General features: G+C 42.7%; 60 protein-coding genes, 1 other RNA gene and 1 riboswitch (2 of these 62 cut by a window edge). Of the genes, 46 read left to right on the top strand and 15 right to left on the bottom strand.

Features of this window, described 5'->3' with window-relative positions:
• The 3 genes from tpiA to eno form a co-directional block, all read left to right on the top strand.
• Window positions 1-143: the final stretch of a triose-phosphate isomerase gene (gene tpiA / locus AC3WTL_RS16485; protein ID WP_252219780.1), read on the top strand. 619 nt of this gene lie to the left of the window's left edge; the window shows 143 of its 762 coding nt (coding positions 620-762); its start codon lies off the left edge, out of view; it ends in the stop codon at window positions 141-143.
• Window positions 136-1,671: a 2,3-bisphosphoglycerate-independent phosphoglycerate mutase gene (gene gpmI / locus AC3WTL_RS16480; RefSeq protein WP_048008418.1), complete on the top strand. Its 1,536-nt coding sequence runs from the start codon at window positions 136-138 to the stop codon at window positions 1,669-1,671. The genes tpiA and gpmI overlap by 8 nt, the downstream gene beginning before the upstream one ends.
• 64 nt (window positions 1,672-1,735) lie before the next feature.
• Entirely contained in the window at window positions 1,736-3,031 is a 1,296-nt protein-coding gene (gene eno, locus AC3WTL_RS16475) for a phosphopyruvate hydratase (protein ID WP_048008419.1), read from the top strand.
• 143 nt (window positions 3,032-3,174) lie between these two features.
• On the opposite strand, the gene AC3WTL_RS16470 is transcribed toward eno, so the two are convergent.
• Window positions 3,175-4,167, bottom strand: a complete 993-nt coding sequence (locus tag AC3WTL_RS16470; protein WP_222499022.1) for a nuclease-related domain-containing protein — start codon at window positions 4,165-4,167, stop codon at window positions 3,175-3,177.
• Window positions 4,168-4,314: 147 nt separating this feature from the next.
• On the opposite strand from AC3WTL_RS16470, the gene secG reads away from it, so the two are divergent.
• The 11 genes from secG to AC3WTL_RS16415 all read left to right on the top strand — a co-directional run bounded on the left by secG (window position 4,315) and on the right by AC3WTL_RS16415 (window position 12,619).
• Window positions 4,315-4,548 carry a preprotein translocase subunit SecG gene (gene secG / locus AC3WTL_RS16465; protein ID WP_035329304.1) on the top strand — a complete coding sequence of 78 codons (234 nt, stop codon included), beginning with the start codon at window positions 4,315-4,317 and terminating at the stop codon, window positions 4,546-4,548.
• Window positions 4,549-4,727: 179 nt separating this feature from the next.
• Window positions 4,728-5,474 (top strand): alpha/beta hydrolase, encoded by a 747-nt coding sequence (locus AC3WTL_RS16460; protein WP_222499024.1) that lies wholly within the window; start codon window positions 4,728-4,730, stop codon window positions 5,472-5,474.
• A 36-nt stretch (window positions 5,475-5,510) separates the two neighbouring features.
• Entirely contained in the window at window positions 5,511-7,835 is a 2,325-nt protein-coding gene (gene rnr, locus AC3WTL_RS16455) for a ribonuclease R (protein ID WP_252219773.1), read from the top strand.
• A 149-nt stretch (window positions 7,836-7,984) separates the two neighbouring features.
• Complete coding sequence (gene smpB, locus AC3WTL_RS16450; RefSeq protein WP_009331807.1) at window positions 7,985-8,452, top strand: SsrA-binding protein SmpB; 468 nt, start codon at window positions 7,985-7,987, stop codon at window positions 8,450-8,452.
• A 144-nt stretch (window positions 8,453-8,596) separates the two neighbouring features.
• Window positions 8,597-8,956: a transfer-messenger RNA gene (ssrA, locus tag AC3WTL_RS16445) on the top strand.
• A gap of 237 nt (window positions 8,957-9,193) precedes the next feature.
• Window positions 9,194-9,820: a TetR/AcrR family transcriptional regulator gene (locus tag AC3WTL_RS16440; protein WP_492369753.1), complete on the top strand. Its 627-nt coding sequence runs from the start codon at window positions 9,194-9,196 to the stop codon at window positions 9,818-9,820.
• A 46-nt stretch (window positions 9,821-9,866) separates the two neighbouring features.
• Complete coding sequence (locus AC3WTL_RS16435; RefSeq protein WP_248349523.1) at window positions 9,867-10,019, top strand: anti-repressor SinI family protein; 153 nt, start codon at window positions 9,867-9,869, stop codon at window positions 10,017-10,019.
• 38 nt (window positions 10,020-10,057) lie between these two features.
• Window positions 10,058-10,495: a hypothetical protein gene (locus AC3WTL_RS16430; RefSeq protein ID WP_248349522.1), complete on the top strand. Its 438-nt coding sequence runs from the start codon at window positions 10,058-10,060 to the stop codon at window positions 10,493-10,495.
• A 59-nt stretch (window positions 10,496-10,554) separates the two neighbouring features.
• Window positions 10,555-10,615: riboswitch (Fluoride riboswitch) on the top strand.
• Between the two features lie 60 nt (window positions 10,616-10,675).
• On the top strand, window positions 10,676-11,053 hold the full coding sequence (locus AC3WTL_RS16425) for a CrcB family protein (RefSeq protein ID WP_248349521.1): 378 nt from the start codon (window positions 10,676-10,678) through the stop codon (window positions 11,051-11,053).
• Window positions 11,050-11,415 carry a fluoride efflux transporter CrcB gene (gene crcB, locus AC3WTL_RS16420; RefSeq protein ID WP_197218505.1) on the top strand — a complete coding sequence of 122 codons (366 nt, stop codon included), beginning with the start codon at window positions 11,050-11,052 and terminating at the stop codon, window positions 11,413-11,415. The genes AC3WTL_RS16425 and crcB overlap by 4 nt, the downstream gene beginning before the upstream one ends.
• A gap of 103 nt (window positions 11,416-11,518) precedes the next feature.
• Entirely contained in the window at window positions 11,519-12,619 is a 1,101-nt protein-coding gene (locus AC3WTL_RS16415; protein ID WP_492369752.1) for a mechanosensitive ion channel family protein, read from the top strand.
• Between the two features lie 31 nt (window positions 12,620-12,650).
• Here AC3WTL_RS16415 and AC3WTL_RS16410 read toward each other — a convergent pair whose 3' ends face one another.
• Window positions 12,651-13,187: a flavodoxin family protein gene (locus AC3WTL_RS16410; RefSeq protein WP_248349520.1), complete on the bottom strand. Its 537-nt coding sequence runs from the start codon at window positions 13,185-13,187 to the stop codon at window positions 12,651-12,653.
• A gap of 172 nt (window positions 13,188-13,359) precedes the next feature.
• Here AC3WTL_RS16410 and AC3WTL_RS16405 point away from each other — a divergent pair, with 172 nt between their 5' ends.
• The 5 genes from AC3WTL_RS16405 to AC3WTL_RS16385 all read left to right on the top strand — a co-directional run bounded on the left by AC3WTL_RS16405 (window position 13,360) and on the right by AC3WTL_RS16385 (window position 20,451).
• Window positions 13,360-14,736, top strand: coding sequence for an alkaline phosphatase (locus AC3WTL_RS16405; RefSeq protein ID WP_492369751.1), 1,377 nt, complete (start codon window positions 13,360-13,362; stop codon window positions 14,734-14,736).
• A 60-nt stretch (window positions 14,737-14,796) separates the two neighbouring features.
• Complete coding sequence (locus AC3WTL_RS16400) at window positions 14,797-15,429, top strand: DUF4352 domain-containing protein (protein ID WP_252219754.1); 633 nt, start codon at window positions 14,797-14,799, stop codon at window positions 15,427-15,429.
• A gap of 314 nt (window positions 15,430-15,743) precedes the next feature.
• Entirely contained in the window at window positions 15,744-16,661 is a 918-nt protein-coding gene (locus AC3WTL_RS16395) for a nuclease-related domain-containing protein (RefSeq protein ID WP_492369750.1), read from the top strand.
• A gap of 100 nt (window positions 16,662-16,761) precedes the next feature.
• A complete protein-coding gene (locus AC3WTL_RS16390) occupies window positions 16,762-17,226 on the top strand; it encodes a MarR family winged helix-turn-helix transcriptional regulator (protein WP_252219748.1) in 465 nt (154 codons plus the stop codon).
• Between the two features lie 96 nt (window positions 17,227-17,322).
• Window positions 17,323-20,451 (top strand): MMPL family transporter, encoded by a 3,129-nt coding sequence (locus AC3WTL_RS16385; protein ID WP_252219745.1) that lies wholly within the window; start codon window positions 17,323-17,325, stop codon window positions 20,449-20,451.
• A gap of 100 nt (window positions 20,452-20,551) precedes the next feature.
• On the opposite strand, the gene AC3WTL_RS16380 is transcribed toward AC3WTL_RS16385, so the two are convergent.
• Window positions 20,552-21,268: a 3-ketoacyl-ACP reductase gene (locus AC3WTL_RS16380; RefSeq protein ID WP_048008430.1), complete on the bottom strand. Its 717-nt coding sequence runs from the start codon at window positions 21,266-21,268 to the stop codon at window positions 20,552-20,554.
• 141 nt (window positions 21,269-21,409) lie between these two features.
• Between AC3WTL_RS16380 and AC3WTL_RS16375 the strand changes: the two genes are divergently transcribed.
• Window positions 21,410-22,411, top strand: coding sequence for an LLM class flavin-dependent oxidoreductase (locus tag AC3WTL_RS16375; protein WP_252219742.1), 1,002 nt, complete (start codon window positions 21,410-21,412; stop codon window positions 22,409-22,411).
• A gap of 210 nt (window positions 22,412-22,621) precedes the next feature.
• Here AC3WTL_RS16375 and AC3WTL_RS16370 read toward each other — a convergent pair whose 3' ends face one another.
• Both AC3WTL_RS16370 and liaG read right to left on the bottom strand, forming a co-directional pair.
• Window positions 22,622-23,314: a C39 family peptidase gene (locus tag AC3WTL_RS16370; RefSeq protein WP_252219739.1), complete on the bottom strand. Its 693-nt coding sequence runs from the start codon at window positions 23,312-23,314 to the stop codon at window positions 22,622-22,624.
• Window positions 23,315-23,429: 115 nt separating this feature from the next.
• The gene (gene liaG, locus AC3WTL_RS16365; protein ID WP_252219736.1) at window positions 23,430-24,284 is read right to left on the bottom strand and encodes a LiaG family protein; all 855 of its coding nucleotides are present in this window, start codon (window positions 24,282-24,284) and stop codon (window positions 23,430-23,432) included.
• Between the two features lie 270 nt (window positions 24,285-24,554).
• Here liaG and AC3WTL_RS16360 point away from each other — a divergent pair, with 270 nt between their 5' ends.
• The 4 genes from AC3WTL_RS16360 (at window position 24,555) to AC3WTL_RS16345 (ending at window position 28,212) form a co-directional block, all read left to right on the top strand.
• Window positions 24,555-25,088 carry a GNAT family N-acetyltransferase gene (locus tag AC3WTL_RS16360; protein WP_492369749.1) on the top strand — a complete coding sequence of 178 codons (534 nt, stop codon included), beginning with the start codon at window positions 24,555-24,557 and terminating at the stop codon, window positions 25,086-25,088.
• 339 nt (window positions 25,089-25,427) lie between these two features.
• Entirely contained in the window at window positions 25,428-26,918 is a 1,491-nt protein-coding gene (locus AC3WTL_RS16355) for a potassium/proton antiporter (RefSeq protein ID WP_048008434.1), read from the top strand.
• Between the two features lie 394 nt (window positions 26,919-27,312).
• Window positions 27,313-27,891, top strand: coding sequence for a peptide deformylase (gene def / locus AC3WTL_RS16350; protein ID WP_248349511.1), 579 nt, complete (start codon window positions 27,313-27,315; stop codon window positions 27,889-27,891).
• A gap of 108 nt (window positions 27,892-27,999) precedes the next feature.
• Entirely contained in the window at window positions 28,000-28,212 is a 213-nt protein-coding gene (locus AC3WTL_RS16345; protein ID WP_222499058.1) for a hypothetical protein, read from the top strand.
• Between the two features lie 32 nt (window positions 28,213-28,244).
• On the opposite strand, the gene AC3WTL_RS16340 is transcribed toward AC3WTL_RS16345, so the two are convergent.
• Window positions 28,245-28,376, bottom strand: coding sequence for a hypothetical protein (locus AC3WTL_RS16340; protein ID WP_258751946.1), 132 nt, complete (start codon window positions 28,374-28,376; stop codon window positions 28,245-28,247).
• Window positions 28,377-28,504: 128 nt separating this feature from the next.
• Between AC3WTL_RS16340 and AC3WTL_RS16335 the strand changes: the two genes are divergently transcribed.
• The 5 genes from AC3WTL_RS16335 (at window position 28,505) to AC3WTL_RS16315 (ending at window position 32,583) form a co-directional block, all read left to right on the top strand.
• Complete coding sequence (locus AC3WTL_RS16335) at window positions 28,505-29,332, top strand: DUF2935 domain-containing protein (RefSeq protein ID WP_248349510.1); 828 nt, start codon at window positions 28,505-28,507, stop codon at window positions 29,330-29,332.
• Window positions 29,333-29,441: 109 nt separating this feature from the next.
• Window positions 29,442-30,263: an amino acid ABC transporter substrate-binding protein gene (locus AC3WTL_RS16330; RefSeq protein ID WP_252219730.1), complete on the top strand. Its 822-nt coding sequence runs from the start codon at window positions 29,442-29,444 to the stop codon at window positions 30,261-30,263.
• Window positions 30,250-30,951 (top strand): amino acid ABC transporter permease, encoded by a 702-nt coding sequence (locus tag AC3WTL_RS16325; protein WP_252219727.1) that lies wholly within the window; start codon window positions 30,250-30,252, stop codon window positions 30,949-30,951. The genes AC3WTL_RS16330 and AC3WTL_RS16325 overlap by 14 nt, the downstream gene beginning before the upstream one ends.
• A gap of 18 nt (window positions 30,952-30,969) precedes the next feature.
• Entirely contained in the window at window positions 30,970-31,704 is a 735-nt protein-coding gene (locus AC3WTL_RS16320; protein ID WP_048008440.1) for an amino acid ABC transporter ATP-binding protein, read from the top strand.
• Between the two features lie 243 nt (window positions 31,705-31,947).
• The gene (locus AC3WTL_RS16315; RefSeq protein ID WP_492369748.1) at window positions 31,948-32,583 is read left to right on the top strand and encodes an adenine nucleotide alpha hydrolase family protein; all 636 of its coding nucleotides are present in this window, start codon (window positions 31,948-31,950) and stop codon (window positions 32,581-32,583) included.
• A gap of 35 nt (window positions 32,584-32,618) precedes the next feature.
• Here AC3WTL_RS16315 and AC3WTL_RS16310 read toward each other — a convergent pair whose 3' ends face one another.
• Window positions 32,619-33,368, bottom strand: a complete 750-nt coding sequence (locus AC3WTL_RS16310) for a (S)-benzoin forming benzil reductase (RefSeq protein WP_394580648.1) — start codon at window positions 33,366-33,368, stop codon at window positions 32,619-32,621.
• A 230-nt stretch (window positions 33,369-33,598) separates the two neighbouring features.
• On the bottom strand, window positions 33,599-34,732 hold the full coding sequence (spoIIP, locus tag AC3WTL_RS16305; protein WP_048008443.1) for a stage II sporulation protein P: 1,134 nt from the start codon (window positions 34,730-34,732) through the stop codon (window positions 33,599-33,601).
• Between the two features lie 121 nt (window positions 34,733-34,853).
• Between spoIIP and AC3WTL_RS16300 the strand changes: the two genes are divergently transcribed.
• The 4 genes from AC3WTL_RS16300 to rodA all read left to right on the top strand — a co-directional run bounded on the left by AC3WTL_RS16300 (window position 34,854) and on the right by rodA (window position 38,799).
• Window positions 34,854-35,309, top strand: coding sequence for a hypothetical protein (locus tag AC3WTL_RS16300; RefSeq protein ID WP_492369747.1), 456 nt, complete (start codon window positions 34,854-34,856; stop codon window positions 35,307-35,309).
• Between the two features lie 154 nt (window positions 35,310-35,463).
• On the top strand, window positions 35,464-36,228 hold the full coding sequence (locus AC3WTL_RS16295; RefSeq protein WP_252219714.1) for a FixH family protein: 765 nt from the start codon (window positions 35,464-35,466) through the stop codon (window positions 36,226-36,228).
• A gap of 367 nt (window positions 36,229-36,595) precedes the next feature.
• The gene (locus tag AC3WTL_RS16290; RefSeq protein ID WP_252219711.1) at window positions 36,596-37,378 is read left to right on the top strand and encodes a DUF4931 domain-containing protein; all 783 of its coding nucleotides are present in this window, start codon (window positions 36,596-36,598) and stop codon (window positions 37,376-37,378) included.
• Window positions 37,379-37,626: 248 nt separating this feature from the next.
• A complete protein-coding gene (rodA, locus tag AC3WTL_RS16285; RefSeq protein ID WP_222499075.1) occupies window positions 37,627-38,799 on the top strand; it encodes a rod shape-determining protein RodA in 1,173 nt (390 codons plus the stop codon).
• A 31-nt stretch (window positions 38,800-38,830) separates the two neighbouring features.
• On the opposite strand, the gene AC3WTL_RS16280 is transcribed toward rodA, so the two are convergent.
• The 4 genes from AC3WTL_RS16280 to AC3WTL_RS16265 form a co-directional block, all read right to left on the bottom strand.
• A complete protein-coding gene (locus AC3WTL_RS16280; RefSeq protein WP_252219709.1) occupies window positions 38,831-39,889 on the bottom strand; it encodes a Ger(x)C family spore germination protein in 1,059 nt (352 codons plus the stop codon).
• Window positions 39,886-40,986 (bottom strand): GerAB/ArcD/ProY family transporter, encoded by a 1,101-nt coding sequence (locus AC3WTL_RS16275; RefSeq protein WP_252219706.1) that lies wholly within the window; start codon window positions 40,984-40,986, stop codon window positions 39,886-39,888. Before AC3WTL_RS16275 ends, AC3WTL_RS16280 begins: the two co-directional genes overlap by 4 nt.
• A gap of 54 nt (window positions 40,987-41,040) precedes the next feature.
• Window positions 41,041-42,534, bottom strand: coding sequence for a spore germination protein (locus AC3WTL_RS16270; RefSeq protein WP_197218563.1), 1,494 nt, complete (start codon window positions 42,532-42,534; stop codon window positions 41,041-41,043).
• A gap of 241 nt (window positions 42,535-42,775) precedes the next feature.
• Window positions 42,776-43,744 carry an ABC transporter substrate-binding protein gene (locus AC3WTL_RS16265; RefSeq protein ID WP_252219704.1) on the bottom strand — a complete coding sequence of 323 codons (969 nt, stop codon included), beginning with the start codon at window positions 43,742-43,744 and terminating at the stop codon, window positions 42,776-42,778.
• 226 nt (window positions 43,745-43,970) lie between these two features.
• On the opposite strand from AC3WTL_RS16265, the gene AC3WTL_RS16260 reads away from it, so the two are divergent.
• The 5 genes from AC3WTL_RS16260 to AC3WTL_RS16240 all read left to right on the top strand — a co-directional run bounded on the left by AC3WTL_RS16260 (window position 43,971) and on the right by AC3WTL_RS16240 (window position 47,935).
• The gene (locus tag AC3WTL_RS16260; RefSeq protein ID WP_252219701.1) at window positions 43,971-44,972 is read left to right on the top strand and encodes a FecCD family ABC transporter permease; all 1,002 of its coding nucleotides are present in this window, start codon (window positions 43,971-43,973) and stop codon (window positions 44,970-44,972) included.
• On the top strand, window positions 44,972-46,027 hold the full coding sequence (locus tag AC3WTL_RS16255) for a FecCD family ABC transporter permease (protein WP_252219698.1): 1,056 nt from the start codon (window positions 44,972-44,974) through the stop codon (window positions 46,025-46,027). The genes AC3WTL_RS16260 and AC3WTL_RS16255 overlap by 1 nt, the downstream gene beginning before the upstream one ends.
• A gap of 81 nt (window positions 46,028-46,108) precedes the next feature.
• Window positions 46,109-46,933, top strand: coding sequence for an ABC transporter ATP-binding protein (locus AC3WTL_RS16250; protein ID WP_163142543.1), 825 nt, complete (start codon window positions 46,109-46,111; stop codon window positions 46,931-46,933).
• The gene (locus AC3WTL_RS16245; RefSeq protein WP_252219694.1) at window positions 46,930-47,694 is read left to right on the top strand and encodes an IucA/IucC family C-terminal-domain containing protein; all 765 of its coding nucleotides are present in this window, start codon (window positions 46,930-46,932) and stop codon (window positions 47,692-47,694) included. The genes AC3WTL_RS16250 and AC3WTL_RS16245 overlap by 4 nt, the downstream gene beginning before the upstream one ends.
• Window positions 47,687-47,935, top strand: a complete 249-nt coding sequence (locus AC3WTL_RS16240; RefSeq protein WP_252219691.1) for a YusU family protein — start codon at window positions 47,687-47,689, stop codon at window positions 47,933-47,935. Before AC3WTL_RS16245 ends, AC3WTL_RS16240 begins: the two co-directional genes overlap by 8 nt.
• Before the next feature lie 343 nt (window positions 47,936-48,278).
• Here the strand turns inward: AC3WTL_RS16240 and AC3WTL_RS16235 are convergent, their stop codons facing one another.
• From AC3WTL_RS16235 to AC3WTL_RS16225, 3 genes are all read right to left on the bottom strand, one after another.
• A complete protein-coding gene (locus AC3WTL_RS16235) occupies window positions 48,279-48,626 on the bottom strand; it encodes a spore coat protein (RefSeq protein ID WP_222499089.1) in 348 nt (115 codons plus the stop codon).
• A gap of 15 nt (window positions 48,627-48,641) precedes the next feature.
• Window positions 48,642-48,911 carry a hypothetical protein gene (locus AC3WTL_RS16230; protein ID WP_222499091.1) on the bottom strand — a complete coding sequence of 90 codons (270 nt, stop codon included), beginning with the start codon at window positions 48,909-48,911 and terminating at the stop codon, window positions 48,642-48,644.
• 129 nt (window positions 48,912-49,040) lie between these two features.
• Window positions 49,041-49,172: a YuzL family protein gene (locus AC3WTL_RS16225; protein ID WP_076258846.1), complete on the bottom strand. Its 132-nt coding sequence runs from the start codon at window positions 49,170-49,172 to the stop codon at window positions 49,041-49,043.
• A gap of 261 nt (window positions 49,173-49,433) precedes the next feature.
• On the opposite strand from AC3WTL_RS16225, the gene AC3WTL_RS16220 reads away from it, so the two are divergent.
• The 8 genes from AC3WTL_RS16220 to AC3WTL_RS16185 all read left to right on the top strand — a co-directional run.
• Entirely contained in the window at window positions 49,434-51,815 is a 2,382-nt protein-coding gene (locus AC3WTL_RS16220) for a 3-hydroxyacyl-CoA dehydrogenase/enoyl-CoA hydratase family protein (RefSeq protein WP_252222500.1), read from the top strand.
• Window positions 51,816-51,854: 39 nt separating this feature from the next.
• Window positions 51,855-53,030: an acetyl-CoA C-acetyltransferase gene (locus AC3WTL_RS16215; RefSeq protein ID WP_252222497.1), complete on the top strand. Its 1,176-nt coding sequence runs from the start codon at window positions 51,855-51,857 to the stop codon at window positions 53,028-53,030.
• Window positions 53,031-53,095: 65 nt separating this feature from the next.
• A complete protein-coding gene (locus AC3WTL_RS16210; RefSeq protein WP_197218581.1) occupies window positions 53,096-54,880 on the top strand; it encodes an acyl-CoA dehydrogenase FadE in 1,785 nt (594 codons plus the stop codon).
• 432 nt (window positions 54,881-55,312) lie between these two features.
• Complete coding sequence (locus AC3WTL_RS16205) at window positions 55,313-55,672, top strand: arsenate reductase family protein (RefSeq protein ID WP_222499093.1); 360 nt, start codon at window positions 55,313-55,315, stop codon at window positions 55,670-55,672.
• A 75-nt stretch (window positions 55,673-55,747) separates the two neighbouring features.
• Window positions 55,748-56,131 carry a glycine cleavage system protein GcvH gene (gcvH, locus tag AC3WTL_RS16200; protein ID WP_009331744.1) on the top strand — a complete coding sequence of 128 codons (384 nt, stop codon included), beginning with the start codon at window positions 55,748-55,750 and terminating at the stop codon, window positions 56,129-56,131.
• Between the two features lie 159 nt (window positions 56,132-56,290).
• Complete coding sequence (locus tag AC3WTL_RS16195) at window positions 56,291-56,530, top strand: YusG family protein (RefSeq protein WP_048008459.1); 240 nt, start codon at window positions 56,291-56,293, stop codon at window positions 56,528-56,530.
• A gap of 293 nt (window positions 56,531-56,823) precedes the next feature.
• A complete protein-coding gene (locus AC3WTL_RS16190; protein ID WP_035329346.1) occupies window positions 56,824-57,177 on the top strand; it encodes a toprim domain-containing protein in 354 nt (117 codons plus the stop codon).
• 15 nt (window positions 57,178-57,192) lie between these two features.
• A protein-coding gene (locus tag AC3WTL_RS16185) for a thioredoxin family protein (protein ID WP_048008460.1) crosses the window boundary here: on the top strand, window positions 57,193-57,197 show its start. 307 nt of this gene lie beyond the right edge of the window; only the first 5 of its 312 coding nucleotides appear in the window; its start codon is at window positions 57,193-57,195; its stop codon lies beyond the right edge, outside the window.

Below are 57,197 nucleotides of genomic sequence, written 5' to 3'. Positions count from 1 at the left end.
GCATTCAGTACGGCGGCAGCGTAAAGCCTGCAAACATTAAAGAATATATGAGCCAGCCTGATATTGATGGAGCTCTTGTAGGCGGCGCAAGCTTACAGCCTACAGACTTTCTTCAATTATTGGAGGCAGGCAAGAATGAGTAAATCTCCAGTTGCATTAATCATCTTAGATGGTTTCGCATTGCGGGGCGAGCGGATGGGAAATGCCGTTGCTCAGGCAAAGAAGCCAAACTTCGAACGTTACTGGAATACCTACCCTAACGCAACACTGACCGCGAGCGGCGAAGCAGTAGGTCTTCCGGAAGGGCAAATGGGAAACTCGGAAGTAGGACATTTAAACATCGGCGCTGGCCGGATTGTATATCAGAGTTTAACAAGAGTGAACGTGGCCATTCGTGAAGGACAGTTTGAGAAGAACGAAACGTTCCGTTCTGCGATTGACCATGTGAAAAAGAAAGGCACGGATCTTCATTTGATGGGACTTCTGTCAGATGGAGGCGTTCACAGCCATATTCAGCACTTATTTGCGCTGCTTCGCATGGCTGCTGAGGAAGGTGTGAAGAATGTCTATGTTCATGGATTCCTGGATGGACGTGATGTTGGCCCGCAAACAGCAGCAGGCTATATTAAAGAAGCGCAGGAAAAAATGAAAGAATACGGAGTTGGCGAATTTGCGACCATTTCCGGACGATACTATTCCATGGACCGGGACAAACGCTGGGAGCGTGTTGAAAAGTCTTACCGTTCCATGGTGTATGGTGATGGCCCTGCATACAACGATCCTTTGGATTTAGTTGAAGATAACTATAAAAATGGTATCTTTGATGAGTTCGTCATTCCATCGGTCATTACTGCAGAAGATGGGAAGCCGGTTGCAACGATTAAGAAGGATGATGCAGTTATTTTCTATAACTTCCGTCCGGACCGGGCAATTCAGATTTCGAACACGTTTACAAATAAAGACTTCCGTTCCTTTGATAGAGGGCCTGGACATCCTGAGAACTTGTTCTTCGTTTGTTTGACCCACTTCAGTGAAACGGTTGACGGATATGTTGCGTTCAAACCGACGAACCTTGATAATACCCTTGGTGAGGTTTTAGCGCAAAACGGAAAAACACAGCTCCGCATTGCTGAAACAGAGAAATACCCTCATGTAACTTTCTTTATGAGCGGCGGGCGTGAAGAGAAATTCCCTGGTGAAGAACGGATCCTGATCGACTCACCGAAAGTAGCCACCTATGACCTTAAGCCTGAAATGAGTGCTTATGAAGTGACGGACGCGTTGCTGAAGGAAGTGGAAGCTGACAATTTCGATGCGATCATCCTGAACTTTGCCAACCCGGACATGGTGGGGCACTCAGGCATGCTTGAGCCAACGATTAAGGCGGTTGAAACGGTTGACGAATGCCTTGGCAAAATTGTTGACCTGATTATTTCAAAAGGCGGTAAAGCGATCATCACAGCTGACCACGGAAATGCCGATGAAGTTGTTACGCTAGAAGGCGGCCCGATGACCGCCCACACAACAAACCCGGTTCCAGTCATCGTCACACAAGATGGCGCAGAACTCCGTACAGACGGAATCTTAGGAGACCTTGCTCCAACAGTTCTGGACCTGCTTGGACTGGAAAAACCGGCTGAAATGACAGGAACCTCATTACTGAAAAAATAACTGGTGGCAGGCACCACCCGAATTTTGCCGATTACAATTTTTTATCATAAAGGAGAGAATTACTATGCCATTTATCGAACAAGTATATGCACGTGAAGTATTGGATTCCCGCGGTAACCCAACAGTTGAAGTTGAAGTTTTAACAGAATCAGGATTCTTTGGACGCGCGATTGTTCCTTCTGGAGCATCAACTGGCGAGCACGAAGCAGTAGAACTTCGTGACGGCGACAAGTCCCGCTATCTTGGAAAAGGTGTTCAAAAAGCGGTAGACAACGTGAACAACCTGATTGCAGAAGCTGTAATTGGTTTGGATGTAACAGACCAGGTTGGCATCGACCGCACAATGATCGCGTTAGATGGAACTGAAAACAAAGGAAAGCTTGGCGCAAACGCAATCCTTGGCGTATCCATGGCTTGTGCACACGCGGCTGCTGAGTCTGTAGGACTTCCTTTATACCGTTACCTTGGAGGCTTCAACGCGAAGCAGCTTCCAACACCAATGATGAACATCATTAACGGCGGATCTCATGCTGACAACAACGTGGACTTCCAGGAATTCATGATCATGCCTGTAGGAGCTCCTACTTTCAAGGAAGCCATCCGCATGGGTGCTGAAGTATTCCATTCATTGAAAAAAGTTTTATCTGGCAAAGGTCTTAACACTGCTGTAGGTGACGAAGGCGGATTCGCTCCAAACCTTGGCTCTAACCGTGAAGCTCTTGAAGTAATCATCGAAGCGATCTCTAACGCTGGCTACGAAGCTGGCAAAGACATCTACCTTGCAATGGACGTTGCTTCTTCTGAGTTCTACAACAAAGAAACTGGCAAATACGATCTTGCAGGCGAAGGCCGCACTGGCTTAACTTCAGAAGATATGGTTAACTTCTACGAAGAGCTGGTAAACGAGTTCCCTATCATCTCAATTGAAGATGGTCTTGACGAAAACGACTGGGAAGGCCATAAGCTATTAACTGACCGCATCGGCGGAAAAGTTCAGCTTGTTGGTGACGACTTGTTCGTTACAAACACGAAGAAGCTTGCTCAAGGAATCGAGCAGGGGGTAGGCAACTCAATCCTGATCAAAGTAAACCAAATCGGTACATTAACAGAAACTTTCGAAGCAATCGAAATGGCGAAGCGTGCCGGCTACACTGCAGTTGTATCCCACCGTTCAGGTGAAACAGAAGATGCTACAATCGCTGACATCGCTGTTGCAACAAACGCTGGCCAGATCAAAACTGGTTCAATGTCCCGTACAGACCGTATCGCGAAATACAACCAGCTTCTTCGCATCGAAGACGAGCTTGGCGATTTAGCTGTATACGATGGCTTAAAATCTTTCTATAACTTGAGCAAGTAATCTTGCTTGTGCAGCCGTCCCGGGTGGGGCGGCTGTTTTTTTGGTGTTGGATGCAGTAACTTGGCTAGGCCGGTAAATTGGACAGTTTGGCCGGTATTTTTTCAGTTTTGGCCGGTAAATATCAAATATTGGCCGGTAAATATTCATTTTCGGCCGGTAAAATGAAATTTTTCAAATAATTCTGCGGATAAATGATAGGTTCGGTCCTTATATGAACCGGTGTAGGGAAGTTTCAGCGCAGTCAGCAGCTTTTTGGCAATATTTGAGGAAGATAAATGGGTGAATTCCCGAAATTGCTGATTCGTAATGGAGGAACTGATTAAAAGAAGGTAATCATGGAGGGTTCTAATATGTGCCTCTTTATCAGAAGTATGACAACTGCTGCATTTCCAGGTGCCCCTTACCCTTTTCACTGAAAATCGGCTGCAGGCCGAACATTGAATACCGGCATTAATTTCATTTATATCAATGTCAAAGTATTTTAGGACATTGTAATTCGCAGGGATATGCTTATTTGTAATAACTCTGCCTAACTTTTTGATCTCTCTGTCTGTTAATTTCTCTTCCGGATATTTCTCTTTTAGTTTATCTATCCTTTCTCTCAAATGGCTCGCATGCAGCACCTTTTCTAAGGCCAATTTGTGATAAGAGGAAGTCTTGATAATAGTAGAAGGATTGCTGATTACAACAAGGTACTCAATGGTTGTGGGAATCTTACGATCAGCTAGCCATTTTGAAAGTTCCTTTTGCTGCCTTTTAGCTTGTATTAAAGGATCAAGAAATCCTCTTTCATTTTCTTGCCTCCTCTGAATCAGCTGGTTAAATGCGGGGTCAAAATAAATAGTGCCGGATATGTTCTTAATTTCGAGGATAAGAAGGAAGTTTGGGCATAGGAGAAGGATATCGATTTGATAGAAGTCTCCGTTTCCATTAGAAAGCCTAACATCTTTAACGATAATAAACTCAGGTAAATCTTTTAAAAAGTAATCGACAGCCTCTTCCCCGCGATTACCTGCTTTGCGTTTCGTTAATTCACTTTCGATGAGACTCCTTTTTGGATGTGATAGTGGCAGTCTTCTCAATAAAGCATTCATGCTTGGAATAAAATTTGATATCTTCCGCTCTTTTATGATCAATGGCATCATTCCTTTCACAATATAAATTCTCTAACCTGCTATAAAAGTCCTTCCAACTAACAGGTCCTGCCAAAATCTTATTGTTTATACAATAAAAATGTGATAAATTAAGAATAATGTGATTGTACGTTTTCAGGAGGTGGCTTCATGCATACATTATTGATTACCCTTTTAGTCATTGTTTCGATTGGTCTTATTGTAGTTGTACTCCTTCAATCTGGTAAAAGCGCAGGTCTTTCCGGTGCCATTTCAGGAGGAGCAGAGCAGCTTTTTGGAAAGCAAAAAGCACGCGGTATTGATCTGGTTCTTCACCGCATCACGGTTGTTCTTTCTGTCTTGTTCTTTGTACTTACTGTTTTAGTTTCTTATTTTGCGATATAAATGAACGCAGCGCCTGGCCTTCAGAAGGTCAGGCTTTTATTTTTCTTCGGCTGTTTTCGCTTAAGAAAGCTTTTTATTGGCATGTTCCCCCGCTGTTTGCTAAAAATAAGGAATGCAGATTCAATCAAACGTTTGATTAATAAAATTATAGGAATCATAAGGTAAAAGGAGTTTTATCAATGAGAGTTGTTGCACCAAAACCGTTTACATTTGGAAATGGAAACAGAGCAGTCCTGCTGCTGCATGGGTTTACCGGAAATACAGCAGATGTCAGAATGATGGCAAGGTTTCTCGAAACAAAGGGCTACACCTGCCATGCGCCGCAATATAAAGGACATGGGGTTCCGCCCGAAGAGCTTGTTCATACAGGCCCGGAAGACTGGTGGAAAGATGTAATTGAAGGGTACGAATTTCTGAAAAATAAGGGACATAAAGAAATTGCAGTGGCCGGACTTTCACTTGGCGGCGTATTTTCCCTTAAATTGGGTTACACTGTACCTGTAAAGGGTATTGTCCCGATGTGCGCACCTATGTACATAAAAAGCGAAGAAGTCATGTATGAAGGAATTCTGAGCTACGCAAGAGAATATAAGAGACTTGAAGGAAAGACGGAAGACCAAATTGAGCAGGAAATGGAAGAGTTCCAAAAAACACCGATGAATACATTAAAGGCACTACAGGAGCTGATCGCGGATGTGCGCAATCATGTGGATATGATTTACTCCCCGACATTTGTTGTACAGGCACGACATGACCATATGATCAACACGGACAGCGCTAACATCATTTTCAATGAAGTGGAGAATGACTTAAAGAAGCTCAAGTGGTACGAAGAATCCGGGCACGTCATTACTCTTGATAAAGAGCGTGACCAGCTGCATGAAGATGTATATGAGTTTTTAGAAAAGCTTGATTGGGAAGAATAATAACAAAAGAAAATCTCCCTGAGGAGGGATGAAGATATGGAAAATAATATACAACAGCTGATCGACAAGCTGCTTCATTATATGAAGGATGAAGCCTATAAGCCATTGACGGTCCAGGAGCTGGAAGCCGCATTTGGAATTGAGGATTCCACAGGCTTCAAAGATTTCGTTAAGGCGCTTGTTGTCATGGAGGAAAAAGGGCTTGTTGTCAGAACGAGAAGCAATCGCTATGGCCTGCCTGAAAAAATGAACCTGATCCGCGGGAAGCTTTCCGGCCATGCAAAGGGATTTGCCTTTGTCATTCCGGAAGAGCAGGGAATGGATGATATATTTATCCCGCCCAATGAAACAAATAATGCCTTAAATGGGGATATCGTTCTCGCGCGTGTGACGTCTGAGAGCTCCGGCCAGAGGCGGGAAGGCACGATTGTCCGCATCTTAGAGCGCGGTGTGACACAAATTGTTGGAACGTATACGGAAAGCAAGCACTTTGGATTTGTGATCCCGGATGATAAAAAGTTTGCCAGCGATATTTTTATCCCCAAAACAGCATCAAAAGGTGCGGTTGAAGGGCATAAGGTCGTTGTAAAACTGACCACTTATCCAGAAGGCAGAAAGAGCGCAGAAGGAGAAGTTATCGACATACTTGGGCATAAAAACGACCCGGGTGTGGATATCCTTTCTGTTATTCACAAGCATGGCCTTCCGCTTGAGTTTCCTGATGAGGTGCTTAAGCAGGCTGAAGAAACGCCGGATACGATTGATCCAAGTGAGCTTGAAAACCGCCGTGATTTGAGAAACGAAGTTATTGTCACAATAGACGGTGCGGATGCAAAGGATCTTGATGATGCAGTAATGGTTAAAAAAATGGATAACGGCAATTACAAGCTTGGCGTTCATATTGCCGATGTCACATACTATGTCCGTGAGGATTCCCCGATTGACAGGGAAGCGGAAGAGCGGGCAACCTCTGTGTATTTAGTGGACCGGGTTATCCCGATGATCCCGCATCGCTTATCAAATGGCATTTGCTCATTGAATCCAAAAGTGGACCGGCTTACCCTTTCTTGTGAGATGGAAATCACATCGGATGGAGAAGTAGTGAATCACGAGATTTTCCAGAGTGTGATTAAAACAACGGAACGAATGACTTATTCAGATGTGAATAAGATTTTAGAAGAGCAGGACGAAGAACTTATCAACAGATACCAACCGCTTGTGCCTATGTTCGAACTGATGAAGGAGCTTTCTCTAATCCTGCGTAAAAAGAGAATGCATCGCGGAGCCATCGACTTTGATTTTAAAGAAGCGAAGGTCATTGTGGATGAAGAGGGCAACCCGACAGAAGTCGCATTGCGCGAACGCTCGATTGCAGAGCGCCTGATTGAAGAGTTTATGCTCGCAGCCAATGAAACTGTTGCTGAGCACTTCCATTGGATGGATGTACCGTTCATCTATCGAATTCATGAAGATCCAAAGGAAGATAAGCTTAGAAGATTCTTCGAGTTTATCACCAACTTTGGCTATATCGTAAAAGGAACAGCCAATTCCGTTCACCCGCGGGCCCTTCAGGAAATCATCGAAGAGGTTCAGGGAAAACCGGAAGAAATGGTTGTCAGCACAGTGATGCTGCGCTCTATGCAGCAGGCGAAATACTTTGAAGAGAGCCTTGGGCACTTCGGGTTATCAACAGAGTTTTACACACACTTCACATCACCGATCCGCCGTTACCCGGACTTAATTGTCCACAGACTTATCCGCACCTACTTAATTGAAGGCAAGCTGGATCAGGCGACAAGGGAAAAATGGAATGTACAGCTGCCTGATATTGCTGAGCACTCTTCCAATATGGAGCGCCGTGCAGTTGAAGCAGAACGCGAAACAGATGAACTGAAGAAAGCGGAATATATGGCTGACAAAATCGGCGAGGAATATGATGGGATCATCAGCTCTGTTACAAACTTTGGCATGTTTGTCGAGCTTCCAAACACGATTGAAGGACTTATCCATGTCAGCTATATGACAGACGATTATTACCGCTATGACGAGCGCCAGATGGCGATGATCGGGGAGCGTACAGGCAATGTCTACCGCATTGGCGACGAGATTACAGTCCGTGTCGTTAATGTAAACAAAGACGAACGCTCGATTGATTTTGAAATCGTCGGCATGAAGGGCACCCGCAGACGGGAAACTCGGGAAGCGCCAAAAGTGTTCAAGACTGGCAGCACCGAGAAAAAGCCGCGCAGAGGGAAGTCTGATCAGGGCAAAGGAAACAGTTCAGGCGGTCCAAGAAAGAAAAAAGAGAAAAAGCATTACGAAAATGCGCCAAAAGCAAAGCGGAAGAAAAAGAAGCGGTAAAAGCGGGAGGGCCTTAAAGGCTCTCTCTTTCCTTCCCGGCAGGGCTCCTCGTTGAGAGGGGCACGCAATTTTGCTATAATAGAAGAACCGCTAGAGAACGGATGCTGCATTTCCTGATAACAGGAAAGGGGAGCAAAGGGGGATTCAACATGCCAAAAGGAACTGGCAAAATGGTTGCGCAAAATAAAAAGGCCTATCATGACTATGCTATAGAAGAAACATATGAAGCGGGAATTGTTCTGCAGGGGACGGAGATTAAATCGATCCGAGCGGGCAAGGTGAATCTGAAGGACTCATATGCAAGAATTCAAAACAATGAAATCTATCTTTTCGGCATGCATGTCAGTCCTTATGAGCAGGGAAACCGTTACAATCACGATCCGCTAAGGACCAGAAAGCTTCTCCTGCACAGAAAAGAAATCAGCAAGCTGATTGGTGAGTCGAAGGAAGTCGGCTACTCGATCGTTCCATTAAAAATGTACCTCAAGAATGGTTATGCAAAAGTTTTAATTGGCCTGGCGAGGGGTAAAAAGAAATATGACAAGCGTGAGGATCTGAAGAAGAAAGAAGCCAAGCGTGAGGTTGAGCGTGCTTTCCGCGAAAGGCAGAAAATGTAAATCCAGAACCTTACAATTGAAAAATTTGTTCAGTGTGCTATAATAGTAATTGTCACAGCGAGTGACACAAACTTTAGCTCATCTATTTCGAGCTTATCCGAACGTCAGCGTGCTGAATAAGATTCGGCGCAGACCTATTATAATGGGGACGCTACGGATTCGACAGGGATAGTTCGAGCTTAGGTTGCGAGTCGAGGGGATCGGCCTCGTTAAAACGTCAAAGCCAATAACTGGCAAAACTCAAAACAACTTCGCTTTAGCTGCCTAATAGGCCTTTAGCGGTTCGCCCCTCCATCGCCCATGTGGTAGGGTAGCGGACTCACTCTTAGTGGGCTACGCCGGATTCCACCGCCTGAGGATGAAGGAAGAGAACAACCAGGCTAGCTGGCCGGACGCCCGTCGATAGGCATAAGGATCAGCGAATCGCGAATATATCGACTACACTCGTAGAAGCTTAAGTGCCGATATTTCTGGACGAGGGTTCGACTCCCTCCGTCTCCACCAAATACATATTTGGTGGTTTTTTATTGTCTTTTTTTAACATTCTTCCTCAATTAATGTTTTCTATTTTCTTTTCAATTTTACTTCCGGTAACTTTCCATTTCCCATCCCACAGTGTAAAATAAGAATGTACGTTCCCTTTTTGAGTATAACATAACTTTTCCTGTTTATTAATAAAAAATTCAGATAATTGGTTGACTTTCCCAATAGTGGTAGTAGATAATACTTGTGAGTAATATAATGCAGACGGAGCTGTTATTTATGGGGCACAGAGGACGGAAAATAGGGGCCAGCGGGGAGCAGAGCCGCGCATTGCTTCTTGAAGTTGCCGCGGAGGAATTTGCGCAGAAAGGCTATTTTCATACAAAAATCAGCGATATTGTGAAAAGGGCAGGTTTGACACAGCCTTCTTTTTACCTTTACTTTGAAAGCAAAGATGCCATTTTCCAGGAGCTTACCGACCTGTTTCGCAGACGGATTTCTGAGCTTACTTCCAGGAGCCGCGTGGAAACAGGTGTTGATTTGTCATCATTGCCTGAACGAATAACCTCAGGTCTGACTGCTATCTTTTCATTTTTTAGGGATAATCAGCATTTGACCCGCATCGGTTTTTTTATGGCTTCGGATGCCGACGAATTTAAGGAGATACTTGCTGGTCAAATTGAAGCCAACCTCTTGTCAGAGCAGCAGGCAGGATACTTCAGGGAAGATGTTGATATGGGAATTGTCGCAGAGAGTCTGACAGGGATTATTGAACGCCTGACATTAACCAAATTATTTAAAGGGATAAAGACTCCAGAAGATTTAGCAAAAGAAATTGTCCATTTATTCCTTTATGGAATGATTAATAAAAGCAACACTCAATGAAGACTTCTGAGGGGAACAGAATCTTTACGGGAGAGTGGAAAAGGGAATGGAAACCTGTGAGGGGAAAATTGATAAAGAATGGGTAGAGCTCATATTGACAGCCAAACAGCTGGGGTTAACAATTGAGGAAATACAGGACTTTATTAAACAATCCAAAAGTGGGTCTAATAAAGGCAGGATTCAGGAAAATCATAAATAGCTTGATTATCCTGAGATCAATGGGAAGGATAGGAACAAATGAGGAAACTTTGGATAGGGGGCACTTTTACGGGACTGCTGTCTGGAACTTTTCTGGGTTTATTTCTGAAAATGATTGAGATATCCACAGGTATAAAAGTGTACACATTGCTATTAAATGTGGATTACTTTCCGATTTTAAAAAACTATCATTTTCCCGAATTAGTCGAATTTGGATTTCACCTGATCATTTCAGTTATAGTGGCAATCAGCTTATTATTAATAATAAAAAAATACTGCTGGAACAGGATCCAAATCATCGTCCGTACATTATTCATCACCTTTTCCATAGGATTTCTGCTTTATCCGACGACTGGATTATCTGATCGAACCCCTGAACTTACATCTTTACCTGCCCTATTTTTCTGGCTTCTAGGCCATCTGTTATATGGTCTGCTGCTTTCTTTGCTGTTTATAAAAAAGGGGAATTCTTACTGAATTAGGGATAAAGGTCTTTTAATCCTTGTTAATATGTTTTATAGTGTTAGTAAAGATTTGTCTTATTAGGTGATGGAGTTCACCTTTAACCGCCTTTTGGCTAATGACTCCTGTCAGTTATATGGTAACTGGCAGGAGTCTTTTTGTTTTGGGTAAGCTAAGAGAAATGGAGGGTTCTGGATGGTTTATATACTGGTTGGCGCAGCAGGGTTTTTAGGTGCCGCATTACGTTACAGCATGGGTGTTTTTCTTTTTCAGGAAAGTGCGGTTTTTCCTTTCGCCACTTTGACGGTTAATCTTCTGGGAAGTTTTCTCCTGGCTTGGCTGACGACGGGCCTGATGGTTCGTTTTTCTTTGCCGGCTCATATAAAAACAGCACTCGGAACTGGTTTTGTGGGATCCTTTACCACATTTTCAACTTTAAGCGTTGAAACGGCAGCACTCTTTCTCGATGGAAAAACAGCTCTGGCCGTTTTGTATATCGCAGCCAGCATTTTTGGCGGATTATGGATGAGCCGATTGGGGTTTCAGGTCAGGAAAGGAGCAGACGCCGGATGAGTACGTTATTTGTATTAATGGTGGGGATAGGCGGTTTCTTTGGAGCGATTTCCCGGCTTTGGGTCAGTCAGTTCGTTAGTAAAAGGTTTGTGTCGGGTTTCCCTGCTGCCACGCTTGTTATTAACTTAATTGGTTCACTTCTTCTTGGAATCATGGTGGGCTCAGGAATAGAAGGCAGCCTTTTTATGCTGCTTGGCACAGGATTTATGGGGGCATTCACCACTTTTTCTACATTTAAGCTGGAAGCCATACAGCTCCACATGGATAAAAGGAAAAAGGAGTTTATTCTTTATAATGTATTGAGCTATGGAGGCGGTATTCTATTTGCTTTTCTGGGTATTGAACTGGGAGTGCTACTCTGATGAAGAAAGGTTTTTTCCAATACGTATTTTAGGGAATTTCGTATGATAACCTGTCTTGCAGAATTATGTTATGATAACAAATAGCATCAAGGAGGTTATTCATATGTTCTGGGAAACTTACATGAAAGAAGATATATTAGTGGACTTGGGAATATCGATTGGAATTTTCCTGCTGTTTCTCTTTTTCCGGAAGCTTTTTGCCAAATATGTATTTACACTATTATTAAGGCTTAGCAGAAAAGCCCCAAATGACTTTTTTTCTCACGTATTTGTCTCATTTCAAAAGCCGATTCAGTGTTTGTTCATTATTATAGGAATCTATTTTTCTGTTGGTTATTTTCCTTATCTGAATCAGCATAATTCACTGTTCTTGGATATTATTAGAGCGTCTGTTATCATCATGCTCACATGGGGCTTGTACAATATGGCATCGGCATCTTCAGCCCTTTTCACAAGCCTAAAGGTTAAGTACGATCTGGAAATTGATGATATTCTCATTCCTTTCATTTCTAAGGCATTGAGATTCGTGCTTGTGGCAATTAGCATCAGCATTGTTGCTCAAGAATTTAACTATGATGTGAATGGTTTTGTGGCGGGACTCGGGTTAGGCGGAGTTGCCATTGCTTTTGCCGCTAAGGACGTACTGGGCAATTTGTTAGGCGGCTTCGTCATTATTACTGAAAAGCCGTTCACGATTGGTGATTGGATAATGACGCCAAGTGTCGAGGGAACCGTAGAAGATATTTCTTTCCGAAGCACGAGAGTAAGAACATTCGCCCAGGCGCTTGTTACTGTTCCTAATGCAACTTTAGCAAATGAATCTATTACCAACTGGAGCAAGATGGGAAAAAGACAGATCAGCTTTAGACTGCGTGTTACCCATGAGACGACTAAGGATCAAATGGCGAATGTGGTAGGGCAGATCGAGTATCTGTTAAAAAATCATCCGGATATACATCCGGAAACCATTCTTGTTACCTTTGACGACTACAAAGAAAATGGGCTCGATATCTTCCTTTATTTCTTCACTAAAACGACAAACTGGGGAGAATTCCTTAAAATTAAGGAAGAAATCAATTTTGAGATCATGGACATTCTTGAAAATGAGCGTGTTTATGTTGCTATGCCAAGCAGGAAACTATACTTAGATCCTGATGGCGAAAACCAGCTGAAAAAAGAATCCAGAGTGAGACAGGAATCATAATAAAAAGGCGGACCTTGAGTCCGCCTTTTTATTATGAAAATATCTTATTCCATCGTTCGGCCTTCGCTAATGCAAAAGAATCTTCTTTCACTTCTTCCGGCTTTACTCCGCTCCCAATGATATAGTCCGCAAATTCCATCCCGACAAAATCAAAAATGTATTGAAATTGCTGAACAAGAGGGAGTCCTTTTACTTTCGCGCTGCTGCCTCCGGTAATGACAACGTAAGCTTTCTTCTTTGCCAGCTCTTCTTTCAGATTAAAGCGTTCATCCCTTAGGTACTGTGACCAGCGATCAAAGAAATCCTTCATCGGACCGCTCATGCCATACCAGTATAAAGGGGTGGCGAATACGAAAACATCATGTGTCAGCATCTGATGCACTAACTCTTCATAGTCGTCATCGACCGGCGTAAAGCCGCCATCCGCATGCCTCTGATCCACAATCGGTTTGATATTCAGGTCTGCTAGTTTTACCAGGGTGTGATCAGTCCCTTCCACAATCTTATTTGCCAAATACTCCGAGTTCCCGTTTTCTCTTGTACTCCCCAGCAAAGCTAATACTTTCATTGAATTCTCTCCTTCGACTATCGTCTTTGTATGAATTTTACATAAAAATAACGGGGGAAGCAAAAAAAGCATCTTTACATAAGTGTTAGTTCATTTTTACATTCTATTAATCTCTCATTTACATTAGGGTTCTATACTACTGCGTGTAAGATAATAAAGGGAGGTTAATAGAATGAAATTCAAGAAATTCACAAAAAGAACACTTCCAATCCTTGCTGCTTCTGCAGTTGCGTTTGGCGGACTAATGGGTTCAGTACAGCAAACAGAAGCAAAGAGCAAATCAGATGATAGAAAGATCAAAAATGTTATTTTCCTTATCGGCGACGGAATGGGCGTATCCTACACGTCTGCATACCGATATTTAAAAGACGATCCCGGCACAAAATTTGTTGAACGTACTGAGTTAGATAAATATTTGGTCGGCCAGCAAATGACTTATCCGGAAGATCCCGAACAAAATGTTACAGACTCTGCATCGGCAGCCACAGCCATGTCTGCAGGAATAAAAACATATAACAGTGCCATTGCTGTTGATAATGACGGTTCTGAGGTAAAAACAGTTTTGGAAGCAGCGAAAGAGCAAGGAAAAGCGACTGGTCTTGTAGCTACATCAGAAATTACTCATGCCACTCCTGCCTCATTCGGATCGCATGACGAAAGCCGGCAGAATATGAATGCCATTGCCGATGATTATTATGATGAGCTTATCAATGGCAAGCACAAAGTAGATGTTCTTCTTGGCGGGGGAACTGATTTACTTGTCCGCAAAGACAGAAACATCGCGGAGGAATTCAAGAAAGACGGATACAGCTATGTAACAAACCGCACAGAATTATTGGCGGATAAAAATGAACAAGTCCTTGGTCTGTTTGCAGAACGCGGCATGCCCAAAATGATTGACCGCACAGAAGACACACCTTCACTGAAGGATATGACTGCTTCTGCAATCGAGCGTTTGAACAAAGATAAAGACGGCTTCTTCCTGATGGTAGAAGGAAGTCAGGTAGACTGGGCTGGCCATGATAATGACATCGTTAGCGCAATGAGTGAAATGGAAGACTTCGAGAAAGCATTCAAAGCAGCGATCGAGTTTGCGAAGAAGGACAAGCACACCCTTGTGGTGGCAACTGCTGACCATTCAACTGGCGGCTATTCCATCGGTTCAGATGGCAACTATAACTGGTTCAGCGAGCCAATTAAAGCAGCGAAGCGGACACCAGATTTCATGGCTCAGGAAATTGCCAATGGAGCCGGTGTGGAAGAAACGCTAAAGGAATATATTGATCTTGATTTAAAAGAAGGAGAAATTCAATCTGTTAAAAAAGCTGCTGAAACTAAAAAGGCAGCTGACATCGATAATGCCATTGAAGAAATTTTCAACCAGCGCTCCCATACGGGCTGGACAACAGGCGGCCATACAGGTGAAGATGTGCCTGTGTATGCATTTGGCCCAGCCAGCGACCGATTTGCAGGGCAAATAGAGAATACTGACCAGGCTAAACTGATCTTTGAGATATTAAAGTCTAAAGTAAAGATTGAAGATAAATAAATGTTTATCTCCCGCCGCTTTCGGCGGGAACTTTTTTACAATAACTGAAGGGGGATCATCATGAAAAAACTAATTACAATGATTACTCTCTTATCCATTGTCCTGTTCGGCTGCTCAAGTGCCCCGGAACAGCCTGCTGAGGTTAAAGCAGAAGTTCCGGCGGAAAACGAAACGGTGAAAAATTATGCCCCAAACCCTCAAGTTCCAGACGACCGGCAGCTGTGGAAAGAAGGGGAGACTCACATAGATGAAAAAGGTGAAATCACTTTAAAAAAAGCAAAAACTGTGGACGAAAACTATAAGATTGGCCCAATCGAAATGAAAGTAACTGATGCCAAAGAGATGCATCTGAAGCCTGACTACAGTCTGGTTGACTATTTTCACACCTTGACCCATGACGAGGAATTCGACTTTGTTAAGGTTTTTGTGGAAATAAAGAACACCTCTGATCAAAAAGTGAATTTTGCCCCGGCAGCCTTCCTTGAAACAAGCGAAGGTGAGCAAATAACCTGGGAAAGAGATATGTATCTTGATGGGCTTAACGAAGAAATTGGGCCTAACGAAACCAAAGCCGGCAATGTTGGCTTTATCATTGAAAAATCGGAACTGAATAGTATTGAAATAACCACCAGCGACGTGTTTAGTGGTGAGAACAAGATTGAAGATGCTGAAAAGATTAAAATCGAATTTTAAGGGACAAGGCTCCAGAGATGGGGTCTTTTTGGCTGCCGCTGGCATGGAGAATGTAATTGTTGTTGGTTTTGATGCCGCAGTCCTCAGAATTGGGGGCTGTTTTTAGTTTCGCTGATATATCTCAAATTTCGCTGATATTATCTTTTTTTCGCCGATATTGTTAAAATTTTGCTGATAAATTCAAACCCAATCTTTCAAATGGAAGGAAATCATGCCGAAGAGTCGAATTCTTTCTGTAAAATAAATAGAGGAGTGATAAATTGATTGCAAAACCCAGGACAAAACCAATTTCTTTGCTGAAATTGGAGGCATTATTGAAAAGATTGCCGGAAGTTCATCCAAAATACTCTTTGATAAAATCAGATTATGCCAAACAGAAGGCAGGATATTTAGGTGAAAAATTCCTTGAATATCCTTTAAGCTGCCTCCCCGGCAAGGATTATTTAATATTCAATGATTTAAGGCTTTTGAATGGCAAGCATTTCTTTCAAATGGATGTCCTCCTCCTAACCCCTTTTTTTATATCCATTCTCGAAGTGAAAAATATATCAGGTTCTATCTTCTTCAATTCCTTATTTAAACAAATAATCCGTACCATTGAAGGCAAGGAGGAAGGCTTTGCCGACCCGGTGGCACAGGTGAAACGGCAGGCAGAGCATTTAAGGGATTGGCTGGAACGGTATGGTTTCCCCGCACTTCCGATAGTACCCCTGGTTGTTATCGCAAATGAACGCACCGTAATCAAATTGGATCCCCGCGATAAAATAACCCCTAATTTTGTAATCCCCTCTTCGGATATCATCAGCAACATGAGATTCTATGATAAAAAGTTCACATCCCCTTTCCTAACCCCGAGACAGGTCAAGAAATTATATTCCCGTCTGATAGCTGACCATACTCCAGTAGAAATGGATATTTTTCAAAGATATGCACTACAGAAAACTGATTTGATAAAGGGTGTCCAATGTCCAGGCTGTTTATCGTTTCCTATGAACAGGGTTCACGGTAACTGGAAATGTTTAAGATGCAGCCATGTTTCTCAGGATGCACATAATCAAGCATTAAAGGATTATGCTCTGCTGATTAAAACCTCTATAACCAATAAAGAAGCCAGAGATTTTTTATGCAGCATATCCAGTGATACGGCAAAGCGGATTCTTCAGCAAACTTGCAAAGTAAGTGAAGGAAATAATAAAGGTAAACCTTATTTTATTCCTGTTGATAAAGTTTAATTGACAACAATCCTTCCCTATATTAAAGTTAACTACGTTAATAGTTAAACAGTTGAACAGTTAAATAATAGAATAATCACACTGTGAGGTGAATATATAAGTGAGTGTGCCAGACATTAAGGATTTGGTCGACCGGTATATTGCCGTTTCTTTTTCTGTTGAGAAAAAGGCTGCGTCACTCGTGAAAAATCAGATTGGCAGCGATCTGACCAATGATCAGCATTTTACTCTGAGGTACATAAATCAGGCAGGCTCCTGTACTTCGTCAGAGCTTGCGGAAGTGTTTGATGTAAAAAAGAGTGCGATCACAGCCATGATTACGCGCATGTGGGAAAAGGGTCTGATTCAGCGGACACGTGATGAAAATGATCGCAGGGTAGTCTATCTGACACTTACCGAAAAAGGGAATGAGCTGTATGTCAAAGCAGAAGAAAAGATTCATAATCTTGTAGAGTCACTGATAAACAGATTTGATCAGGCTGAAATTCAGCAGTTCATTGAAACCTTTGAAAAATTGGATAAAGTATTATCGCAGCCTAACGGGCAGAAAGACTGCCGCCTCTAGACTCCTGGCAATCGAAGAATATGGCGGAAGACTAACAATCTGCGGGGGAAAAGTATCGGCTTCTCTTTATCAGAAAACAAAGCGGGGGATTAAAAAGTGTATTCAATTATTAAAAGAAAATGGCTTGTCATTGCCGTCTGGATCGCAGTGGCTGCCGGCTTATTTATGGCAGCGCCAAACATGGCTGATCTGGTCCGTGATAAAGGGCAGATTACTGTTCCTGAAGAATATTCATCCACACTTGCCGGGAATATCATGCAAGAGGTGCAGAAACAGGAAGGCGGCGGGGATGAGACCCAGGTCGCACTTGTTTTTCATAATGATCAAAAGCTCACAGGAGAAGAAATCAAAGAAGCGGAGAAAGCTATCCGGACGCTTGAAGACAAAAGTTCAGAAATGGGCATTACTGAAATTCTTACCCATTTTAATGAAGAAAGCTTAAAAGAACAGCTTGTTTCAGAGGATGGCAAGTCGATTCTTGCTTCTGTCAATGTAAGCTGGAACGATCGTGAGCCAGCAGAGCTGAGTGAAGAGCTTTATTCAGCTATTGATGATGCTGAGGTAGATCACTATTATACGAGTGAATGGCTGATTAATGAAGATCTAATGAACAGTTCTCAGGAAGGATTGAAAAAGACGGAAGGGATCACAGTGGTCTTTATTCTGGTCGTTTTGCTGCTCGTATTCCGATCAGTGGTTGCGCCAATTATTCCACTCCTGACAGTGGGATTCACTTATCTTGCTTCACAATCCATTGTGGCATTTTTAGTAGATAAGCTGGATTTTCCGATTTCAAACTATACCCAAATTTTCCTTGTAGCGATTCTGTTTGGGATTGGAACAGACTATTGTATCCTGCTGCTTAGCCGTTTTAAAGAAGAGCTTTCCTATAATGAAAGCACAGCGGACGCCATTGTGGCAACATACCGCAATGCGGGGCGCACAGTATTTTTCAGCGGCCTGGCTGTTATGATTGGCTTTGCTGCCATTGGCTTCTCGCAGTTTATTCTTTACCAGTCAGCAGCAGCTGTGGCCATTGGTGTAGCGATCCTCTTAATTGCTTTATTTACGATTGTGCCATTCTTTATGGCGGTGCTGGGACAGAAAATTTTCTGGCCTTCGAAAAAGAGTGCCGAGCATGGTGAAAGCAAGCTATGGGGTACGGCCGGCCGATTCTCGCTGGCGCGTCCATTCCTGGCATTGCTTATCGTGGCAGCTGTTTGTGTGCCATTCCTGGTGACGTATGACGGAGACCTTTCCTACAACTCCCTTGAGGAAATCGGCGGGGATGTTAATTCCATTAAGGCGTTTAATGCCATAGCTGACAGCTTTGGACCGGGAGAATCCATGCCGACGCAGATCGTCTTGAAAAACGATGAGGAAATGGATTCAGCAGAATATGTAGGCCTGGCAGAAAAAATTAGCCGGGAGGTCGAAAAAGTAGATCTGGTGGATACAGTCCGTTCTGTTACAAGACCAACTGGAGAGCCGATCGAAGACTTCTTTGTTGCTAAACAAGCTGAAACGCTTGAAGAAGGACTTGGGGAAGGAAAAGATGGACTGAACAAAATTTCAGATGGCTTGAATGAAGCAAGCAGCGAACTGTCCAAATCAGAACCTGAGCTGCAGAATGCCACAAAAGGAATCAATGACTTGATTTCCGGCACTAATGAAATCAAGTCGGGTCTTAGTGAAATTCAGACAAACCTGGCAAAAATCGAAGATGGTATTCGTCAGGGGTCTGCAGGTTCAGATCAAATTAAAGAGGGATTGGAAAAGTCCAAGGCCGGTGCCGAAGAGCTTCTCGCTGGATATCAGCAGCTGCTAGTTGGGTATCAGTCAGCAGAAGAGGCCATTCCTTCCTTAATGGCAGGCTATAAAGAAATCCAGACGAACTTAAATCAGTTGTCGGATGGCATCAGACAGGCAAATGAAGCACTGTTTGGCTATGTTGAAACCAAGGACCCCGAGTTGGCCCAAGACCCTCAATACCAAGCAATCAAAGGTCAAGTAGCTGGCCTTCAGCAGCAGCTTCCAAAAGTTTCAGAAGGTATCAATGCTGCTAATCGGGGGTTAACACAGCTGCAAAACGGCTTGGCGGAAGCAAATAAAAACTTCGGAACCGCCATATCCGGTCAAAAGGAATTAGCTTCAGGGCTCCAGCAGCTTATTAAAGGAATCGAAGCCCAGCAGGCAGGACTCAATCAGCTTGCAGACGGCCAGGGACAAATCGTTAATAATTTTCCAAAGCTGACAAATGGTTTAGCCGGAATCAATGGAGGACAGGAACAGCTTCTTGCCGGATTTGGCGATCTTGGCGGACAAATCAATCAGCTGACAGATGGCCTTGGCCAGAGTGCAGATGGGCTTGAGCAGGTATCTGAAGGACTAGGTTCGGCACAGGATTACCTGGCAGGTCTTTCAAACTCGGATAATATGGATGGTTTCTATCTGCCGCCTGAGGTTTTGGAGGATGAAGAATTTGCCCAGGTGTTTGATGTCTATTTGTCTGAGGACCGTAAAGTCATGACAATGGATGTTGTGCTTGAAGCAAATCCTTATTCTAATGAAGCCATTAACCAGGTAGATGAGATTAAGGAAGCTGTGGAAAGAGCGACAAAGGGGACTAAGCTTGAAAATGCGGTTGTCGCAGTAGGCGGGATTACAAGTACCAATGCTGATTTAAGCACAATGTCTGATCAGGATTATTCCCGTACAGTCGTATTGATGCTGCTGGGCATTTCCATCATCCTTGTGTTCCTTTTCAGGTCTATTATCATGCCAATCTATTTAATTGGTTCATTAATTCTGACCTACTATACAAGTATGGCAATGAACGAAGCGATTTTTGTGAATCTGCTTGGATATACAGGCATCAGCTGGGCGGTTCCATTCTTTGCTTTCGTTATTCTCGTTGCACTTGGCGTTGACTACAGCATTTTCTTAATGGATCGATTTAATGAATATCGTGACCTTTCAATCGCAGATGCAATGTTGTTATCCATGAAAAAGATGGGCACTGTTATTATATCAGCTGCTGTAATCCTAGGCGGAACATTCGCTGCAATGATGCCGTCCGGAATGCTGTCGCTATTGCAGATCGCGTCCATCGTTCTGATTGGATTAATGCTTTACGCACTGGTCGTGCTTCCGCTATTTATACCAGTCATGGTCAAAAACTTCGGTCAGGCAAACTGGTGGCCGTTTAAAAGAAGTGCAAATTAATTTAAGCTGAGACTGTCTTTATGGCAGTCTTTTTTTGATGGTTAAATTTAAGAAGAAGCATAAAGCCCCAATTATCAGCATTGGGGCTTTCAGCTAAAACTTATGGATTTGTCGACCACATGCCGGCTGTTTTCACAAACACCCGAGGGTTCAATTTCAGCTGTGCTACCATGAATTCTGCCAGATCTTCCGGCTGCATGACTTTTTCAGGGTTGCCGTCTGTCAGGTTTGTTTCAATCGCAAGGTCAGTGGCAACCGTGCTTGGAGTTAACGCGCTAACTCGGATATTGTGTTTTCTAACCTCAAGCATCAGGGACTCTGTTAAGCCTAAAACGGCAAATTTGGATGCGCTGTATGCACTGGTGACAGGCGCACCTTTCTGGCCTGCTGTGGATGCAATGTTGATAATGTCTCCGGACTTCTGTTCAATCATTTCAGGGAGAACGGCTCTTGTAACATTATAAACACCCATTAAGTTGACTTTGATGATGCTTTCCCACTCAGCGGGAGAAAGCTCCAGGAATCCTCCAAACTTGGCGATTCCGGCATTGTTAATCAGGATATCCACAGAGCCAAGGTCTGACTTAATATGCTCGACTGCATGAGTAACAGCTTCAAGGTCGGCAACATCGGCTGCTGCAGCAGATACATTCACATCGTACTGGCTAAGTTCATCCGCCATTTTTTCCAAATTTTCAATCGTGCGGCCAAGCAAACCAATATGGACGCCTTCTTTTGCGAGCGCGATGGCTGCTGCACGGCCAATTCCTCTGCCTGCTCCCGTGATGAGAGCTGTTTTGCCTTTTAATGTATGCATCGTTTTTCCTCCTCTAAAAAAAATCATTCATATACTACCAGAAAGGAGGTGAATTTCCTAATAAACCGCTTGCGCAGCTGACACGTTTGAGGAAGCTGCAGGCATTATGATAAGATCACTTCATTGAAAGGGGGAGATTTAGTGAAGCTCAGTGTATTGGATCAATCAGTCGTGGCGAAAGGGGATACTGCCGCTGAAACTTTTCGTAAAACAGTCAATCTGGCTCAAATGGCAGAACAGCTTGGCTACACTCGTTTTTGGGTGGCTGAGCATCATAATTCGAATGGAATGGCTGGCTCCTCACCGGAAATTCTTATCTCACATATTGCATCAAGCACCAGCAAAATCAGGGTTGGTTCAGGCGGAGTACTTTTGCCGCAATACAGTCCTTATAAAATTGCCGAAAATTTTAATGTTCTCCAGACATTATTTCCTGGAAGAATCGATTTGGGCGTTGGGAGGTCCCCCGGAGGATCCGCATCCACCCGGCTTGCCCTGACAGATGGCGTAAGGAAAAGTCTGAAAGAATTTCCGAGACAGCTTAGGGATTTGCAGGGGTTTTTGAACAAGGAGCTTCCAGAAGGACATCCTTATCAGCAAGTCAAAGCTTTTCCAGAGGCTGAAGACCCTGCACTATTGTGGCTTCTTGGAATCACACATCGCGGAGCAAGGCTGGCTGCGGAAGTGGGAGCTGCCTTTACGTATGGGCACTTTATCAATCCTGCCAATGGAAAGAGAGCAATGGATACATATTTCAGTCAATTCCAGCCTTCAGCAGCTTTGGCTGAACCGAAAGCAAATGTGTGTATTTTTATTGTATGCGCTGAGACACAGGAAGAGGCTGAAAAGCTGGCATTGAGCCAGGATATGTGGCTTCTGGCAGTTGAAAAAGGGAGGGATACGAGATTAATCCCAAGCACAGAATCTGCTGAAAGTATCCAGCTCACACATGCGGAAAAGAAGAAAATAGCTGAAAACCGCAAAAGAATGCTGGTTGGTACTCCTCGAAAAATAAAAGAGGAATTGCAGCTGCTCAGCGAAATCTACTCAACAGATGAATTTATGATCATCACCAATATTCATGATTTTCAGGGCAAGCTGAATTCATACACAATGCTGGCTGAAGCTTTCGGATTAAGTTGAGAATTTGTAATCCACAAATTGATTTCCCGCTGTTTCAAAATGTGAATAACTAATTCATTGATTTTTTGAATTTTTCAGAAGTATCCACAATTAGAGTTGTTTTTTGCCCGTTTCATCCACACAGCGTGGATAATTCATGGAGACAACAGAGTTATCCACATAGGTAAACATGATGGGGACAAAATGTTATCCCCATTCATGGCCGTCTTTTTATTTATCCACATAAGTGATTGCCTGTCTTCCCATCTGTTCCCATCCGGCAATAAACTTATCCTTTTGGTATTGTGTATTTTTATCCTTAAGCGGATCATTTGCATAGATATGATCTTCATCATAGCCTGTGACTAATACAGCATGCATTCTATAAGTTATTTTGACCGGACCATCTTTTGTTTCCCAGGTTTCCCATTCCGATTCAGGCAATACGTCGTAAGTGCTGGTGATGATCACCCAGACTGGTCTGCCATCATCAAGCTGTTTAATTACTTTATCAAATCCGCTGCCTGTCAGGTCTTCAATTTTACCGGGCAGATAGCCTTCAGCCAGTTCTGCAGCAGGCTCATGGTATACGCCGAGTCCCGGTTCATCCAATGTTTGCATATTGCCAACAAAGCCTTTATGAATATTTCCCCGATAGCCATCTTTTTCGAAAGGAACACGGTTTATTTTGTCCGCTAATTCCATTTTGTCTGTCTCTTTTCCAGCATGATTCAGGAGCATACTGAGACTGGTTACCTCACATCCTCTTTCAAGCTCAGGCAATTGCGAATAATGAGGGGCATCAATTAATACTTTTCCGTCTCTCTGTTCTGAGGATTCGGTTTCACTGTGCTGGCCGGTAATCCAGGATGGTGAAGAACAGCCTGCCAGCAGGATGAATGTGAGTAAAATAGCTCTCTTCAAGATTCACACTCCTTTGTGAAATTTCGCTTGTCAAAATAATTGGTATAAGCCTATTTCCCTATAGTGTGGAGCCTTAATCCTCATTCTGCATCAAAAAAAGCCCGGTTTCCCGGACTTAATTAATTTCGGCTTTCCCGCTGGATACAGAGATGCGGATATCATGTTCTCCTGATCCATGTTTGCCGGAAATATCATTTTTATCGCGCTTTTCATCATCCAATTTAAAATCGCTGCTGATATGGCCGCTGCTTGCTTTGCCTTTTAAGGTGAAGTCTGCATCATCAGGCAAGTCAAGGCGGACAAAGCCTGAACTGGCTTCAACTTTAATAGAGTCAATCAGTTTTCCGATCATTATATCGAGCTGTCCAGATGAGACCCCGGCATCAAGCTTGCCCTGGTAGTTGCGGAGCTTCACTTTGCCTGAACTCATATCTATTTCGCCTGAACGGGCAAATAAGTGGTCTGCATCCATCATTCCCGAAGAGCCTTCATGTTCAAATTCATTCGTCTTAATATTGGCTAGGCTGACTTTTCCCGAGCTCATATTAACATCCAGGCTCTCAAGCTCGAAAGGCTTGCTCTCAGATTCACCGGCGAAATTCAAACGGCCGGAACCGATGTCAATGGACATGGATTTATTGAAATCTTCAGGAATATAAATTTTCAGATTGCTTTTGCTGTTGAAAAACTGAAAGCCGTCCAGCCACTTTCTTTTATATTCTACACGAATTTCGTTTCCAGACTTATTTACGGTCACTTTGCCTTTACCGTCAAGCTCCGCTCTAACATCATTTCTCTTTTCAGGAATAATGACTGTATCTGAGCTTGATACATCTATATTGATAGTATTTGTCCTCTTGCTGAGAGAAGCTTCAATATTGCTTCCTCCAAAGCTGAGCCAGCTGCCCACGCCGGTAAAGAGCAAATAGGAACAGACTAAAATGATAAAAATGGTGAAGATCCTTTTCACTATGAATCCCTGCTTTCCCTCAATAATTTCTTAATTATATTTTATGCTAATCTCCATTCATGCACATTGAGCCCCAGGTTTAATTTCAGCTAAGACCTGAGTCTTACGGAATATAATATATAGCTTATTGTCCGGCGAAAGATGTGCAAACTTGAATATATACACTGTAGCAGATGTTGTAGAGAGGAGCTCTGTCTATAGTAACTCTCTAAAAAGAATTCTCTTTTCACTGCTAATATCTTATTATAAAAGGAAAAAACAGGAGAATCTATGAAAATCATAAGTGTTATTGGAAATGTCGGCAAGCCTGAGGTATGCGATAAAAAGCTGACTGCTGCTGAGGTGAATAGGATTAAATCGCATATAAAGATTGTTCCGATCTCAATAGATCACGAAACTGCTGCAAAAGAATTAATTTTGAATGGATTCCTGGAACGCTTCGGGTTTATTGACCATTCGTTAAATCCTGATTTGAACAGCCTTACAGAAACATACAGCGCTGAAGGTGCTCTTTTTCTGGCTGGTTTAATTGATAATGAACTGGTGTGTACGGGTGCAATTACCAATGAAGGCAATGGGTTGTGCAGGCTGCAGCGAATGTCTGTAAAAAAGGAATTCCGGGGTCAGGGCATTGCCCGAATGATGGTACGGAAACTGGAGGATCATGCTAAAGCAGCCGGTTACATAAAAGTTGTCCTGGAAACAAATATTGCCTGGGATAGTGCGGTAAACCTCTATAAAAGCTGCGGTTATAAGGAATTTAAAATGGAAGCTGGGATGATCCATCTATCTAAAGAAATTTAGCGGATTTGCCTAAGGGCAAGTCCGATTTTTTTTTAGAAAAAGCATGCATATGAAGTGTGATGTAACATAATATATGATATGATATATTTATGTTACATTAAAAAACGATAAATACAGTGGAAGCGGCAAAAGTTAATCTTATATTGGAAACAAAGCCAGCGACTCACTGTCACTTCTTTCTAATAGAAGCTCTGCACCATGCTAAGTTTCGCAATGAGCTGCTGTCATCATCTCTCCTGGCATTATCCTGTTGCAATAAAAAGAAAACCTCAATAATGATAGAACATTTTTTTTTAACCTATATCCTTTGATTAAATCTGAATAAAGAAGGTGATCGTATTGGCTGAATTTATTTGGCACACAGATGCACTTATCCTGCTGGCTGCTATTCTTTTTATTATTGGTGTTATGACAACTAAATTTTCTGCACGGCTTGGCGTTCCCGCTCTTGTTCTGTTTATCGCGGTCGGAATGGGATTGGGGCAATTCATTTATTTTGATAATGCGAGAATTGCGCAGATGATTGGGGTTTTGGCCTTTATCATTATTTTGTTTGAAGGTGGACTGCAGACGAACTGGAAAACAGCCCGGACGGTCATTGTACCCTCCTTATCATTGGCAACCTTAGGTGTTGTTATTACTACCGGACTTGTTGCTGTGGCTGCAAAGTTTATTCTCGGTGTTGATTGGCCTGTCGCGGTGCTATTTGGTGCGATTGTCGGTTCAACTGATGCCGCTGCCGTTTTTGCTGTATTAAAAGGGCAAAATATAAAGCCCAGGATTTCCGCCACACTTGAAGCCGAGTCCGGCTCCAATGATCCCATGGCAGTGTTCCTGACAGTTGCCATGATTGAGCTGATCATGACTCCCGGCTCGGGCATTTTCTCACTTGTTGGTTCCTTCTTTATCCAAATGGGAGTAGGAGCAATAGCGGGTCTCTTGTTTGGCAAGTTCGCAATATGGTCATTGAATAAAATTAACTTGGATTCAAGCGGGCTTTATCCTGTGTTTGCAACTGGTTTTGCCATGCTGACATATGGAATAACAGCTTATCTGGGAGGCAGCGGCCTTCTTGCTGTATATGTGGCAGGTATTATGATTGGGAACGCAGACATTGCTTATCGCCACTCTGTTTTCCGTTTTACGGAAGGCTTTGCCTGGATGATGCAAATTGCGATGTTCGTTATTTTAGGACTTCTGGTCTTTCCGAATGAACTTTTCCAATCTGACATTTTGCTAAAAGGCCTGGCTCTTTCAGCACTTCTCATATTTGTTGCCAGACCTGCTGCTGTTTTTCTAACCACCATTAAAATGGGCTTTTCGATGAAAGAATTGATCTTCTTATCTTGGGCAGGATTAAAAGGGGCTGTGCCAATCGTGCTTGCCACTTTTCCGCTGCTATCCGGCGTGGAAGGCAGTCACGAGATTTTCAATGTTGTCTTTTTCGTTGTACTGACCAGCGCTCTTATTCAAGGATCAACAATTACATTGTTAGCTGAAAAGCTTGGTCTGACTGGGCCTGAAAAGGTTACTCCCATGCATTCCCTGGAATTGGTCTCCCTTGGGAAAGCAGATGCTGAAATGATTGAATTTGAAATTGAAGAAGATGCATTCATTATCGGTCAAAATCTGATGGAGATTCCATTTCCTGAAGGCGCACTCGTCAATGCAATTATTCGTAAAGACGAGTTAATTACTCCAACAGGCAACACTCAAATTGAGCAGGGAGATTTTCTTTACATTCTTACTAAGAGGAAATATAAAAGAGAGCTAAAGCTGCTGCTGAAAAAGAAAAAACCAGCTGAAACTCTGGTTAAAGCAGAGGCGTAGTCAAATAGGGAACCAGTGTGGAGAGGATCTGCACTGGATTTTTGCATTTTTTGCGGATAAAGAAGTTAAATCGCGGGTAAAATCAAAATTTCGCTGTTATCTTCAATTTTTCGCGGAAAAATTTTTTGTGCAGCTGCGAAATGTCTAAACTATTAGACATCCTGACATCTGAAATGCTACCATAAGATCAGTTTCGGCCCAAAAGGTGGCAGGATCAAAAATAAAATAAAGGAAATACGAAAAAAGCTGGGAATAACTCAGAAAAGGCCCGCTCAAGAATGCAGTGTGGCCATGCAGACAATTAACTGCATAGAAATAACAAATACAATCCCACATTGGAGCTTGCTAAAATATCTAAAAACACTAAATGTAAAGGTAGATGAATTGTTTATTTATGAGTAAATTTAATGCTGATACAATCATTACGATGAAGGATATTGTACGTGAGGGTGATCCAGTCCTGCGTGAAGTAACAAAAGAAGTCACAGTGCCTTTGACTGAAGAAGATCGCGGAACGCTGATTGCGATGATGCAGTATTTGAAAAACAGCCAGGACCCTGCTGTTGCAAAGAAATATGGTTTGCGTCCGGGCATTGGGCTATCCGCCAACCAAATTGGCCTGAACAAGCGCATGTTTACTGCTTATTTTACCAATGAAAAAGGTGAGCCACAGGAGCATTATGTAATTAACCCGAAAATTATCAGCCACTCTGTCGGTGTTATTTTTCTTCCAGAGGGTGAAGGCTGCCTGTCTGTAGACCGTGACGTAAAAGGGTATGTGCCCCGTTATGAGCGCATTAAGGTAAAAGCACATAATCTTGATGGCGAGGAAGTGACACTCCGTTTTAAGGGGATTCCGTCAATCATCATGCAGCATGAAATCGACCACCTGAACGGAATAATGTTTTATGATCGAATTGATAAAAACGACCCGTTTAAAATACCGGATAACTCAGTTATGGAGAACTTTTAGAAGCATAGGCCATGGGTTTATGCTTTTTGTTTTATTTTATGAAAACAGAAAGCGGTAAATATTTAATAACAACTTATAACAAACTATAACAAAAGGAGGATTAGGTAAATGAATGATAATACTGCTGAAACGAATATCAGGCTTAATGAAAAGCTGGAGGATCTGACTGTGCACTCCCAAATTAGCAGCAAGACAGAAACAGAGGATGCAAATCTAAAATTGCAAGAAGCTATGAATAATCGCAATGAGAAACAAAACATGGCTCCAACCTATCTGTATAACAACACGCCAGCGATTAAAATTTCAGGTGATGACGAATAGAAACCGGCTTCGAACAGGAAGCCGGTTTTCTCTTAATCCAAATCAGTCTTATCCTTTTGATCTTTATTCCTCTTATTGCCTTTGCTGTTATCACCGCTGATCGGGGATTGATTCCCTCTTGGTGAATTTTGATTATTGCTGCCTTTATTGAACTTCTTTGTCATGATGATTCTCCTTTCTTTGATTGCTACCTTATTTTTTCTAAATCACTCCTTTTTTATCCGGAGCGGCCTTCATCTTTCCTTTTTAAAAGGCATATACATTTAAAAGGATTATGATGGGGGGATATTTAATGAATGAAATAGGATTGACGCCATGGGAGGAGCATGCCTTTTGGCTGGAGATTCTTGAAGACCATGCGATTTTTGTCCGGGACTATCTTTCTCCAACAGAAAGCAAGTATGTAAAAAGAGCGGATGAATACAGACAAGCCTTCCGTAACCTTAGAAATAGGCTTAATCAGTTATCTCCGTCTATACAGGCATCCTCTCAGGAGGCAATTGCCATGGCCCTGGAGATATGGCCAATTGCAAACGGCTATTTTCAATATGAGGGAAAGCTTCAGAATCTGAGAATCAATAATTTAATCAATCTAAATCTTTCACCAACTTATTTTAACGGCACATTAAGTGAAAATCAGGAATATTTGCGTCTGCTGTCCTATTATGCAAAAGGACTCACACCGCCACAGCAATCCCTTTTTGAATTGCTGGATTTGTGGCTGGAGGATCAGCTGGGACACATCGTTCTTCTGAGAAATTCAATCGATCCAATTGAGGTATTTGTAGATGAACAGGCAGAAATTTATACCCGGATTTTTCAGGGTTTTATGGTGCAGAACAGACATATGAAAGGATATCTCCGGTTTACGCAGCCAGGGTTTCCGCGACAGCAGGAAATGGCCCGGGATGTAGGGCTTGCTGTGATTGAAATGAATGAATACATTAAGGGAATAGTCCAGAAATACTCCGGCAAAAGGATTCTCAATAAAACAACCCTGAGATTTCTCGAACATCATTTCCCTGAAGCCTGCTATTTAATTAAAAAGCTCAGCTTCTATGCTCCTGAACTGGCGGAAGAGGCTTCTAAATGCTCATTGAAAAAACCATCTTATTCTTAGTTTCCTAAAGCCTTCTTTTAGAAAGAGGGTTTTTTTCTTTGGCCTCCTATAAACTAAGCACTTTAGGAAAAGATAAAATAAAATCATTTCTTAAACAGGAGGCAAACAGATGAAAAAGACTGTTTTTAGTGCTGTTCTAATCTGTTTCGTTTTAATCATTTCAGGGTGCGGAACGAATAAAGCAAACCCGGACAATCAGGATCAGCCTGCATCAGAAGAGCAGGGGCAGGATTTATGGGCAAAAGTGCAGGATGAGGGAAAGCTGTTAATAGGAACGGAAGGCACTTATCCGCCATTCACGTTCCATGACGATAAAGGCGAACTTACCGGTTTTGATGTGGACATCTCAAAGGAAGTGGCCAAAAGGCTTGGTGTGAAGCCGGAATTTCTGGAAACACAATGGGATGCCATGTTCGCCGGATTGGATTCAAAACGATTTGATATGATCGCAAACCAGGTGGGGATTCGCCCTGATCGCCAGGAGAAATACGATTTTTCGGATCCTTATATTTCTTCTGCAGCTGTTTTGATTACACATGAATCCAATGATTCAGTTTCAAGTTTTGAAGACATAGAGGGTTTGAAAGCCGCACAGTCTATGACAAGCAATTATGCTGATCTGGCAAAGTCTTATGGAGCAGAAATTGTAGGAGTAGACGGATTTAACCAGGCGATTGAGCTGATTAATTCAAAGCGTGCAGATGTTACACTCAACGATAATTTGTCTTTTTTGGATTTTAAAAAACATAAGCCTGACGCTCCAGTCAAAATCGCAGATGAATCCGAAGATGCATCCCAAAGCGGACTAATGTTCAGAAAGGGAAGCGATACATTGGTTAATGAAGTCAATAAAGCATTGACCGAAATGATAGAGGATGGCACTTACTTGAAAATTTCAGAAAAATGGTTTGGCGAAGATGTACTTAAGTAGTATTTTTACCAACCCGGAAAGGATCGAAAGACTTATAGAGATTGGCAAGAATTCATTCCAGCCATTGCTGGAGGGTGCCATTATTTATACCATCCCATTAACTCTGATTTCATTTATATGCGGGCTGGCATTGGCAATATTTACGGCACTTGCCCGTATTTCAGGAAATAAGGCACTGGAGACAATAGCCAGAATTTATGTATCAGCCATAAGGGGCACGCCGCTTCTTGTGCAGCTGTTCATCATTTTTTACGGGCTTCCGACGGTTGGTGTCATTATAGATCCTTTCCCTTCAGCGATCATAGGATTTTCGCTGAATGCAGGGGCGTATGCCTCTGAAATTATCCGGGCTGCCATCCTTTCAATCCCAAAAGGACAATGGGAAGCGGGATATTCCATAGGCATGTCTTATTCGCAGACGCTTAAGAGGATTATCCTTCCGCAGGCTTCCAGAGTATCGATACCGCCGTTATCCAACTCATTCATCAGTCTTGTAAAAGATACATCTCTGGCTTCCATGATTCTGGTTACAGAGATGTTCCGAAGAGCACAGGAAATAGCCGCAACGAATTATGAATTTTTGCTTCTATATACGCAGGCTGCCTTCATATATTGGGTGATTTGCTTTATGCTCTCAATCGTGCAGGGAAGGCTTGAACGCCGTCTGGACCGATATATTTCTTCATGAAAAGAGGCAGGGCTATTAATGATTAATATTAAGGATTTGCATAAGCAATTTGATCAGCTGAAAGTACTGAAAGGAATTAATTTGGAAGTGAAGAAAGGAAAAGTGGTTGTCGTGATTGGGCCATCCGGCTCCGGAAAAACGACCTTGCTGCGGTGCTTAAATTTACTGGAGCAGCCTACTTCAGGCCTGCTTGCTATTGGCGATCAAGTCCTCGACTTTTCTAAGCAGGTCTTGAAAAGGCAAATACCTCCTTTCAGGCGCCTTACGGGAATGGTTTTTCAGAACTATAACTTATTTCCGCATATGACTGCACTCGAAAATGTCATGGAGGGGCCGGTTACAGTGAAAGGCGAATCAAAAGAAATGGCAAAGGAAAAGGGGGAAATGCTTTTAAGAAAAGTTGGTTTAGCGGATAAAACTGCCTATTATCCTTTTCAGCTTTCAGGAGGCCAGCAGCAGCGGGTAGGGATTGCACGGGCTCTTGCAATGGAGCCAAAGGTTATGCTATTTGATGAGCCTACATCGGCACTGGACCCTGAACTAGTTGGGGAAGTGCTGAAGGTAATGAAGGATCTGGCCGCTGAAGGAATGACAATGGTGGTCGTTACTCATGAGATGAGATTTGCGAGGGAAGCAGCAGATGAAGTCATTTTCATGGACGGCGGTATTGTTGTGGAACGCGGCAGACCTGAACTGATATTCTCCAGTCCGAAAGAAGTGCGCACCAGCCAGTTCCTGAATTTAATTCAATAAACAGGCCTCTGCAGAAAGGCAGGGGTCAATTTTATAAAAAAAAAATGCTTCCTTAACAGGAAGCGGAAAAAAGGGGGATTTACACTTGTAGGATTAGTATGTCCAGGCAGAGAAGTTCTTATTCATATTTTCTAAAAATAATTAATTGATTTAAACATATTCAAGGGTGCACTTTTGCCGCGGGGTTTTTTCCATGGTATTCGTGCTATACTGAAAATAGAATCCGGTGGGAGAGGTGTTAAAATGAAGGAAAATATTTTAATTTGTGTAAGCAATCCCAATCATGCGGAAAGACTGGCCCAGAGAGGAAAAAAACTGAAGGAAGCTTTTCAGGGAGAGGGCTATATACTCTCAGTAGAAAACCGGAAACAGGAAGAGTTTAATTTTAACGAGCTTCAGACAAAATACTTGTTCGAAAGTTTAGCAGAGCAATACGGGCTGAAGATGCTCTCCAAGTATGCTGGAGGCAAAAAAACAGCCAAGGTGATTGCTGATGTGGTTCAGGAGTATAAAATTACCCAGATTATTCTTGGACAGGCTGTTCAAACCAAGCTTGAGCGGATGGTAAAGCCTTCCCTGGTCAATGAATTATTCCAGCTGCTTGATGGGGTGGATATTCATGTCGCAGAAGTTTCCAGAAAGGTCCATGATCCTTCCGATGATACAGATAAAGGGCTGCCGGCCCAGATCGTCAAAAAAGGCTCGGATTATCATCTAATCATTGGAGAAAGCCGCGAGAATGGAATAAAGGGCATCTTCTATAAAGAATTATCGTCAGACTTCTCAAATGGTTTTTTTGTTATAGAAAGGGAAAATAACCATGAAGTGCTGCGAATTCACCATGGTGTTGTCGATAGTAATATATTAGAAGATAAATAAAAAAGAGCCGGCCCGCCAGCCGGCTTTTGACATATTTAAATTAAGTCGTTAACATAATAAACTTTTCCGCTCTCAATCTCCTTATGCAGCAGACCGGCCAATGCGCTTGCCACAGTTTCCGTATCTCTTAGCATACCTTTCTCCTTATATGCCTGGAATTTCTCCAGATCATGGAATGCTTCCTTCGCTGAAGAACGAATGGTTCCCTGCATATCTGTGTCCATGACACCTGGACTAAAGGCAATAATCTTATGGCTGCTTCCTGCTGTCTGCAATTCTAATGCAGCAGTTTCCGTGAACATATTTATTCCGGCCTTAGTGCTGCAGTAAGCACTCCACCCCTGTATAGGTCTTTCCGCAGCCCCTGAAGTTATATTAACAATGACCATTTCACTTGAAACTTCACGAAGCAGGATGTTCGAAATCATTATAGGTGCAATCAGATTAACGTGAGCATTTTGTATTAATGCCGCATGATTGAGATTACCGGCTGTACCGATTGGATCAATGACCCCTGCGTTGTTAAATACATATACCGTCTCCGGCTGTTTTTCCTGCAATAATGCTGTCAGTTCGCTGAAAACAGATTCAAGCTCATCCGGTGAGGACAGGTTGCAGAAATATTGGGCATAGAATACTTGTTTTTCTGCAGCAAGCTTCGCCAATTCCGGATTTTCGGTCCTTGAAACAGATATGATTCCTGTCCCCTCAGTCATCAATCTCCTGGCAATGGAAGCTCCTAACCCTTTTGATGCGCCTGTTATAACAGCCAATTTCACTTTCATCACTCCTATTTTCTGCTTCATTATCTTCTATTAAAGCAGAAAACAATTATTTTTTCCTGTATCGGCCATTGTGTTCCCGTCTGAATGCCTTCATTTCATCCTCTATTAAATTGATAATGGAGAGGGTGATACCTGAAAAAAGGCAGGCAACCGTAATCGTGCTTATGCCAAACAGAAGGTAAAGAAAACAGGTGCTGAAAAAAGTAAACAGGAGACAATAATGGCAAGCGCTAATCTTTCGCATTGACCGGTTCTGCCTTCCAGTAATAATCGCTGAACACATCCGCAAATGCGTTAATGGAATTATTCAGTTCATCCAGATTATTTTCCACACCTCCGAATTCCAGCAGAAGGGCCCGTTCGGAAAGATCCTGGTTATATATGCCGTTGCCTTCACTTTTTCCTTTCACAATGACCCCCCTGCTAATTCCCTTATATTTTGCTTCCAGTGCCTGGTGGAGCTCTGTAGCCACTTTTAAGTTCTGCTCATAGTTTTTGTGCTCCTTGCCGACGACAAAAAACAGTCGGGCGTATGACTCCTGGCCAATTAATGCGGTTGTTTTCCCGCGGGGCAGCGAATCCCTGTGGATATCAATCAGGAATTTAACATCTTTATTCTCTGTCATGGCAGTCTGGACAGTTTCTCTGGACATCGCATAGGAATTTTCCCAGTTCCAGCCCTTCTTTTTCAGTTCTGCGGCTATGTTAGTTTTATCATGCTCGGCACCTATGCCTTTTCTCGCCAATTCTTCACTAAGTTTTTTCCCGACAGCAATAACATTCACCTGTTCATTGGGGCTGACGGCCTCATCTGTATTCTTTACATCTTTTAATAATGGAGCAAACGATTCCCAGCTGTGGGAATGGTAAATGAAAACCCCTTTTTTGTCCGGAATTACCGGGGGAGCAGCATTTTCCTCACTTTGGCCATTATTCATAGCCAATTCTTTTTCTTTTAAAAGAACTTCAAGTGGAGGGGCGGATTCCACTGGCAGGTTGGTGAAATCGGTACCCTCTCCGGCAACGGCAATACCGGTATCAAAAATCGAAAAACCAGGGAGCTCCCGGCCAAGGAACGTCCTAATATCCTGCGGCTGTGTATTGGTTGCCAGCTTAAAGAGGGTTCCGGACAGGGAGTAGCTTTCGGCAGGAGCTTCCTTATAAAAATAATGATTTTCAGCTTTTAAAAAGTGAATGAAGAGCTGGTCGGCTTTAATATCCTTCAGCAGCACATTCATATGTGACGAAGAAAAGGCAGCCGGATAAAGCGTAACAGCCCCGGCAAGCGCCACGACTGCACAAATACTGAAAAGCCAGCTGTTTATATAAAAGAAAAGAGAATGGAAACTTAATTTAGAATTCATATCAATCCCTCCACTCTCTAAATATATGACGGATAAGCTGAATTAGAAGATAAGGGACTAAAGGGAAATCGGGCTGTTGGACGAATTTATTATAAGAGCCTATTAAAAAGAGATGTCTGAAATGGTGCAGAAAGTATTAATGGAAAAAGGCGAACATAAAAAATTGGCCATCAGTTTATTCAACAAAGTATGGGACTTAATGGAGAATCCTGATAGAACGGAAGATGAAAACCTGGAAATGATACATATGGTACATACATCCCGCTATCATTGGGGAATTGCAGGACAGCCTGTTAACCTTTCAAGGGGAGAGTGGCAGATATCCAGGGTATATACAGTCTTAAACCGGGCTGAGCCTGCTCTTTTTCATGCTAAAAGAAATCTGGAAATTTGTCTTTCTAACAAAATTGGGGACTTTGATTTGGCATTCGCCTATGAAGCTTTGGCCCGCGCCTATCAAATAGCCGGCGATGAAGAAAATGTACAGCAGTATAAAAAGCTTGCTTACGAGGCTGCAGAAGACATCGCAAAGAAAGAGGACAAACAAGTGGTCCTGAATGATCTTGCATCCATATAGTATAAAATACATAATAAAAAGCAATCCTTTGTACTAAATCTCAAAAGGCCTGAAAGGGCCTTTTACTTTTTGAAAAGATTTCATTGTTTTATCACAAATAGCTTTTATAGTTATCTTATCAAAGAACAATATAGATAAAGAGAGGGACATTAAATTGAAAAAGATATTATTCAGCATAATGGCGGGCTTACTGGTTCTTGGCGGATGCAGCCAATCTGAAGAAGAAAAGCCAGCAAAAAAAGACGAAGTGCCGCAAATCATTGAAGCTGTTATCGAGGTGCCTGAAACGATTAACCCTGGCGAGGAGGCAGCCCTTGCTGTCACTGTTAAACAAGGCGGTGAGGCTGTAACAGATGCAGATGAGGTGAAATTTGAAGTCTGGCAGGAAGGACAAAAAGAAAACGGTGAAATGATAGAGGCAAAGCACGGATCAGAGGGTAAATATACTGCTGATCATGCTTTTACTGAGGAAGGCCTTTACTATGTTCAGTCCCATGTAACGGCAAGAAGCCAGCATACTATGCCAATGGTTTCGATACAAGTTGGTGAAGCAAAAGCCGAGGACTCAGGAACGGGGCATGACCAGGAAAATGAGGGCCATGAAGAAGGCCACTCTCACAGCCATGGCGGTGAAGTATCCATTGAGCTGCAGGGCCCTGACCAAATCCATGCGAACGAACAAACACAATTATCTGCCCTGGTTGATAATGATGGGGAACCGCTGGCGGATGCTAAAGTAAAACTTGAGATCTCACTTAATGGTGCAACACCTCAATGGGTGAACATGTCTGAAACAGAACCGGGCAAATACACAGCCGGCCATCAATTTACAAATGCAGGCACATACACCATCACGACACATGTGGAAAAAGGCGACGACATTCACGAGCACACAGAAACTGAATTAACGGTGCAATAAATACTTTTCAGCGGGGAGGATTAATTACCCCGCTGATTCTTTTAGTTTACGAGATAAAGTTTTGGCGGGAACTTCGGACACAAAACCCTCGAAAAGTCCGGTGAAAGTCCGAAGTCGGTGCTACTTCCGACACAAACTACAGGATAAAGTCAGATTGAGTCGGAAGTCAGAGCAACTTTAGACACAAGCGGCAGGAAGCAGTCAGTTTGAGTCCGAACACCGTGCAACTTCAGACTCAAACCCTGGAAAAATCCGATGAATGTCCGAACTCCCTCCCCGACCACCCATTGAAACTGGCACAGATACCCTGCTCCCGGTTTCATGATAATATAGAAGGAGAGAATACAGAAAAGCAGGTGTCAGAGAGATGTCAGATACACATTTGCATTTTAATACAGGGATTGGGGTCCAAAAGCCTAATAGCATTCGGAATAAGGATATCAGCTGCCCTTTTTGTACAAGGGAGGAGCTGACCGATATCATTGCCGTAGAGGATTCAATTATTTTGCTGAAAAATAAGTATCCTGTTCTGGAAAATTCCTATCAGACGGTGCTGATTGAAACGGATCAATGTGATGGTGAGCTGTCTGTTTACCCTGAGGAACATTTGGTCAGGTTAATTTCATTTGGTTTAAAACATTGGCTGCTTATGGAAGAAAGCGGGGAATATGAATCTGTATTATTTTTCAAAAACCATGGGCCATTATCCGGGGGAAGTATCGCCCATCCGCATATGCAGATTGTGGGATTGAAAAACATTGATTACAAGGAAAAAATCCAGGCGCAGGATTTTGAAGGGCTCCTTATTCATGAGGAAAGCGGCACGGTGTTCACTTTATCGACTTCCCCGAGAATCGGCTTTTATGAATTTAATGTGAAGCTTGCAGATCAGGATGATATTCCGTACTTTGCGAAATGTATCCAGACTGCTGCGCATTATATTCTGAATGCCTTCCCTTTTCCAAGCAATAGTTATAACTTGTTTTTCTACAAGCTGGGCAGGGAGATTTACGCGAAAATTGTTCCGCGCTATATTACAACGCCTATTTTCATCGGATACAGCATCCCTCAGGTGCCTAATAATCTCGAGTGGATGAGAGATGATATAAAAGTGAGATATTTCAGCGGGGAGTTTAAAACCGGGTCTTAATACCTTTTGCATCTGAATAAAGAGTATCTTAGACTGTGCTGAATATGGCTGTAAATAACCATTCTCAGTAATCGTAAAAATTTGAAATAATAACCATTCGCTTTTAGAAGTTGTGATTTATCTCTATAAAAAATATAATGAAATATTGTAGCGAGGAATATTGTGAGGTACATATGCTATTCCTTGCACTGTGCTCCGTTATGCCTTAAAAGGTAAATGGTTTTGTTTTTTAAAGGAGAAGAATAATCATGACCTCAAATCGATATACACCTCCTAAGCTGGATTGGGGCTTAGTATTAATATTGATGCTGCTATTCCTGGTAAGTGCCATATCTATTTACAGCGCACAGACTACAGGACAATATACAGAAAACTTCCTTTTGAAGCAAGTTGTCTGGTATGCCGTTGGAACAGGAATCATTGCTGCCGTAATCACACTGGATTCCGATCAGCTGAAGAAGATTTCCTGGTATGTGTATGGCCTGGGCATTGTACTGCTTGGATTCCTGGTTGTGGCGCCAGCAAGCATAGCTCCTGTCATTAATGGGGCAAAAGCATGGTACAAGGTTCCTGGGATGGGATCCCTTCAGCCAGCTGAGCTTGTTAAAGTGTTCATTATTCTGGTATTGGCCAAAACGATTGACGAGCATCATCAAAAAAATCAATTCAAAACCATACAGACTGATTTATGGCTGCTGATTAAATTGGTTGGATTAACAATGGTGCCCCTGCTGCTGGTTATGCAGCAGCCCGATTTAGGGACAAGCCTTGTATTTCTGGCAATCATGCTTGGCATGATCTTCATTTCAGGAATCAGCTGGAAGCTGCTGGCCCCTATATTTGGAACAGGAGCGGCCCTTGCAGGCACCATTTTATATTTTGTTTTATGGCATCCGGATATCCTTGAGAAGTATTTGGGAGTAAAGGAATATCAGTTTGCGCGCATCTATTCCTGGATTGACCCCTATAATTACCAAAGTTCAACCGGGTTTCAGCTGACACGTTCTCTCCTTGCCATTGGGTCCGGTGAAACAAGCGGGAAAGGATATGGAACGAGGGAGGTCTACCTGCCTGAAAGCCATACTGACTTTATTTTCAGTATTGTAGGTGAAGAATTTGGCTTTGTAGGGGCAAGCATTGTGGTCAGCCTTTTCTTTCTGCTGATTTACCATATTACCAAGATAGGCATGGAAACCAAGAACAATTTCTATACCTATATTTGTGTAGGTGTTATCAGCATGGTTACATTCCATGTCTTTCAGAATATCGGAATGACCATCGGCCTTTTGCCTATCACAGGCATTCCCCTTCCTTTCATCAGCTATGGAGGAAGCTCGCTGATGGGGAATATGCTGGCCATGGGACTGATATTCTCCATTCGCTACCATTATAAAAAATATATGTTCTCAACTAGTGATTGAATAGAAAGAGCGGGCTTATTAAAGCCCGCTCTTACTCAATAATGCCGGTTTCTTCAATTGTTACATTGCATTTAACATCAAATCCCAGTGTTTTATAATCATCCTCCCACTTTTTATAATCAAAATTCCGGTGCTGTGTTTTCTTAATTTGACCCAGCCCAATTGGATCAATCCCAAGCTCCTGAAACCTTTTCAATAGTCTGAGACATTCCTTTTCAACCTTACTCTCCAGCTTCTTTTCAACGTCACCAACCACCTCTGACGCTAGCTTATTGCCGGTATACTCACGAATAATGCCTTCTATATTAATGTGAATGGAAGCGTGATTATCAGTAATCTTAATTTTATGTTTGGATTTTATACTTTTTACAGCCGCAGTATCGTCTTTTTTTAATTTTACGTCGAAATTCCCTTCACTATATTTGTCAACCAGCAGCTTAAAAAAGAACAAATCCTTTACAGGCAGGATTTCTACCTCCTTATCCTCATCGAAAAGGCTAACTCCAATGATCTCCACCTTATCATCCGCAATCTTTTTGAGGCGGGGAAGAAAAGTATCCTTCCCTTTTTCGTAATAATTACGGGATAAAATGTGGAGGTTGGTTTTCGGTATATCCCGGTGCTCAATATTATGCTGTATCAAGTTATAAATGTAAGTTGAATTTCCCCTTGTTCCATACTCTCCCTTCATCACATCTTCCGCTTTATCCTCCGAGGTCGCAACAAATACCCGTGCTCCTATACTTGCGTCTCTTTGAAAAGAATCTATCAGATCATAGATCCCCTTTTTGGAAATCTCAGGTCCGAAGACGGCCACCTTTAACCCGCCTGTCACTACGGGCTCCGATGATTGCCGGGTCACATCTAATAAAAGATCTTGCCGGAGCTTTCCGTTCCCTGAAAAGGTCCGGTTAATCACACTTTTATCAGGCTGGAATTCCTGAAATAATACTGTCCCTCTGTATTTGTCTTTTGAATCCTCTGCTAAATCGTAGCCAACCCCTACTTCAATGTTAATATCATCCAGTATTTCTTTGTCCACACAGCCGGAAAGCAGCAGCACAAGACCGATAAGCAGCAGTTTTTTCATTTCTTTTTCCCCTTTTTTAGCTTTTTGGCTATCATGACAGCAGCGAAAAGCAAAGGAATATAAATAAAGTTAAAAATAAATCCCATTTTACCAACATAGTCATTAAGCGTATTAATTTTTTCCCTTGTATCCAAAAAAGTAATAATGGATTGCACTGCGGCAACAACAAAAAACACGCCCACTTTATGGCGAATATTAAAGACCCTTTTAACGAGCCGGGAAGCGATCCATACGGATATGCATATATTAGGAAGAATGATTAAGTTCCAGTTGGCGATTCCAATATATTCAAAACGTTCAACAAAGGGCATCTCCACTATTTTCCACATTGTTAAACTAGCCCAGATTTGTTTAGACAGCTGTTCTTCGGAAAAATAGGCAAAGGTAATGATGGCTAAAATCGTATATATAAGAGTAGTAGTCATTACGGCCAAATGAGCCCATTTCTGGGATTTCCTTGGTTCTTTAATAAAAGGATAGAAAAAAATAATGCTTTCAAACCCAATAAAAGTAAGGGACATATGATAAGAAGCTGTCAGCATCTCTTTTATGGAATGATCCCAAATGGGCAGCAGATTGTAAAAGTTGGAGAATTTAATCGCCCAGCCAAATGTAAGGAGAAGGTAGGCCGGCAAAACAAGCCCAAAGAATGCAATACCCACCACAGTCCTAAATCCCCCAAAAATAATGTATACACAAAGCGCCAAAAAGCCGAAGGAGAACCAGAAGGTGTTGATTTCCGGAAACATCCAAACCTGAATGACTTCTATAAATGTCCTTAAAACTGTTAAGGAAAACAGGATAAAATAGCCAATAAAAATGGCGCTGAGTGCTTTGCCAATAAAGTTTCCTGCGACGTATTTATGTGCAGTTACAATATCACCGCCAGCAGTCTCGCAGATTTTATAGATTAACCAAATAATTATGTGAATGCATCCGCCGGCAAATAAAATGGATATCCAGGCATCATATCCTGCATCCATTGCAATAATCCTCTGATAACCTAACACGCCAATTCCGATTTGTATGGACATGACCATATAAAATACTAAAAAGGGGGATATTTGTAATCTCTCTGGTATAGGCTGTTCCTTCATCTGGTTCACCTCCATATGATAATCTCAAAAGGCTCTGAGCAGATACCTGCTTCATTATTCATCAATATCTTTTTTCTTTTTTGCTTTTTTCTTGTTAAAACGGATAGGATTTTTAGTTCTTAAAAAAATCGGCCTTTTGGATTGTGCTTCAAATGGAAGCCGGATAAGGGCATCCTTCATATCCACCACCCGAGGGGGGTAGAGCGGTTCAAGGAATGGCCTTCCAAGTGAAGTCAGCCTGGTTAAATGAGTCAACAGTACACAGAAGCAAAATACAATTCCGAGCAGGCCCCATAACTCTGCGAAAAACAGAAAAGGAAAGCGAAGCAAACGAATCGTATTGCCCATCCTGTATACAGGTGTTGTAAAGGAAGCGAGAGCTGCAAGGGCTACAATAATTAGCAGGACGTTACTCGTCAGGCCTGCTTCTACTGATGCAGTTCCTATTACAATTCCTCCCACGATACCGATTGTCTGGCCGACCTTCGTCGGAAGACGTGCTCCAGCCTCGCGAAGCAATTCAATTGTAAGCTCTAAAAACAGCGCTTCAAGAATAGGAGGAAGCGGAATCTCCCGCCTTGATGTGATTAAGGTACTCATCAAATCCTTTGGTATCAATTCATAATGATATGAAAGAGTTGCTACATAAATAGGTGTAATCAGAATAGAAAACGCAACCGCAAACAAGCGGATAAGCCGGAAAAACGAAGATAAAATATAATTTAAAAAATAATCTTCAAAAGAGCTGAAAAACTCAACGAGGGTGGTTGGCGTTATTAATACATGGGGTGATCCGTCAACCACAATAGCGATTTTTCCCTCTGCCAAAATCCCCGCGACCCTGTCAGGCCTCTCTGTATCAAGCAGCTGCGGGAAAGGGGAATTGGAGTTATCGCTAATCAGCTGGACAATATAAGAACTGTCTGTGATGGCATCAAACTGTACGTTCTTAAGTCTCTGCCTGACAGTGTCTACATTATCTTCATTCGTGATATTTTCCATATAAAGAATTGCGACTGAAGTCTTTGAAAGGCTTCCCAGTGTGAATTCTTCAATGATCAGTTCTTTTACAGGCAGACGTTTCCGGATTAAATTCAAATTTTGGCCCATCGATTCTACAAAGGCTTCCTTAGGCCCGATAACAGAAAACTCAACCTCAGGCTGGCTTAGACCTCTGACTATTTCTTTTTGCGCAGCTATAAAGCCGAAATGTTTGAGCTCTGTCTCAATTGTCAGCATGACGTAGCCATTCATCAGCTTTTGTTCAATCAATGAAGGGTCGTCGCAAATCTGCACATCAGCCACAGGGACAAGCTGTTTAATGTCCTCGATTTCCCGGAATTCGTCTTCGAGCAGATTTGGGAGAATACCGTCCTGGATAATATTTTCATCGATTAAAGTAGCCATGAAAGTAAGTCCAAAACGCACATTCGTTTTTTGGTTATAATAAAAGATTTTTTTAAAGTCTTTGGATTTAATGAAGGATTGCTCCCATTCCTTATGCTCTATATCCTCTTTAATCCGTTTATTCTTTAACCATTTTCTCATAGGTAAATCACCATCGTTTTCGGCATTACGCTTATTGTTGCCGGTTTTGGAAAACTTATGAATGGAAGGCAATAAAAAAAGGATTAGTGAGGGCAAATAAAAAAGGAACCTGGGTCAGGTTCCTTTTTTGTCCAGCTTAGCGCCGGGCCCCTCGATTCCATTGGGGAGGCGCTGAAGCCAATATATATTTGAGCTCTCATAAAAGAGGGGGTATTATGGGAGCGCAATCACAATTTTTGCATTACTTCACCAGGTATTTCTCAATGTCATCCAATAGCAGGTTAGCAGCAATAACGCCTCCGGCAGTATTCCAGATGGTGTCGCTGACTTCATGAACATTGCCTTCCTGAGCTACTTTCAGGTTCTTAAATAATGGATCTTCAATCCATTCTTTAGCAAGTTTATTTGCTTCGCCATCCCCTGTTTCATATGTGAAGTAGAATAATACATCTCCATCCATAGCAGGAATGCGCTCTTTCGTAGCATTCTTTTCAGCGAAGTCATCAACATTCTGGCTTTCCGGACGCGCAAGTCCGATTTGATCAAGAATGACGCCTGAGAAGGAGTCTTTATGGTAGATGCGGACGTCCCCAGCCATGAAGCGGACAATAGAAACTTCCTGACTCAATTTATCGCCAAGGCTCGTTTTAATTTCTTCGATGCGGCTGTCATAATCAGCAAGGACTTTATTGCCTTCTTCTTCTTTATTGATTGCTTTTGCGTAAAGCTCGAAATTTTCCTTCCAGTCTCCACGCAATGTTTCAGCAAAGACAGTAGGAGCAATGTCATTTAATTGATCATATATTTTTTCCTGGCGCATCTTGTTGCCGATAATAAGGTCCGGCTGCAGCGCTGCGATTGCTTCTACATTTACTTCACTTTCTGTACCAACAACCTTAACATCTTTCATATCATCAGCAATATGTTCATACCACGGATCGCCAGTCCAGGACTGAACGGCACCCACTGGAGTAACACCCATGGAAAGTAATGCTTCAGTACCTTCGTTTGTCAAAATGACTACTTTTTCAGGTGCTTTATCAAGCTTAGTTGTGCCCATTGCGTGCTCAACTGTATAGCCTGTATCTTCTGTTTTGGTTCCTTCTTTTTCCTTATCGGCTTTCTCATCCTGTTCGCTGTTATTCCCGCAGGCAGCCAGGAACAAGATCGTGAAAACTGAAAGAATGGCTAGTAAAGACTTAAATTTCATTATGTACTCCTCCATTTTTGCGTTGTTAATGATAATCATTTTCATTTGATACTTTTATACTAATGTGAACGCTTTACATTGTCAATAGGTAATTGAAAATCATTTTCATTTAATTTTCTAAATGACCAATGAAAATGATTTTCAAACTCATTGACAGCTAATCCTCTGTACAATAGACTGAAAATATAACTAAACATTATTAAATAGACGCAAGAAGGGTCTCGCTATGCTATTAAAAACAAATTCTCTGAGATGGGCTGGGCTATTTGCAGCTATCCTACTATTATTAATATTAATGTCTTTCAGTATCGTATACGGATATACCGACACAACCTGGAAGATGGCAATTGATGCATTTACAAACTTCGATGGAACGAATGAACATATAATCATTCAATCTGTCCGTCTGCCGAGAGCTCTGATTGCAGCAGCGGTAGGGGCAAGCTTAGCGATTGCGGGTGTCCTGCTCCAGTCATTAACAAAGAATCCTCTCGCTGCTCCTGAGATCTTCGGAATTAACGCAGGTGCCGGATTTGCAGTTGTCATTATAGTAACACTATTTTCCATCAGTAATCTGCAGGTCTTTACATGGGTATCATTTCTGGGAGCAGCTGTTTCATTTATCTTTGTATATATTATCGGCTCCATCGGCAGGGAAGGGCTGACGCCTATGAAATTAACCCTTGCCGGTGCGGCGATGAGTGCCATGTTTGCTTCGATGACACAAGGGTTTCTCGTCATTAATGAGACTGCCCTTGAGCAGGTGCTGTTTTGGCTGGCGGGGTCTGTATCCGGAAGGAAGCTTGAGACCCTTGCAGCTGTATTCCCATATTTACTGGCCGGCTGGATCTTTTCACTCATCATTGCTGGAAAATTGAATGTCCTGTCAATGGGTGAGGACGTTGCGAAAGGGCTTGGCCTGAAAACAGGATTGCTTAAATTGGGTGCAGGCATTGTTATCGTTCTTCTGTCAGGAGGAGCGGTAGCTGTCGCAGGTCCCATTGGTTTCCTCGGCATTGTCATTCCACATTTGACCCGGGCTGTCGTTGGCATTGATCACCGCTGGGTTATTCCTTATGCGGGTCTTCTCGGCGGAATGCTCCTTCTGATTTCAGACATAGCATCCAGGTACATCATCATGCCGCAGGAAGTACCTGTCGGCGTCATGACCGCCGTCATTGGAACTCCTTTCTTTGTGTATATTGCCAGAAGGGGGTTCAATAAATAATGAAAAAATATTATAACCTGCGCCTTTTTGGCGATAAGATATCTTTTTTAGTAAACCGGAAAGCACTTATCACATTTTTATTATTGGCAGCAGCGGCTGCCGGAGTCTTCGTGATCAGCACCGGTACAGGTGAAATGAAGATCAGCCCGCTAAAGGTAGTACAGGTATTCTTTGGCGGGGGCTCGGATATGGATAGGCTGATCATTCAGTCATTCAGACTTCCAAGAATCATCGTTGCCTTAATGGTGGGAATGGCGCTTGCTGCTGCGGGGGGAATCCTGCAGGGTATTATCAGAAATCCGCTTGCCTCTCCTGATATTATCGGGATTACAGGGGGAGCATCTGTAGCAGTTGTAGGTTTTCTTGCCTTCTTTAGTGATAAAAACAATGCATTAACTGTAAGTATTAATTGGATGCCTCTTGCAGCTTTTGCGGGTGCTGCTATTTTAGCTTTCCTTGTTTATTTTCTAGCCTACAAGGATGGAGTGTCGCCAATACGCCTTGTTTTAATTGGGATTGGTCTTGCAAGCTTAATGAAGGCACTGACCACTTTGATGATGGTCTTTGGGCCAATTTACCAGGCCAGCCAGGCGAATATCTGGATAACCGGGACAGTTTACGGTTCAAATTGGGATAATGTCGCAATTTTAGTCCCGTGGACACTCGTGTTTCTGGTACTGGCGTTTATTCTGGCGCGCAATGTCAATATCCAGGAACTTGGCGATGATATTGCCATGGGTGTAGGCAGCACTGTACAGAAATACCGTTTTCTGCTGCTGATGGTCAGCACGGCATTAATTGGCGGAGCTGTCGCATTCGGCGGAGGGATAGGCTTTGTCGGCTTAATGGCTCCTCATATGGCACGAAGGATGGTAGGCTCTGCTTTTGGCGCTTTGCTTCCGGCTGCTGCTCTGATTGGCGGAATCCTGGTCATGGCAGCCGATCTGATAGGCAGGACTTTGTTCTCGCCGCTTGAAATTCCGGCGGGGGTGTTTACAGCCAGCATCGGCGCACCTTACTTTATTTACCTGCTTTTCAAGACAAGAAACGCATAAGCTGGAAAAGCTTGAAACTCGTATGATACAGGCAACTGGAGAGCCTATAGATATAAATATTAGGAAAAGGAGAGGGCAGAGATGACAGCAGGGCAAGCAATCGCTACAAAAGACTTAACCTTGTCATATGGAGACACCATTATTATTAATGAACTGGACCTGGAAATACCTAAAGGGGAAATCACGGTATTTATTGGTGGAAATGGCTGCGGGAAATCGACATTGCTAAGGTCTATTGCCAGGCTGCTAAAGCCGAAATCTGGTGCTGTATTGTTGGAAGGTGAGGCTGTAGCCAAACTTTCCACGAAAGATGTTGCCAGAAAGATGGCGATTCTGCCTCAATCTCCTTCAGCTCCGGAAGGGCTCACAGTTCTTCAGCTTGTCAAACAGGGAAGATACCCTTATCAAACATGGCTGAAGCAATGGTCTACTGAAGACGAATTAAAAGTCAGAAATGCTTTGAAGGCAACAGGAATGGAAGAATTGAAAGACCGGACAGTGGATTCGCTTTCAGGGGGGCAGCGTCAGAGGGCCTGGATTGCCATGACTCTGGCACAGGATACAGATACCATTCTGCTGGATGAGCCAACAACCTATTTGGATATGACACATCAAATTGAAATACTTGATTTATTATTCGAGCTGAATGAAAAGGAAAAGCGTACCATCGTCATGGTGCTTCATGATTTGAATTTGGCCTGCCGCTATGCTCATAATATTGTTGCGATAAAAAATCAAAAGGTTTTTGCTCAGGGCAAGCCGGAACATGTCATTAATTGCGGATTGGTTAAAAACGTGTTTGGCATGGAATGCGAAGTAACGATAGACCCGTTATTCGGCACACCGCTATGCATCCCATATGGAAAAGGGCGATGTATTTTAAAAGGGCAAGGACTTCAGGGATGATTAAATTAACAGGAGAACAGGCAGAAGCTCTCGGGCAATTCAGACTTGCCCGGGAAGGGAAGAGCTCTCCTTTAACCATTAAAGCGGAAAATTTGCTGGACCCAACTCAAACGGGTGCATATCTGGAAGCAGTGAAAAACCATTTAGGAGCACCAGATAATAAAACGGCAGCTTCAATTTTAATAAAAAGATATGCCTTTCTGCCTGTCATTTACTTATACTGCATGACGTCCTGGAATGTGAAATTGGATATCAGGCATGAAAATATTACAATAGTCAGTCAGGAAAGAGACGGTCTGTGGCTTCCGGGTTTTCGTTTTGTCCGTCTTCAGGGTCAAGGGGCTGGGATGGATAGGGATCAATGGAGAGAGGATGCGGTGAGGACTCTATTTAAGGGCCATATCTTTCCGCTGATCAATAGAATAGCTAGCGAAGCAAAAGTCTCTAGACTAATTCTTTGGGAGAATATAGCGATTTATCTGTTCTGGCTTTACGAAAAGATTTTACCCTTGGGAAGACATTCGGAAAGGGCGGCTGAAGATTATAGGTTTATCCTGGAGGAAGCTCCGGGCAATTTATTCGGCTGTGAAAATATGAATCCCTTAAAGAAATTTGACAGCGGGAAAATATTGAGTGAAAACACCGGGGAAATAGTGCGGCCCAGGAAAACATGCTGCTACTCCTACTTGACCAGCAGCGGTAAACGATGCGGGACTTGTCCACACTCCTGCAGCAATAAAAGGAGGATTCCTGATGAATGATCAATTGAAGGAACAGCTGGATGGCCTGCTTGAAAAATATACCGAACTTCTAATCGGTGAGGCCACTCCGGAGTTAAAAGAAAAGGTTGAAGCTTGGGCATTGTATTCTTTTATTGCGAAATCCATGCCGCCTTTAGCCAAGCACTGGAATGATACATATCCTGATGCAAAAGAAGAAATGAAAACTCTCATATCTGAAATTAAAACACTGAATGAAGAGATGAGAAGCAAAAAAAAGTAAAGACATTTTGTATTTAAAAAAACCGCTGCCATCAAAAGCAGCGGTTTTTTTAAGCATATTGCAAATTCGATAATTGTCTAGCCCCACAAGGAACACTTCGACAGCAACATCATCGCACGACTAAAAGCGTTAGCTTTTAGGAGGAGCGCCTACCCCCTCGAGGTCATAAGCCGTTTCCTTGCAGAAGGAAGAACGCCTTCTTCCAGGAACCGTCTTATGCCTGAGGCCCGCAGGACAAGGAAGGCTTCGTCAGCAACCATCGCACGACCAAAAGCGAAAGCTTTTGGGAGGACGTGGCGTTCTTAGTCTGCGTTCCTTCGGGGACAAGGCGCTTCCGCCTTTCTTATTGCATCTGGCCATTTCCATAAGGCAATTGATTCGTATAGCCCTGGAACTGCTGATAAGATTGCTGGAGTTTTTGCTGTTCTGCGGCTTCAACCTTATACCAGCCTTTTTTGAACATTAGGTTATAGAATTCTCTTTGCTGGTTTTGTGTTTCATTAAATGCCGCAAGAATATCCTGATACAGGCTCTGGTGGCTTGCCTCATTTAAGGCAACCGAATAGGCATCTGTCATATACTTTTCAGTAGTCAGAATATCATTGGTAAAGTCCCGCTCATTCATTTGCGGTGTTTTATTCACCTGTGTTTCGGGATTCTGAATCGTATTTGGATTCTGGTTCTGGTTCATTTTCAAGACTCCTTCCTATTGCATTCCCATAAAGTTTTGCTGACTTTGCTGGTTTAAATGAACAAGCAGCTGCTCATAGTGACGCTGATGCATTTGGCCGCATTGCTCGAAATGTGTTTTTAGCTCCTGGTCCTGGCATTGCTGCGCGTAAAAATGCGCTTTTTTACAGGCAAGAAGATTCCAGGAAAGCATGTCTGTTAAGTAAAGGGCATCTTTAGTGGAAATGACAGCAGGAGGCTGCTGCATAATACCCTGCTGATTTTGCATGTTCATATTTTGCTGCATAATTTGTTCCTCCAATTCTAATAGCATTATTCGAACATATCTTGCCTCTGAAAAATATTTGCTATTCTGCTGTAGATGATTTACCTATATGCATAATGCAAACTTTAAGGAGACTGATTCTAAAACGGATTATCGCTTGTATTGATTATTTTGGCTGTTTCTCTTTTTAGGACCTTCCCTTTCAACAGTCGGGCCCGCATCTCCCTGGACACTTGCAGCGCTGACTCCTGCTTTAGAAGGATCTTTTTTCATTTTTCCCATTTCTTTCACCTCCGCTCACGAACTAAGAATGTTTCCTTTTTAGAGTGTCCAAAACACTTATCACAAATTGCACAAAAAAATTACAGCTGGACACCATTAAATTTCAAAACATTTTTAAATTTCCGCTTAAAATCATTGCGTAAATTTTGCAAATATTTTATAGTTATAATTAACAGAACTCATTCAGAAGAGATGCATATTTTTTTTGAAAATAAAATGAATGAGTATTCATTCAAAAAGCAAAAGGGGGAAATAAAGTTGATCCAACAAATAAAAAAGGCGGCAGTATTAGGCTCCGGAGTCATGGGATCCGGGATCGCAGCCCATTTGGCCAATATCGGAATTCCAACACTTTTACTGGATATCGCGCCTCGCGAATTAACGGATGCCGAAAAGGCAAAAGGGCTTACTCTTGAAAATAAAGAAGTCCGCAATAGAATCAGTGAAGCAAACCGCCAAAAGCTGTTAAAACAAAAGCCCGCTCCATTAACTTCTAAAAAAAATATAGCTTTGATTGAGGCAGGAAACTTTGAAGATGATATGGAGCGTCTGAAAGATGTCGATTGGATTATTGAAGTTGTTGTGGAAAACCTCAGCATAAAAAAGCAGGTATTTGAAAAAGTAGACCAGCACCGCAAGCCAGGGAGCATTGTCAGCTCCAATACGTCAGGGATATCTGTTGAAGCAATGTCAGAAGGGCGCTCGGAAGATTTTCAAAAACACTTCCTGGGAACGCACTTCTTTAATCCTCCCCGCTACTTAAAGCTTCTTGAAGTCATACCTACTAAAAACACTTCTTCTGAAGTGCTGTCATTTATGAAGCAATTTGGCGAAGATGTACTGGGTAAAGGAGTAGTTGAAGCAAAAGATACACCGAACTTTATCGCCAACCGGATCGGCACGTATGGCCTGCTGGTTACAGTGCAGGAGATGCTCAAGGGCGGATACAGTGTCGGCGAAGTGGATTCCATAACAGGTCCGCTGATTGGCCGGCCGAAAAGTGCTACCTTCAGAACACTTGATGTAGTAGGGCTTGATACATTTATACACGTGGCAAACAATGTTTATGACCAGGTGGGCGGTAAAGAAAAGGAAGTTTTTGAAGTTCCGGACTTCATGAAAGTGATGCAGGAAAAAGGCTGGCTCGGAAGCAAAACAGGGCAAGGATTTTTCCTGAAAAAGGGCAAAGAGATTCTGGAGCTGAATCCGGAAACTTTGGAATATGGCCCGCGCCAAAAGCTTAAGACAGCTGCGACTGAACTGGCCATACAGGAAAAAGGCACTGCAGGAAAATTGAAAGCGCTTGTATACTCAGATGATCGCTCTGGCCAATTATTGTGGAACATTCTCAGCCCAGCCCTTCTCTATTCAGCACAGCTTCACGGAGAAATAGCTGATGATGTGACAGCGATAGACCGGGCGATGAAATGGGGCTTTGGCTGGGAACTTGGCCCGTTTGAAACCTGGGATGCTATTGGAGTAGAGAAATCGGTTCGAAAAATGGAGGAAGCAGGCGAAGAAGTTCCGGCATGGGTAAAAGAGATGCTGGAAAAAGGCATTAATTCCTTCTACAAAGAAGAAGAAGGACAGAAATATTTTTATCATAATGGCGAGTACAGATTAATCGAGGAAAACCCTAAAGTAATTAATTTAAAACAGCTTAAGAAGCAAAAAGGTGTTATTAAAAAGAATACCGGTGCAAGCCTTGTTGATATAGGCGATGGGGTTGCATTGCTGGAGTTCCATTCGCAAAGCAATGCCATTGGATTGGATATTATCCAGATGATCAACTTTGCGGTAGATGAAGTGGAGAAGAACTACAAAGGGCTTGTAATCGGGAATCAGGGCAAGAACTTCTGCGTAGGTGCCAACCTTGGAATGATTCTCATGGAAGCGCAGGATGACAATATTTATGAACTGGATATGGTAGTCCGCCACTTCCAGAATGCCATGATGAAAATTAAGTATAGCGCGAAGCCGGTTGTTGCCGCTCCATTTGGCATGACACTTGGCGGCGGGACTGAGGTATGTCTGCCTGCTGCACATATTCAGGCATCAAGCGAAACATATATGGGGCTAGTTGAAGTGGGTGTCGGCCTGATCCCGGGAGGAAGCGGAAACAAGGAGCTTTATTTGAAGCATCTTGAAAATATGCCAAATGGTGTTGAATTTGACCTTCAAAAGGTTGCGAATAAAGTGTTTGAATCGATTGCAATGGCAAAAGTTTCAACATCTGGCGAGGAAGCAAGAGACAATAACTTCCTGAACCTGGCAGATGGCATCAGTGTAAATGGGGACCATCTCCTTTATGATGCAAAGCAGGCTGTCCTTGCGCTGCATGAGAAAGGCTATAAGCCCCCTGTCCGCAAAAAAGTGCCTGTTGTCGGCGAAACAGGTTTTGCAACCCTTCTGCTTGGAGCACAGGCAATGCTTTACTCCGGCTATATCTCAGAGCATGATTTGAAAATTGCCAAAAAGCTTGCCTATGTAATTGCAGGCGGAAAAGTGCCATACGGAACAGAGGTTGATGAGCAATACTTGCTTGACTTGGAGCGCGAAGCATTCCTTAGCCTTGTTGCGGAACCAAAATCACAGCAGCGCATGCAGCACATGCTTTTAAAAGGGAAACCATTGCGCAATTAAGTGATAGAGTGGGACATTAATAGAAAGAGAGGGAACATGATGAGAGAAGCGGTTATAGTTGCAGGTGCCAGGACACCGGTCGGAAAAGCCAAAAAAGGTACGCTTGCAAATGTCAGGCCGGATGACTTAGGAGCGCTCGCAGTAAAAGAAACCCTAAAGCGTGCAGGAAATTATGAAGGAAATATCGATGATTTAATTATCGGATGTTCTATGCCTGAAGCAGAACAGGGGCTGAACATGGCCAGGAATATCGGCGCCCTTGCCGGCCTTTCACATGAAGTGCCGGGGATAACGATCAATCGCTATTGTTCCTCAGGCCTGCAGGCTATTGCCTATGCAGCTGAAAAAATCATGATTGGCCATGCAGATACAATTATCGCTGGCGGAGCAGAGTCTATGAGCCTGGTGCCAATGATGGGGCATGTAGTCCGCCCGAACGCCAAACTGGCGGAAACAGCTCCTCAATATTATATGGGTATGGGACATACAGCTGAAGAGGTTGCAAAAAAGTATGGCATTACACGTGAAGACCAGGATGCATTTGCTGTCAGAAGTCATCAGAAGGCTGCGAAGGCAATCCAGGAAGGCAAATTTGCAGATGAAATTGTACCTGTAGAAGTAACGTTCAGATCTGTTGGAAAAGACAATAAGCTGACAGAAAAAACAATCCAATTCAGCCAGGATGAAGGTGTTCGTGCAGATTCCACAATAGAATCACTTGGAAAACTGCGTCCCGCATTCTCGGTAACCGGCAGTGTCACAGCCGGAAATTCATCTCAGACAAGTGATGGAGCAGCAGCGGTAATGGTTATGGATCGGGAAAAGGCAGAATCATCAGGATTGAAGCCAATGGCTAAATTCAGAAGCTTTGCCGTAGGCGGTGTTCCTCCTGAGATTATGGGTGTCGGCCCGGTTGTGGCCATTCCTAAAGCATTAAGGCTTGCAGGGCTGGAGCTTTCGGATATCGGTTTATTTGAATTGAATGAAGCTTTTGCGTCCCAATCCATTCAAATTATCCGTGAGCTAGGATTGGATGAAGAGAAGGTAAATGTTAACGGAGGCGCTATTGCACTCGGGCACCCGCTGGGCTGTTCCGGAGCCAAGCTCACTCTGTCTCTAATTCATGAAATGAAACGCCGTAATCAGCAATTCGGAGTAGTAACAATGTGCATCGGAGGCGGCATGGGCGCAGCCGGAGTATTTGAACTTTTATAAGATGAATCGAAATTTGGAGAGAAGCCACAGGCTTTTCTCCGCAAAAACAGAATGGAGGAAAGTAAATGTCAAATCAAACTGAAAATCTTATCAAAGGCGGAAGCTTTTTAATCGAAGATGTTTCCTATGACCAGGTTTTTACACCTGAAGATTATACAGATGAGCAGGTTATGATCGCGAAGACGACTGAAGATTATGTAGTGAATGAAGTTGTACCGCAAATTGAACATCTTGAAAACCATGAATTTGACCGTTCTGTAAAACTATTGAAGCAAGCTGGAGACCTTGGCCTATTAGGCGCAGATGTTCCAGAGGAATACGGCGGACTTGCATTAGATAAAGTAAGCTCAGCACTTATTGCAGAGAAAATGGCGCGTGCAGGCGGCTTTTCCATCTCTCACGGCGCCCATGTCGGCATTGGCTCTCTTCCGATTGTTCTATTCGGAAATGAAGAGCAAAAGCAAAAATACCTTCCTGAACTTGCTACAGGCGAAAAGCTTGCCGCTTATGCATTGACAGAGCCAAGCTCAGGTTCTGACGCTCTTGGAGCAAAAACAACCGCCAAGCTGAATGCTGAGGGCACACACTATGTATTAAACGGTGAAAAGCAATGGATAACAAATGCAGGCTTCGCAGATGTATTCGTAGTATATGCAAAAATTGACGGCGAGCACTTCTCTGCATTCATCGTTGAAAGAGAATTCCCAGGTGTATCTGTAGGGGCAGAAGAAAAGAAAATGGGAATCAAGAGCTCTTCTACTCGTACGTTAATTCTTGAAGACGCCAAGGTGCCAAAGGAAAACCTGCTGGGTGAATTCGGCAAGGGCCATGTGATTGCTTTTAATATCTTAAATATTGGCCGCTATAAGTTAGGTGTAGGAGCAGTTGGCGGAGCGAAGCGTGCATTCGAACTGGCTGTTCAGTATGCGAACCAGCGCCAGCAGTTTAAGACACCTATCTCTCAATTTAATTTGACTAAAGAAAAACTGGGCACAATGGCTTCAAAGATTTATGCAGCGGAAAGTGCAGTGTATCGTACAGTAGGTTTGTTCGAGGACCGTATGAGCAAGCTTACAGATGAGGAAATAAAAGATGGCAAGGAAGTCGCAAAGTCAATTGCTGAATATGCCATTGAGTGCTCCATGAATAAATTTTTCAATACGGAGGTCCTCGACTACGTAGTAGATGAAGGTGTTCAGATCCACGGGGGCTACGGTTTCATGGCTGAATATGAGATTGAAAGAGCTTACCGTGATTCACGCATTAACCGTATTTTCGAAGGAACAAACGAAATCAATCGCCTATTGGTACCAGGCACGTACCTCCGCAAAGCACTAAAGGGAGAGCTTCCGTTATTCCAGAAAGCCCAGGCGCTGCAGGAAGAGCTCATGATGATGATGCCTGAAGAGCCTGGCGACGAGCCGCTTGCACAGGAAAAATATCTGGTTAAGAACGCGAAGAAGATCGGACTGCTTGCTGCTGGTCTGGCAGCACAAAAGTATGGAAAGGCTCTTGATAAAGAACAGGAAGTACTTGTAAACATTGCGGATATTATTTCGAATGCTTATGCAATGGAATCTGTTGTTCTTCGCACTGAAAAGGCCATTGAAAAAGCTGGACTTGAAAAGAGCAAACAAAAGCTCCTGTACACTCAAATCTTCTGCCAGGAGGCATTTAACGAAATCGAGCAGGATGCAAAGGAAACACTTGTGGCAGTTGAAAACGGCGATGCACTGCGCATGATGATGTCAGCATTGCGCAAATTCACACGACACACGCCAGTCAACGTGATTACAAAGAAGCGTGAAGCATCAGAAAAACTGATCGACGCGGAACGTTTTACAGTTTAATCGATTTTAGGCTCCCTTTATCAAGAAGGGAGCTTTACTTTTTTCAAAGCTGTTTTCGTATATTCTTTTGCTATAAACTAAGTTTAAAATATCTGAGTTGATTGGAGCGGAGGGCGCTTGACTCCTGCGGGAAGTGAGGGAAGTGAGAGACCCCGCAGGCGAAGCCGAGGAGGCTCTCATCTCTCCCCGCGGAAAGCAAGTGCCTGGAGCGGAAATCAACGGGCAACATTAGCGAACAACAATCGTTATTAAAACAGTTTTTGGAAAAATAACCCTTAAAAGATTTTTTTTTTGCCAGAAGGATTATATAGAAATTTGTCGAATATTAAATTGGTGATCAATGTTATGCTTTGTCATCCATTTATGTTACTATTCAATTAAAAGGCAGCAATTTTGGATAAGCCTGAATTTGCTAAAATGGGTGGTGAAAAAATGGCGTTGACTTTTTATTGGTATCCTAAATGCGGGACATGCCGTAAGGCCAAGAAATGGCTTGACGAACATAATCTGTCCTATGAAGAAATACATATAACAGACAATCCGCCTTCTCGAAGCGAACTTGAAGCGCATTATAAAAACAGCGGTTTGGAACTAAAGAAGTTCTTTAATACGAGTGGCCAAAAATATCGGGAGCTCGGCTTGAAGGACAAAGTAAAAACCTCTTCAGATGAAGAACTGCTCGATATTCTGGCAACAGACGGCATGCTGATCAAGCGTCCGCTGCTGACAGATGGAGAGAAAGTAACAGTGGGCTTCAAAGAAGAGGAATATGAAAAGAAATGGCTTTCCTAATAGCTGGAAGCCATCATTAACCATGAGATCGATTTACTGATCATAAATTGAAATATTACTATGGAGGGATACATAATGAGCACACCAAAAGAATTACGTTATTCAGAAGAGCATGAGTGGGTAAAAACAGAAGATGGGAAAGTACGTATTGGGATTACGCATTTCGCGCAATCAGAACTTGGTGACATTGTATTCGTTGAGCTTCCTGAAGTTGGCGATGAGCTAAGTGCAAACGAACCATTCGGAAGCGTAGAATCTGTAAAAACAGTTTCTGAACTTTATGCGCCTCTAAGCGGTAAAGTGGTTGAAGTAAATGAAGATCTTAACGACAATCCTGAGTTCGTAAACGAGTCTCCATATGAAAAAGCATGGATGGTTGTGGTGGAGCCTTCAGATTTAAGCGAAGTAGAAAGCTTGATGACTGCTGAGCAATATGAAGAAATGACAAACGAAGATTAATTAGAGAGCCGGTTCACTTCCGAACCGGTTTTTTCGTTTTTAGGGTAAATCATGTCCAGCTGCTTCAGCATTTTTGTTCTTACCTTTAATTGCTATTTTTCTTTTACATAGACAGGGCAAAACTATAGGTACCCAAATGCATGAAAGGAATGATTACCCATGACATTGAAGCAGCAGAAAATCGATATAACTGACCGGGTTGTCGGCAAACTTAACAATAATGGGATAGATCTTTATCTTGAAAATGAAAAAATTGGCCAAATCAGCCTTCCGGAAGGCTCTTCTTTCAACCTGTCCCATCATTTTGAAACCGAACACCAAAAAATATACCAGAATGTCTCCGTTCCAGATAAAGCGCAAGCGCGCTACACAGACTGTGACGAAGGCGGCTGGTGCTGACTACTGTAAACAGCGGAATTATTTCCGCTGTTTATTTAATAGGCTAAAGTGTTATGACCGGGCATACAATGAATTAGGCTATTTAAAGAAGACATAAAAATATTTTTCTTCAAAAACATTTCCTTTCCTAAACCGGGCAAGGAATATATAAATCAGCAAGGCCCTAACCTCCAAAATGGGCAGGAGATTCACACCATAACCTAGAATAATGAATATATTAAGATAAAAACAATGCATTACTGGCTTTTAGCTTAAACGAACAGTTTCAAAATAACTCCTTTCAGGTGATGACGATGAACGATGGAATTCCGGAAAAAGTGATTATTGTCGAGGGAAAGTCAGATAAAACAAAGGTTAAAAGCATTATAAGAGAGCCCGTTGAAATTATCTGCACAAATGGAACAATAAGCATTACCAAACTGGATGAATTAATTGACACACTGTTTGATAAGGATGTATATATATTGGTGGATGCCGATTCAGCAGGTGAAAAGCTGAGAAAACAATTCAAAAGGGAATTTCCAGAGGCAGAGCATCTATACATCGACAGAATGTACAGAGAAGTAGCGACGGCACCGGAACACCATTTGGCAACAGTGCTGCTGGGAGCTAACATTGACGTTTATACACAATATCTGGACAGATAAAGTAAGGATGATAAAATGCA

Source organism: Cytobacillus sp. EB106-05-05-XG126 (assembly GCF_058791715.1).
The sequence above is the reverse complement of the archived record's forward strand: the minus strand, read 5'-3'. Positions and strand labels throughout refer to the sequence as shown.

Coding starts and splice junctions, on each gene's coding strand:
- gpmI (WP_048008418.1), top strand. CDS start 136: ATGAGTAAATCTCCAGTTGCATTAATCATCTTAGATGGTTTCGCATTG.
- eno (WP_048008419.1), top strand. CDS start 1,736: ATGCCATTTATCGAACAAGTATATGCACGTGAAGTATTGGATTCCCGC.
- secG (WP_035329304.1), top strand. CDS start 4,315: ATGCATACATTATTGATTACCCTTTTAGTCATTGTTTCGATTGGTCTT.
- AC3WTL_RS16460 (WP_222499024.1), top strand. CDS start 4,728: ATGAGAGTTGTTGCACCAAAACCGTTTACATTTGGAAATGGAAACAGA.
- rnr (WP_252219773.1), top strand. CDS start 5,511: ATGGAAAATAATATACAACAGCTGATCGACAAGCTGCTTCATTATATG.
- smpB (WP_009331807.1), top strand. CDS start 7,985: ATGCCAAAAGGAACTGGCAAAATGGTTGCGCAAAATAAAAAGGCCTAT.
- AC3WTL_RS16440 (WP_492369753.1), top strand. CDS start 9,194: ATGCAGACGGAGCTGTTATTTATGGGGCACAGAGGACGGAAAATAGGG.
- AC3WTL_RS16435 (WP_248349523.1), top strand. CDS start 9,867: ATGGAAACCTGTGAGGGGAAAATTGATAAAGAATGGGTAGAGCTCATA.
- AC3WTL_RS16430 (WP_248349522.1), top strand. CDS start 10,058: ATGAGGAAACTTTGGATAGGGGGCACTTTTACGGGACTGCTGTCTGGA.
- AC3WTL_RS16425 (WP_248349521.1), top strand. CDS start 10,676: ATGGTTTATATACTGGTTGGCGCAGCAGGGTTTTTAGGTGCCGCATTA.
- crcB (WP_197218505.1), top strand. CDS start 11,050: ATGAGTACGTTATTTGTATTAATGGTGGGGATAGGCGGTTTCTTTGGA.
- AC3WTL_RS16415 (WP_492369752.1), top strand. CDS start 11,519: ATGTTCTGGGAAACTTACATGAAAGAAGATATATTAGTGGACTTGGGA.
- AC3WTL_RS16410 (WP_248349520.1), bottom strand. CDS start 13,187: ATGAAAGTATTAGCTTTGCTGGGGAGTACAAGAGAAAACGGGAACTCG.
- AC3WTL_RS16405 (WP_492369751.1), top strand. CDS start 13,360: ATGAAATTCAAGAAATTCACAAAAAGAACACTTCCAATCCTTGCTGCT.
- AC3WTL_RS16400 (WP_252219754.1), top strand. CDS start 14,797: ATGAAAAAACTAATTACAATGATTACTCTCTTATCCATTGTCCTGTTC.
- AC3WTL_RS16380 (WP_048008430.1), bottom strand. CDS start 21,268: ATGCATACATTAAAAGGCAAAACAGCTCTCATCACGGGAGCAGGCAGA.
- AC3WTL_RS16360 (WP_492369749.1), top strand. CDS start 24,555: ATGAAAATCATAAGTGTTATTGGAAATGTCGGCAAGCCTGAGGTATGC.
- def (WP_248349511.1), top strand. CDS start 27,313: ATGAGTAAATTTAATGCTGATACAATCATTACGATGAAGGATATTGTA.
- AC3WTL_RS16345 (WP_222499058.1), top strand. CDS start 28,000: ATGAATGATAATACTGCTGAAACGAATATCAGGCTTAATGAAAAGCTG.
- AC3WTL_RS16340 (WP_258751946.1), bottom strand. CDS start 28,376: ATGACAAAGAAGTTCAATAAAGGCAGCAATAATCAAAATTCACCAAGA.
- AC3WTL_RS16335 (WP_248349510.1), top strand. CDS start 28,505: ATGAATGAAATAGGATTGACGCCATGGGAGGAGCATGCCTTTTGGCTG.
- AC3WTL_RS16330 (WP_252219730.1), top strand. CDS start 29,442: ATGAAAAAGACTGTTTTTAGTGCTGTTCTAATCTGTTTCGTTTTAATC.
- AC3WTL_RS16325 (WP_252219727.1), top strand. CDS start 30,250: ATGTACTTAAGTAGTATTTTTACCAACCCGGAAAGGATCGAAAGACTT.
- AC3WTL_RS16320 (WP_048008440.1), top strand. CDS start 30,970: ATGATTAATATTAAGGATTTGCATAAGCAATTTGATCAGCTGAAAGTA.
- AC3WTL_RS16315 (WP_492369748.1), top strand. CDS start 31,948: ATGAAGGAAAATATTTTAATTTGTGTAAGCAATCCCAATCATGCGGAA.
- AC3WTL_RS16310 (WP_394580648.1), bottom strand. CDS start 33,368: ATGAAAGTGAAATTGGCTGTTATAACAGGCGCATCAAAAGGGTTAGGA.
- spoIIP (WP_048008443.1), bottom strand. CDS start 34,732: ATGAATTCTAAATTAAGTTTCCATTCTCTTTTCTTTTATATAAACAGC.
- AC3WTL_RS16300 (WP_492369747.1), top strand. CDS start 34,854: ATGGTGCAGAAAGTATTAATGGAAAAAGGCGAACATAAAAAATTGGCC.
- AC3WTL_RS16290 (WP_252219711.1), top strand. CDS start 36,596: ATGTCAGATACACATTTGCATTTTAATACAGGGATTGGGGTCCAAAAG.
- rodA (WP_222499075.1), top strand. CDS start 37,627: ATGACCTCAAATCGATATACACCTCCTAAGCTGGATTGGGGCTTAGTA.
- AC3WTL_RS16280 (WP_252219709.1), bottom strand. CDS start 39,889: ATGAAAAAACTGCTGCTTATCGGTCTTGTGCTGCTGCTTTCCGGCTGT.
- AC3WTL_RS16275 (WP_252219706.1), bottom strand. CDS start 40,986: ATGAAGGAACAGCCTATACCAGAGAGATTACAAATATCCCCCTTTTTA.
- AC3WTL_RS16270 (WP_197218563.1), bottom strand. CDS start 42,534: ATGAGAAAATGGTTAAAGAATAAACGGATTAAAGAGGATATAGAGCAT.
- AC3WTL_RS16265 (WP_252219704.1), bottom strand. CDS start 43,744: ATGAAATTTAAGTCTTTACTAGCCATTCTTTCAGTTTTCACGATCTTG.
- AC3WTL_RS16260 (WP_252219701.1), top strand. CDS start 43,971: ATGCTATTAAAAACAAATTCTCTGAGATGGGCTGGGCTATTTGCAGCT.
- AC3WTL_RS16255 (WP_252219698.1), top strand. CDS start 44,972: ATGAAAAAATATTATAACCTGCGCCTTTTTGGCGATAAGATATCTTTT.
- AC3WTL_RS16250 (WP_163142543.1), top strand. CDS start 46,109: ATGACAGCAGGGCAAGCAATCGCTACAAAAGACTTAACCTTGTCATAT.
- AC3WTL_RS16245 (WP_252219694.1), top strand. CDS start 46,930: ATGATTAAATTAACAGGAGAACAGGCAGAAGCTCTCGGGCAATTCAGA.
- AC3WTL_RS16240 (WP_252219691.1), top strand. CDS start 47,687: ATGAATGATCAATTGAAGGAACAGCTGGATGGCCTGCTTGAAAAATAT.
- AC3WTL_RS16235 (WP_222499089.1), bottom strand. CDS start 48,626: ATGAACCAGAACCAGAATCCAAATACGATTCAGAATCCCGAAACACAG.
- AC3WTL_RS16230 (WP_222499091.1), bottom strand. CDS start 48,911: ATGCAGCAAAATATGAACATGCAAAATCAGCAGGGTATTATGCAGCAG.
- AC3WTL_RS16225 (WP_076258846.1), bottom strand. CDS start 49,172: ATGGGAAAAATGAAAAAAGATCCTTCTAAAGCAGGAGTCAGCGCTGCA.
- AC3WTL_RS16215 (WP_252222497.1), top strand. CDS start 51,855: ATGAGAGAAGCGGTTATAGTTGCAGGTGCCAGGACACCGGTCGGAAAA.
- AC3WTL_RS16210 (WP_197218581.1), top strand. CDS start 53,096: ATGTCAAATCAAACTGAAAATCTTATCAAAGGCGGAAGCTTTTTAATC.
- AC3WTL_RS16205 (WP_222499093.1), top strand. CDS start 55,313: ATGGCGTTGACTTTTTATTGGTATCCTAAATGCGGGACATGCCGTAAG.
- gcvH (WP_009331744.1), top strand. CDS start 55,748: ATGAGCACACCAAAAGAATTACGTTATTCAGAAGAGCATGAGTGGGTA.
- AC3WTL_RS16195 (WP_048008459.1), top strand. CDS start 56,291: ATGACATTGAAGCAGCAGAAAATCGATATAACTGACCGGGTTGTCGGC.
- AC3WTL_RS16190 (WP_035329346.1), top strand. CDS start 56,824: ATGAACGATGGAATTCCGGAAAAAGTGATTATTGTCGAGGGAAAGTCA.